This window comes from Sporolactobacillus sp. STSJ-5 (assembly GCF_024385605.1).
Classification (GTDB): Bacteria; Bacillota; Bacilli; order Bacillales; family Sporolactobacillaceae; genus Sporolactobacillus.
In genome coordinates this window covers 1-55,639 of the sequence record NZ_JANFOJ010000021.1, presented here as the reverse complement: position 1 = coordinate 55,639, position 55,639 = coordinate 1, and the positions used below count along the sequence as shown (strand labels likewise).

General features: G+C 43.0%; 57 protein-coding genes, 10 tRNA genes and 1 other annotated feature. Of the genes, 18 read left to right on the top strand and 49 right to left on the bottom strand.

The features are described from left to right. Positions 1-22: 22 nt before the first annotated feature. The 9 genes from NOM01_RS15215 to sigW form a co-directional block, all read right to left on the bottom strand. On the bottom strand, positions 23-676 hold the full coding sequence (locus tag NOM01_RS15215) for a hypothetical protein (protein ID WP_255749346.1): 654 nt from the start codon (positions 674-676) through the stop codon (positions 23-25). 89 nt (positions 677-765) lie between these two features. Beyond that, positions 766-1,284: a matrixin family metalloprotease gene (locus NOM01_RS15210; protein ID WP_255749345.1), complete on the bottom strand. Its 519-nt coding sequence runs from the start codon at positions 1,282-1,284 to the stop codon at positions 766-768. A 442-nt stretch (positions 1,285-1,726) separates the two neighbouring features. Continuing rightward, the gene (locus tag NOM01_RS17315; RefSeq protein ID WP_370646159.1) at positions 1,727-1,978 is read right to left on the bottom strand and encodes a transposase; all 252 of its coding nucleotides are present in this window, start codon (positions 1,976-1,978) and stop codon (positions 1,727-1,729) included. Between the two features lie 865 nt (positions 1,979-2,843). Further along, the gene (glmS, locus tag NOM01_RS15205) at positions 2,844-4,649 is read right to left on the bottom strand and encodes a glutamine--fructose-6-phosphate transaminase (isomerizing) (RefSeq protein ID WP_255749344.1); all 1,806 of its coding nucleotides are present in this window, start codon (positions 4,647-4,649) and stop codon (positions 2,844-2,846) included. Between the two features lie 556 nt (positions 4,650-5,205). Beyond that, the gene (gene glmM, locus NOM01_RS15200; RefSeq protein ID WP_255749343.1) at positions 5,206-6,561 is read right to left on the bottom strand and encodes a phosphoglucosamine mutase; all 1,356 of its coding nucleotides are present in this window, start codon (positions 6,559-6,561) and stop codon (positions 5,206-5,208) included. Between the two features lie 116 nt (positions 6,562-6,677). Continuing rightward, positions 6,678-7,967 (bottom strand): CdaR family protein, encoded by a 1,290-nt coding sequence (locus tag NOM01_RS15195; RefSeq protein ID WP_255749342.1) that lies wholly within the window; start codon positions 7,965-7,967, stop codon positions 6,678-6,680. Continuing rightward, a complete protein-coding gene (gene cdaA, locus NOM01_RS15190) occupies positions 7,960-8,778 on the bottom strand; it encodes a diadenylate cyclase CdaA (protein WP_255749341.1) in 819 nt (272 codons plus the stop codon). Before cdaA ends, NOM01_RS15195 begins: the two co-directional genes overlap by 8 nt. Before the next feature lie 162 nt (positions 8,779-8,940). Then, positions 8,941-9,324 carry an anti-sigma factor family protein gene (locus NOM01_RS15185; protein ID WP_255749340.1) on the bottom strand — a complete coding sequence of 128 codons (384 nt, stop codon included), beginning with the start codon at positions 9,322-9,324 and terminating at the stop codon, positions 8,941-8,943. Beyond that, on the bottom strand, positions 9,321-9,899 hold the full coding sequence (gene sigW, locus NOM01_RS15180; RefSeq protein WP_255749339.1) for an RNA polymerase sigma factor SigW: 579 nt from the start codon (positions 9,897-9,899) through the stop codon (positions 9,321-9,323). Before sigW ends, NOM01_RS15185 begins: the two co-directional genes overlap by 4 nt. Before the next feature lie 271 nt (positions 9,900-10,170). Between sigW and NOM01_RS15175 the strand changes: the two genes are divergently transcribed. The 3 genes from NOM01_RS15175 to NOM01_RS15165 all read left to right on the top strand — a co-directional run bounded on the left by NOM01_RS15175 (position 10,171) and on the right by NOM01_RS15165 (position 12,417). After that, positions 10,171-10,368 (top strand): aspartyl-phosphate phosphatase Spo0E family protein, encoded by a 198-nt coding sequence (locus NOM01_RS15175; protein ID WP_255749338.1) that lies wholly within the window; start codon positions 10,171-10,173, stop codon positions 10,366-10,368. Positions 10,369-10,575: 207 nt separating this feature from the next. Further along, positions 10,576-11,223, top strand: coding sequence for a TetR/AcrR family transcriptional regulator (locus NOM01_RS15170; RefSeq protein WP_255749337.1), 648 nt, complete (start codon positions 10,576-10,578; stop codon positions 11,221-11,223). Beyond that, positions 11,224-12,417, top strand: a complete 1,194-nt coding sequence (locus NOM01_RS15165; RefSeq protein WP_255749336.1) for an Acg family FMN-binding oxidoreductase — start codon at positions 11,224-11,226, stop codon at positions 12,415-12,417. 89 nt (positions 12,418-12,506) lie between these two features. Here NOM01_RS15165 and NOM01_RS15160 read toward each other — a convergent pair whose 3' ends face one another. The 22 genes from NOM01_RS15160 to NOM01_RS15055 all read right to left on the bottom strand — a co-directional run bounded on the left by NOM01_RS15160 (position 12,507) and on the right by NOM01_RS15055 (position 27,645). Next, a complete protein-coding gene (locus NOM01_RS15160; RefSeq protein WP_255749335.1) occupies positions 12,507-13,433 on the bottom strand; it encodes a site-specific integrase in 927 nt (308 codons plus the stop codon). A 204-nt stretch (positions 13,434-13,637) separates the two neighbouring features. Next, complete coding sequence (locus NOM01_RS15155) at positions 13,638-14,123, bottom strand: restriction endonuclease subunit S (protein ID WP_255749334.1); 486 nt, start codon at positions 14,121-14,123, stop codon at positions 13,638-13,640. Between the two features lie 142 nt (positions 14,124-14,265). Continuing rightward, positions 14,266-14,889, bottom strand: coding sequence for a protein adenylyltransferase Fic (fic, locus tag NOM01_RS15150; RefSeq protein ID WP_255749333.1), 624 nt, complete (start codon positions 14,887-14,889; stop codon positions 14,266-14,268). A 131-nt stretch (positions 14,890-15,020) separates the two neighbouring features. Next, the gene (locus tag NOM01_RS15145) at positions 15,021-16,619 is read right to left on the bottom strand and encodes a type I restriction-modification system subunit M (protein WP_255749332.1); all 1,599 of its coding nucleotides are present in this window, start codon (positions 16,617-16,619) and stop codon (positions 15,021-15,023) included. 27 nt (positions 16,620-16,646) lie between these two features. Beyond that, the gene (locus tag NOM01_RS15140) at positions 16,647-17,885 is read right to left on the bottom strand and encodes a restriction endonuclease subunit S (protein WP_255749331.1); all 1,239 of its coding nucleotides are present in this window, start codon (positions 17,883-17,885) and stop codon (positions 16,647-16,649) included. Further along, a complete protein-coding gene (gene rhuM, locus NOM01_RS15135) occupies positions 17,882-18,877 on the bottom strand; it encodes a RhuM family protein (RefSeq protein WP_255749329.1) in 996 nt (331 codons plus the stop codon). Before rhuM ends, NOM01_RS15140 begins: the two co-directional genes overlap by 4 nt. Before the next feature lie 14 nt (positions 18,878-18,891). Then, on the bottom strand, positions 18,892-19,056 hold the full coding sequence (locus tag NOM01_RS15130) for a virulence RhuM family protein (protein WP_255749328.1): 165 nt from the start codon (positions 19,054-19,056) through the stop codon (positions 18,892-18,894). 104 nt (positions 19,057-19,160) lie between these two features. Next, positions 19,161-22,370, bottom strand: a complete 3,210-nt coding sequence (locus NOM01_RS15125) for a type I restriction endonuclease subunit R (RefSeq protein WP_255749327.1) — start codon at positions 22,368-22,370, stop codon at positions 19,161-19,163. Continuing rightward, a complete protein-coding gene (locus NOM01_RS15120; RefSeq protein WP_255749326.1) occupies positions 22,363-22,941 on the bottom strand; it encodes a restriction endonuclease subunit S in 579 nt (192 codons plus the stop codon). Before NOM01_RS15120 ends, NOM01_RS15125 begins: the two co-directional genes overlap by 8 nt. Before the next feature lie 218 nt (positions 22,942-23,159). Further along, positions 23,160-23,232, bottom strand: a tRNA-Ala gene (locus NOM01_RS15115). 6 nt (positions 23,233-23,238) lie between these two features. Continuing rightward, positions 23,239-23,313: transfer RNA gene (locus NOM01_RS15110), tRNA-Gly, on the bottom strand. A gap of 28 nt (positions 23,314-23,341) precedes the next feature. Beyond that, positions 23,342-23,427 (bottom strand) — tRNA-Leu (locus NOM01_RS15105). A gap of 25 nt (positions 23,428-23,452) precedes the next feature. Continuing rightward, a tRNA-Lys gene (locus tag NOM01_RS15100) sits at positions 23,453-23,525 on the bottom strand. Between the two features lie 21 nt (positions 23,526-23,546). Continuing rightward, a tRNA-Tyr gene (locus tag NOM01_RS15095) sits at positions 23,547-23,631 on the bottom strand. Between the two features lie 23 nt (positions 23,632-23,654). Continuing rightward, a tRNA-Thr gene (locus NOM01_RS15090) sits at positions 23,655-23,730 on the bottom strand. Between the two features lie 4 nt (positions 23,731-23,734). Further along, positions 23,735-23,807, bottom strand: a tRNA-Val gene (locus NOM01_RS15085). 4 nt (positions 23,808-23,811) lie between these two features. Then, positions 23,812-23,883, bottom strand: a tRNA-Glu gene (locus NOM01_RS15080). 375 nt (positions 23,884-24,258) lie between these two features. After that, positions 24,259-24,417: a hypothetical protein gene (locus NOM01_RS15075; protein WP_255749325.1), complete on the bottom strand. Its 159-nt coding sequence runs from the start codon at positions 24,415-24,417 to the stop codon at positions 24,259-24,261. Between the two features lie 98 nt (positions 24,418-24,515). Then, complete coding sequence (locus tag NOM01_RS15070) at positions 24,516-25,325, bottom strand: M15 family metallopeptidase (RefSeq protein ID WP_255749324.1); 810 nt, start codon at positions 25,323-25,325, stop codon at positions 24,516-24,518. A 248-nt stretch (positions 25,326-25,573) separates the two neighbouring features. Further along, positions 25,574-25,702, bottom strand: coding sequence for a hypothetical protein (locus NOM01_RS15065; protein WP_255749323.1), 129 nt, complete (start codon positions 25,700-25,702; stop codon positions 25,574-25,576). Positions 25,703-26,267: 565 nt separating this feature from the next. Beyond that, positions 26,268-27,086 carry an AAC(3) family N-acetyltransferase gene (locus NOM01_RS15060; RefSeq protein WP_255749321.1) on the bottom strand — a complete coding sequence of 273 codons (819 nt, stop codon included), beginning with the start codon at positions 27,084-27,086 and terminating at the stop codon, positions 26,268-26,270. A 133-nt stretch (positions 27,087-27,219) separates the two neighbouring features. Further along, positions 27,220-27,645 (bottom strand): universal stress protein, encoded by a 426-nt coding sequence (locus NOM01_RS15055; RefSeq protein WP_255749320.1) that lies wholly within the window; start codon positions 27,643-27,645, stop codon positions 27,220-27,222. Positions 27,646-28,114: 469 nt separating this feature from the next. Here NOM01_RS15055 and NOM01_RS15050 point away from each other — a divergent pair, with 469 nt between their 5' ends. Beyond that, positions 28,115-29,104, top strand: coding sequence for a DMT family transporter (locus tag NOM01_RS15050; RefSeq protein ID WP_255749319.1), 990 nt, complete (start codon positions 28,115-28,117; stop codon positions 29,102-29,104). A 53-nt stretch (positions 29,105-29,157) separates the two neighbouring features. Here the strand turns inward: NOM01_RS15050 and NOM01_RS15045 are convergent, their stop codons facing one another. The 6 genes from NOM01_RS15045 to NOM01_RS15020 all read right to left on the bottom strand — a co-directional run bounded on the left by NOM01_RS15045 (position 29,158) and on the right by NOM01_RS15020 (position 34,656). Continuing rightward, complete coding sequence (locus NOM01_RS15045; protein WP_255749318.1) at positions 29,158-29,409, bottom strand: PepSY domain-containing protein; 252 nt, start codon at positions 29,407-29,409, stop codon at positions 29,158-29,160. A 94-nt stretch (positions 29,410-29,503) separates the two neighbouring features. Next, entirely contained in the window at positions 29,504-30,706 is a 1,203-nt protein-coding gene (locus tag NOM01_RS15040; protein WP_255749317.1) for an aminotransferase-like domain-containing protein, read from the bottom strand. A gap of 446 nt (positions 30,707-31,152) precedes the next feature. Beyond that, the gene (locus NOM01_RS15035) at positions 31,153-32,004 is read right to left on the bottom strand and encodes a PhnE/PtxC family ABC transporter permease (RefSeq protein ID WP_255749316.1); all 852 of its coding nucleotides are present in this window, start codon (positions 32,002-32,004) and stop codon (positions 31,153-31,155) included. Next, a complete protein-coding gene (locus tag NOM01_RS15030) occupies positions 32,004-32,789 on the bottom strand; it encodes an ABC transporter permease subunit (protein ID WP_255749315.1) in 786 nt (261 codons plus the stop codon). Before NOM01_RS15030 ends, NOM01_RS15035 begins: the two co-directional genes overlap by 1 nt. After that, complete coding sequence (gene phnC / locus NOM01_RS15025; RefSeq protein ID WP_255749314.1) at positions 32,789-33,592, bottom strand: phosphonate ABC transporter ATP-binding protein; 804 nt, start codon at positions 33,590-33,592, stop codon at positions 32,789-32,791. Before phnC ends, NOM01_RS15030 begins: the two co-directional genes overlap by 1 nt. Before the next feature lie 26 nt (positions 33,593-33,618). Further along, the gene (locus NOM01_RS15020; protein ID WP_255749313.1) at positions 33,619-34,656 is read right to left on the bottom strand and encodes a phosphate/phosphite/phosphonate ABC transporter substrate-binding protein; all 1,038 of its coding nucleotides are present in this window, start codon (positions 34,654-34,656) and stop codon (positions 33,619-33,621) included. A gap of 405 nt (positions 34,657-35,061) precedes the next feature. Here NOM01_RS15020 and NOM01_RS15015 point away from each other — a divergent pair, with 405 nt between their 5' ends. The 11 genes from NOM01_RS15015 (at position 35,062) to NOM01_RS14965 (ending at position 43,874) form a co-directional block, all read left to right on the top strand. Further along, positions 35,062-35,778, top strand: coding sequence for a GntR family transcriptional regulator (locus NOM01_RS15015; protein ID WP_255749312.1), 717 nt, complete (start codon positions 35,062-35,064; stop codon positions 35,776-35,778). Between the two features lie 381 nt (positions 35,779-36,159). Then, positions 36,160-36,603, top strand: coding sequence for a phosphonate C-P lyase system protein PhnG (gene phnG / locus NOM01_RS15010; RefSeq protein WP_255749310.1), 444 nt, complete (start codon positions 36,160-36,162; stop codon positions 36,601-36,603). Continuing rightward, the gene (gene phnH, locus NOM01_RS15005; protein WP_255749308.1) at positions 36,590-37,216 is read left to right on the top strand and encodes a phosphonate C-P lyase system protein PhnH; all 627 of its coding nucleotides are present in this window, start codon (positions 36,590-36,592) and stop codon (positions 37,214-37,216) included. The genes phnG and phnH overlap by 14 nt, the downstream gene beginning before the upstream one ends. Further along, positions 37,217-38,311 carry a carbon-phosphorus lyase complex subunit PhnI gene (locus NOM01_RS15000; protein ID WP_255749307.1) on the top strand — a complete coding sequence of 365 codons (1,095 nt, stop codon included), beginning with the start codon at positions 37,217-37,219 and terminating at the stop codon, positions 38,309-38,311. A 7-nt stretch (positions 38,312-38,318) separates the two neighbouring features. Further along, a complete protein-coding gene (locus NOM01_RS14995) occupies positions 38,319-39,176 on the top strand; it encodes an alpha-D-ribose 1-methylphosphonate 5-phosphate C-P-lyase PhnJ (RefSeq protein WP_255749306.1) in 858 nt (285 codons plus the stop codon). Then, the gene (locus tag NOM01_RS14990) at positions 39,173-40,021 is read left to right on the top strand and encodes an ATP-binding cassette domain-containing protein (protein ID WP_255749305.1); all 849 of its coding nucleotides are present in this window, start codon (positions 39,173-39,175) and stop codon (positions 40,019-40,021) included. Before NOM01_RS14995 ends, NOM01_RS14990 begins: the two co-directional genes overlap by 4 nt. A 9-nt stretch (positions 40,022-40,030) precedes the next feature. Next, positions 40,031-41,224, top strand: coding sequence for an alpha-D-ribose 1-methylphosphonate 5-triphosphate diphosphatase (locus NOM01_RS14985; RefSeq protein WP_255749304.1), 1,194 nt, complete (start codon positions 40,031-40,033; stop codon positions 41,222-41,224). Continuing rightward, positions 41,221-41,859 carry a DapH/DapD/GlmU-related protein gene (locus NOM01_RS14980; RefSeq protein ID WP_370646151.1) on the top strand — a complete coding sequence of 213 codons (639 nt, stop codon included), beginning with the start codon at positions 41,221-41,223 and terminating at the stop codon, positions 41,857-41,859. The genes NOM01_RS14985 and NOM01_RS14980 overlap by 4 nt, the downstream gene beginning before the upstream one ends. Further along, complete coding sequence (gene phnL, locus NOM01_RS14975; RefSeq protein WP_255749302.1) at positions 41,856-42,563, top strand: phosphonate C-P lyase system protein PhnL; 708 nt, start codon at positions 41,856-41,858, stop codon at positions 42,561-42,563. Before NOM01_RS14980 ends, phnL begins: the two co-directional genes overlap by 4 nt. 1 nt (position 42,564) lies before the next feature. Then, a complete protein-coding gene (locus NOM01_RS14970) occupies positions 42,565-43,008 on the top strand; it encodes a GNAT family N-acetyltransferase (RefSeq protein WP_255749301.1) in 444 nt (147 codons plus the stop codon). Further along, the gene (locus NOM01_RS14965; protein ID WP_255749300.1) at positions 43,005-43,874 is read left to right on the top strand and encodes a PHP domain-containing protein; all 870 of its coding nucleotides are present in this window, start codon (positions 43,005-43,007) and stop codon (positions 43,872-43,874) included. The genes NOM01_RS14970 and NOM01_RS14965 overlap by 4 nt, the downstream gene beginning before the upstream one ends. A 178-nt stretch (positions 43,875-44,052) precedes the next feature. On the opposite strand, the gene NOM01_RS14960 is transcribed toward NOM01_RS14965, so the two are convergent. The 3 genes from NOM01_RS14960 to NOM01_RS14950 are packed head-to-tail and all read right to left on the bottom strand — an operon-like array spanning position 44,053 to position 45,528. Next, a complete protein-coding gene (locus tag NOM01_RS14960) occupies positions 44,053-44,409 on the bottom strand; it encodes a DUF1304 domain-containing protein (RefSeq protein ID WP_255749347.1) in 357 nt (118 codons plus the stop codon). A gap of 2 nt (positions 44,410-44,411) precedes the next feature. Then, positions 44,412-45,092 carry a nitroreductase family protein gene (locus NOM01_RS14955; RefSeq protein WP_255749299.1) on the bottom strand — a complete coding sequence of 227 codons (681 nt, stop codon included), beginning with the start codon at positions 45,090-45,092 and terminating at the stop codon, positions 44,412-44,414. Between the two features lie 4 nt (positions 45,093-45,096). Then, entirely contained in the window at positions 45,097-45,528 is a 432-nt protein-coding gene (locus NOM01_RS14950; protein ID WP_255749298.1) for a MarR family winged helix-turn-helix transcriptional regulator, read from the bottom strand. A 154-nt stretch (positions 45,529-45,682) separates the two neighbouring features. Next, positions 45,683-45,922 (top strand) — a binding site (T-box leader). A 107-nt stretch (positions 45,923-46,029) separates the two neighbouring features. Between NOM01_RS14950 and NOM01_RS14945 the strand changes: the two genes are divergently transcribed. Beyond that, the gene (locus tag NOM01_RS14945; protein ID WP_370646160.1) at positions 46,030-47,253 is read left to right on the top strand and encodes an MFS transporter; all 1,224 of its coding nucleotides are present in this window, start codon (positions 46,030-46,032) and stop codon (positions 47,251-47,253) included. Between the two features lie 164 nt (positions 47,254-47,417). On the opposite strand, the gene NOM01_RS14940 is transcribed toward NOM01_RS14945, so the two are convergent. The 4 genes from NOM01_RS14940 to NOM01_RS14925 all read right to left on the bottom strand — a co-directional run bounded on the left by NOM01_RS14940 (position 47,418) and on the right by NOM01_RS14925 (position 50,389). Then, positions 47,418-47,558, bottom strand: a complete 141-nt coding sequence (locus NOM01_RS14940) for a hypothetical protein (protein WP_255749296.1) — start codon at positions 47,556-47,558, stop codon at positions 47,418-47,420. 237 nt (positions 47,559-47,795) lie between these two features. Further along, a complete protein-coding gene (locus NOM01_RS14935) occupies positions 47,796-48,428 on the bottom strand; it encodes a LysE family translocator (RefSeq protein ID WP_255749295.1) in 633 nt (210 codons plus the stop codon). A 70-nt stretch (positions 48,429-48,498) separates the two neighbouring features. Further along, positions 48,499-48,633: an FbpB family small basic protein gene (locus tag NOM01_RS14930; protein ID WP_255749294.1), complete on the bottom strand. Its 135-nt coding sequence runs from the start codon at positions 48,631-48,633 to the stop codon at positions 48,499-48,501. Positions 48,634-48,931: 298 nt separating this feature from the next. Then, positions 48,932-50,389, bottom strand: a complete 1,458-nt coding sequence (locus NOM01_RS14925) for an MDR family MFS transporter (RefSeq protein ID WP_255749293.1) — start codon at positions 50,387-50,389, stop codon at positions 48,932-48,934. Positions 50,390-50,489: 100 nt separating this feature from the next. Here NOM01_RS14925 and NOM01_RS14920 point away from each other — a divergent pair, with 100 nt between their 5' ends. Beyond that, positions 50,490-51,086, top strand: coding sequence for a TetR/AcrR family transcriptional regulator (locus NOM01_RS14920; RefSeq protein WP_255749292.1), 597 nt, complete (start codon positions 50,490-50,492; stop codon positions 51,084-51,086). A gap of 317 nt (positions 51,087-51,403) precedes the next feature. Next, positions 51,404-52,078 carry a DUF4163 domain-containing protein gene (locus NOM01_RS14915; RefSeq protein WP_255749291.1) on the top strand — a complete coding sequence of 225 codons (675 nt, stop codon included), beginning with the start codon at positions 51,404-51,406 and terminating at the stop codon, positions 52,076-52,078. A 65-nt stretch (positions 52,079-52,143) separates the two neighbouring features. Here the strand turns inward: NOM01_RS14915 and NOM01_RS14910 are convergent, their stop codons facing one another. The 5 genes from NOM01_RS14910 to NOM01_RS14890 form a co-directional block, all read right to left on the bottom strand. Further along, positions 52,144-52,719 (bottom strand): TetR/AcrR family transcriptional regulator, encoded by a 576-nt coding sequence (locus tag NOM01_RS14910; RefSeq protein WP_255749290.1) that lies wholly within the window; start codon positions 52,717-52,719, stop codon positions 52,144-52,146. A gap of 23 nt (positions 52,720-52,742) precedes the next feature. Beyond that, a complete protein-coding gene (locus NOM01_RS14905) occupies positions 52,743-53,591 on the bottom strand; it encodes a YitT family protein (RefSeq protein ID WP_255749289.1) in 849 nt (282 codons plus the stop codon). A 116-nt stretch (positions 53,592-53,707) separates the two neighbouring features. Further along, positions 53,708-54,829, bottom strand: coding sequence for a M24 family metallopeptidase (locus NOM01_RS14900; RefSeq protein WP_255749288.1), 1,122 nt, complete (start codon positions 54,827-54,829; stop codon positions 53,708-53,710). Positions 54,830-55,367: 538 nt separating this feature from the next. After that, positions 55,368-55,441, bottom strand: a tRNA-Thr gene (locus tag NOM01_RS14895). A 2-nt stretch (positions 55,442-55,443) separates the two neighbouring features. After that, positions 55,444-55,518: transfer RNA gene (locus NOM01_RS14890), tRNA-Asn, on the bottom strand. Between the last annotated feature and the right edge of the window lie 121 nt (positions 55,519-55,639).

Genomic DNA, 55,639 nt, shown 5'->3' with positions numbered 1-55,639 from the left:
TCAATCATTGATGTTAAACAAACTATTTCTTTTTATTTGATTCATATTTAGAGGTAAATCGTTTTCTGTCTTTTGTAATTTGATTGTCAACAGCTTTCTTAATTTTGAGTACTTGATCATCTGCCTTCACTTTATTTATGAGCGAGGATGTCTTTACAGAAGGAAGACCATTAATTTTTGTTAGTTCTTTATTCGAATTTGGTCCCGATATTAATAGTGAACCGTCCGGTTGTGCATATCCGATAAATATATAATAGTTCCCTTCCACAGGAAGTGTGTCGTTTTCATAGAGCTGAACTGTTTTTTTATCTTGAGTTAATCCACCTTCTTTTACAATAGGAATTTCTTGGTTAGTGATAAGATCACCTTTTAAATTTTGGATCACAGTTACTTTATAATTTGTAAATGGATCTGCAACGGTCTTTGTTCCACCGTCCTTAGTTTCTGTTTCAACAGGGTTCTTAAAGTCCGTATCTAATAGTTGGTTTACATAGCCAACAAATACGTAATCAGCATAACCAACAAGTGCTCGTTCATTATCTGGATTAATGATAAAAGAGCCTTCTACACGTTTAACAGGGAATGATCTTCCATCCTTAAATGTATATTTATCTGAGCAGCCCGTTAAAACAAGTATAAAGATAAGAAGAAGAATTGCGTAATTGTATTTCTTCATAAATAATCCTCCTCGTATTATTAGTTTTGAAGTTAATAGTCATCCCTGTTCAGCTCAAGTACTGCTTAATATTCTCTCTGTGATTTAATTTAATGAGTAATTACATAAAAATACCGATCATAAGATGCTTTATCATTTGCACTTAGACTGGTTCTTGTAGTATCGTATTTATACATAATATCTTCGGATGTATTATGTGCAAGACCCAACGTATGACCTAATTCATGCGTTGCGACATTTTGTTTTCTTGTTCCTGATAATTGATCCATATTATATTTATTAAACTTCAATTCTCCATATTGGTATGTGGTTGCATTAGTGCCATTTACTATATATATATCGGATAACGTCACATCTTTAATAGTCCAATCTGTATCATGTCTGATTTTGTTACCTATATAATTATTCCATGTGTTGACTCCGCTTTTAAAATAACTCAAATATGAAGTAGATCCACCCCAGTCCATATGAAGTCCACTGTCGATTAAACTCCAATTCTGTATGCTAGATGAGGCAGCATAAGTTTCCTCAGGAGATGATAAAAAAAAGAAGAATGTGAACCCAACGAGAATTATTAGTGCGGAGATTAATTGGCGAATTTTTTTCATGTAACAACCCTTCCTTTAGGTTTAATTAAGTTAAATAATTGAATAATAAAAATGTACTATTCGATGGAAAATCTTGCTGTTATAGGTTTTGTATGAATACTTGATATTGAGTTTGAAACTCTGACTTTTCTTAACAACCCCTTTGGAAAATTTCGATATAACAATGAACATTAATAGGTAATAATCAATTCTGATTATCTCGCTAGCTCATGATAGGTGACCGTTAATGTGGTTACGCAGTTAGAAAGCAGGTGATGGAAAAGTTCATCCTCAAAGTGTCGACGATTAAATAGGTAACTGAACTCATCGCGATGGGCCTAAATTTGTTTCTTGTCTAGACCATGGTAGGTTCCCTCATAATTGCTCTGGCATTGGATATCATGTTGTGCAACCAATGGAGATGATCCCGATTACTTTTGGGAGCAAATTTAATCCCCTAAACCTAAACCTCTCCCCACCTCCCCGACAAGACCTGGTAGGAACTAAAACCGTCCGTATGGATCATCGTGTCAGATTTCAGTGTTTTTTCTGTCAGTACTCTGAGCGTTTTGCCTTGGACATTGGGAACTCTTTGTATTTTGGCGTATTGCGGATGACCTTTGGTATTGAGGATCAGCCCAACGACCAACGTAGCCTTTTTGGTTCCCCGTCTACGTTTGCCTCCCTCAGTTGGCCTGATAAAAAGTGTGCACATCGCAGACAGGGCAGGTAAAGCTATCGGATCATTTGTTCTGAATCAAGTAGAATTCACAGGAAGATTGACTAGAAATGATTCTGGAAATAGTTCATTTTAGCTTTTTTGCCATAACACCCCCCAACGTATTCTCTACACTTCATTTATGAGTCTAAGAGATTTTTGAACTTCTAGGCATGTTTGGACGGTTTTTTAGGCATTATTACATTGTGGACCTTTTTTATTGTGGTCAATAAAAAAGTAATGTTAATGCTTAGAAACATTTTATATTATTCAAAAAAAAAAAATCTGTCGTAATTTGTCGACAAAATGATTTTTTTTTGGTATGTGAAAAATTAAATCATACGATAACTTTGTGATATATAAAAGTAGCCTAAGCAATCTCCGCATAAACGGACAGCAAGCCTTAGAGCTTCACAGACACAACAAGCGACTGATCCATCCCCTACTTAGGATTCAAGCCTTAAAGTGAGAGAAAAGACTGTTGGCAGGATTAAAACTCGCTTTTTTATAAACTCTTATCAACTGTTGTTTTTAAACCTCATGGTTAAAAAATATGCCAAAATAATACAAACGACTATTAGAAAATGCTAATTAGGAAGGAGCCTGGAGTTGCATAAAATGCATTTGAATCGATCACCTGCTAAATTACCAGCTCACCTGCTGAATAACCGCCTCACCTGCTAAATAAATCGTTAACCTGCTGAATAACCGCCTCACCTGCTAGATAATCGATTCACCTGTTTAACTTTTCCCGCTCTATAATTGCCAGTCCGTCTTTACTGCGTAACAAGATCATCCTCAGGAAACATTTTATAAAAAACAGGCAAGTACACGATTTTGTGTACTTGCCTGTTCCTATTTTTTATTCCACCGTAACCGATTTGGCCAGGTTTCTTGGTTTATCGACGTCGCATTCGTTCTGCAGGGCTGCGTAGTACGCGATCAGCTGCAGAGGAACTGCGCAAACAAGTGGTGTCAGGGCATGGTGCACTTTCGGAAGCACGATGCGGTCGTCCACGTGATTCGTGACTCCGTCCATGCTGATGATGCACGTGTGGGCGCCGCGAGCGGCTACCTCTTCAACATTACTGCGAATGTTGTTGTTGACATTTTTCTGGGTCGCAAAAGCGAATACTGGTGTGCCATCCTCGATCAGGGCAATGGTGCCGTGCTTGAGCTCGCCGCCGGCGAAACCTTCTGCTTGGATGTAGGAAACTTCCTTCAGCTTCAGAGAGGCTTCCATGCAGACGTAGTAGTCGAGTCCGCGACCGATGTAGAAGGCGTTTCGTGTGATCGACAGATATTCGCGTGCGACTTCCTTCAGCAGCGCTTTTTCGTCAATCATCTGCTCCATGCCTTGTGCGGCAATGCTCATCTCATGAACAAGGTCGAAATCGAGCTTCTTGCCTGTTTTTTGAGCAGAAGCAACGGCGATAAACGCAAAGACGGCGATCATAGCTGTGTATGCTTTGGTTGATGCAACAGCGATTTCCGGACCCGCGAACAGCAGCATTTTGTAATCTGCTTCGCGGTATAGAGTCGAGCCTTCGACATTCGTCATGGTCAGTGTCGGATAGCCGAGTTTCTTCACCTTGACGAGTACGGCGCGGCTGTCGGCCGTTTCGCCGCTCTGCGAGATGAAGATGAACAGCGGTTTCTTCGAGAGAAGCGGCATATTATAGGAGAATTCACTCGAAATATGCACTTCAGTCGGAATTCCGGCAACGGTCTCAAGCAGATGCTTGCCGACGAGTCCGGCGTGATAGCTTGTGCCGCAGGCGATGATGTAGATTCTGTCTGCGTCACTGACGGCCTTCGTGACCGTCGGATCAAGCGTAACGACTCCGTCCTTGCCGCTGTATTCCTGCAGCAGACGGCGCATCACGGCCGGCTGTTCGTCGATTTCCTTCAACATATAATGAGCATAAGCACCTTTTTCCGTGTCATGCGCATCGAAGGAAACCGTATAAGGCGCGCGCGTCTTTTTGTTGCCGTCGAGATCCATGATCGTGTAGCTGTCACGAGTCAATTCGACAACTTCTTCATCCATCAGCTCAACGTACTGCTTCGTCTTCTGGATCATCGCTGTCGCGTCACTTGCTACGACATTGAAGCCATCTCCGAGTCCGATCAGAAGCGGGCTTTTGTTCTTCGCTACATAGAGCATGTCGCTGTCTTCCGCGTCAACCAGTGCAATCGCATATGAGCCGTCAAGCAGCTTCAGCGTTTTCCGCAGAGCTGCTTCCGTACTCAGACCTTCGTTTGCGAAAACTTCGATCAGCTGTACAACGACTTCGGTATCCGTCTCGCTTTTCATGGTAACGTCGGACAGATATTCTGCCTTCAGCTGACTGTAGTTTTCAATTACACCATTGTGAACAAGGGTGAATCGGCCTGAAGCACTCTGATGCGGATGCGCGTTGCGCTTGTTCGGTTCGCCGTGTGTTGCCCAGCGTGTATGACCGATACCAAGCGTTGCGTGAACGGCAGGATCCACGGATTCACGAAGAACGGCGATCCGTCCTTTTTCCTTGAAAACATGGACACCATCTGCATTCAAAAGCGCGATTCCTGCTGAATCATAGCCCCTGTATTCGAGATTGCTGAGTCCCTTAAGTAAAATGTCACGTGCATCTTCGTTGCCAATATAGCCTACAATACCACACATAGGATAGTCCTCCTTGTGAGGCAAGGTGCTTCAAAGATGTTCTATTCATCAGATAGGGCAGTCTTGCCCCACTTGTTTTTTTTATTTTTATTGCCTATGTGCCTGCAGCACGGGTTCTGTACAGAAAGTTGCCTTCCTGGTTTGTGCGCGTGCTAACGGTTGCAAGCATTCCGAGAGGTATCCGCCGAATCCTTCGATAAACCTCTTCCTCGTCAACTATTCCGTAAATCTCCGTTCGAGAGAATAGTCCAGGCGCTTAATATTCAGTTATCCGACCCTCGCTTTCCTTCTCGAGTTACCCACATACTACTTTAATCTGATCTGTGCGTCAATCTTCTTCGAAGTGGGATTCTTTTTCTTACTCAATATATCTATTCAGCAAAGCCATGTCCGGCAACCACGGGATTAAATTTTCTATGGTCATCTTTTCCCGTCTCAGTTGAAAATGGCAAACAGTTATAAATTCGCAGAAACAGCGATCATAATGCCCGCCCAAATTCAGAAAAATTATTTTCCAAAAGTGGAGACTTTGACCGCTGGTTTATTTCGTCTTATTTTATTGAATTTCGCCGCCAACTGCTTCAACAACCTTTTGAGCAATTCGGTCGACATAAGCATCGCATGCTTCCTCAGTCGGTGCCTCAGCCATTACACGAATAAGTGACTCCGTACCTGAAGGTCGCACCAGAACGCGTCCGTCGCCGGCCATATCGGCCTCAACATCCTTGATCGATTGAGCGACCTCCGGATTTTCCGTTACATGGAATTTGTCGGCAACATGGATGTTGACCAATTTTTGCGGATATGTTTGTACTCCGGCGGCAAGCTCGGACAGCTTTTTACCGCTGGCTTTCAAGATGCTGACCAGCTGCAGAGCTGTCAGCATTCCGTCTCCCGTTGTCGAATGTTCAAGGAAGATGATGTGTCCCGATTGTTCACCACCAAGTGAGTAACCGCCGGCGCGCATTTCTTCCATAACGTAACGGTCGCCGACCTTCGTCTGTTTTGTTTCAATTTGCTCCGCTTGAAGTGCCTTGTACAAGCCAAGATTACTCATAATGGTCGTTACCAATGTATCTTTATTCAGCATTCCTTTTGATTTCAAATAGGTAGCACAGATATACATAATTTTATCGCCGTCAATAATGTTTCCCAGCTCATCAACAGCAATCAAGCGGTCGCCATCGCCGTCAAATGCAAGTCCGCAATCGGCTGCCTTTTCCACAACAAGTGCAGATAAAGCATCCGGATGTGTCGAGCCGACGCCTTCATTGATATTTTTACCATTTGGTGATGTCCCTATTGTGACAATGTCTGCTTCCAGATCAGCAAAAAGATGCGGGGCGAGCGAGCTCGTCGATCCATTGGCACAGTCGAGTGCGATTTTGAGCGAGGAAAAATCGTCTTCCTGTATCGTCTGTTTCAAAAATTGAAGATATTTTTGGCTGCCTTCAAAATAGTCGCTGGATGTGCCTAAGTCACCGCCGATTGGTCTTGGCAGATCATCTTTTTCTTTAGACAGCAATGCTTCAATGGTTTCCTCAACCTCGTCGCTCAGCTTAAATCCGTCACTGCCAAAGAACTTGATGCCGTTATCGGCAACAGGATTATGCGATGCAGAGATCATCACGCCGGCACTTGCGTCCATCGCCTTCGTCAAATAGGCAACGCCAGGCGTTGAGATAATACCAAGACGCATCACTTCAACGCCGATAGACAATAGTCCGGAGATCAGCGCGCCTTCCAGCATATATCCGGAAATACGCGTGTCCCGGCCAACCAGCACCTTCGGATGTTCAGTCGTCTTCGTTAATGCATAACCGCCTGCCCGCCCCAATTTAAAAGCTAATTCAGGTGTCAAGCCGAGATTTGCAATACCTCTGACTCCATCTGTTCCAAAGTACTTTGCCATAATTTCGATCGCTCCTATCTTTCCTCGTCCAAATTCCGCCGCTTTATTGTAAACTCCGTGCCGCATTCTGTCAAAGGGATGTTCTAACCCCTCAAAAAGTAACAGGCCGTGAACCGTTAACTGATGCTGACGTTCACCGTTTTCGGATCTGCCTTTGCAGTTAAACCGTCCGCTGCGCTAACTGCAACAGTAACCTGATGATCACCCGCATCCAATCCGCTCAAATCGACCTGCGCCTGGACATCACTTTCGGACAATTGATCGACATCCTGAGAAGGGCCGGTTACCGAGACGCTTACATGATCTTCATTGCTGAAGGTCGCTTTCAAGCCATCCTTAAGCCCGGTTACCTTTATTGGAATATTCGTCAGTTTTTTCGTTTGTTCGTCCGTACTTGAACTTGAACCAGAATCGGAACTGCTGCTTTCGTCACTATCAGCCGCTGTTTCTTTAACAATATGAACCGTAACATCTATTTTCTCCGGATCTACTTTGCTTGCCCCTGACGGAACAGGAATTGTTACCGAGAACGTCTTGTTCTTTTTTAAACCATCCACAGACACAGACAACGGATCGAGTGCTGTAATTTGGCTAAGTGCTGCCGCATCCTGAGCCGTTACGGTCACATCGCTCGCAGAGGGTTCGACCGATGAAACACTGTATCCCTTAGCCGGCGTACCCGTCGTCACTGCCTTGATACTCAATTGTTTCGACACTTTATCAATCGGCACGCGAACATGAACCGATGAAGGATTGATCGTCACATTCACTTGATCACCGTTGCTGTTGTATGCATGCAGCGTAACCATTTTATCCATCGTTGCATTCGCGTCTTTAACATTAATTACGCCTTTAATGAACGCAATCGAGTCCACGGAGTCTTCACCGCCGGTAACTGTGACATTCTGAGTGTCAATAACCGGATCACCAACTGCGTAACCGTCTGCAACCGAACTCTTATTGATAATATCAACGGCAACTGGAAGCTCTTTACTCGTTTTCTTCTGAATCGTTACCCGAACAGTCTTAGGAGTCGGGCGGACAGTCAGCCCTGACGGAAAGCCGCGTGTCTGGACGCGGGCATCATAGGTGCCCGGCTTCATATCCGTCAGATCCAAATAGGCACTCTTCGTGCTCGGCAATTTTGCCTTCAGAATTGATTCATTGGAGCCGGTCAGACGGACACTGATCGTCTGCGGCGCCCCGCTGACCACATACTTGTTCTGATTATATTGTACAGACAGCTTTTGTGTCACCACTGCCGATTGCTGTGACGGATTCACAGCCACATTGGAAGGGCTTCCCGATGATGTACCGTCGCCCGATGATACAATGGCGTACAGCATAAGAGCCATGACAAAGGATACAATTTTGACAAACCAATTGTTATTCAAAAGTTTATCCATTGTGCTTACCTCTCCAATTCCAGCGAACGGTCGGCTGATTCTCCGATTCATCCAGTTCATGCTGGAGCATTTCTTTCAAGCGTTCCTCACCGATCTCGCGGAACATTTCTCCGTTCTTCGTCACCGTGATGCCCCCGGTTTCTTCAGACACAACAACGGTTAAAGAATCGGTTACTTCGCTGACGCCCATGGCCGCTCGATGCCTTGTCCCAAGTTCCTTCGAAATAAACGGGCTCTCCGAGAGCGGCAGGTAGCATGCTGCCGCAACGACTTCGTTGCCACGAATAATAACCGCACCATCATGCAGTGGCGTGTTCGGAATAAATATGTTAATCAGCAGTTGAGGTGTCAGGTTCCCATGAAGCTGAATTCCGGTTTCAATATAATCATTAAGTCCTGTTTTGCGTTCAATGGACATCAACGCTCCGATTCTGCGCTTTGCCATATAAGAGGACGCTTTGACAATTGCGTCCGCCATTTGTTTATGTTCTTCCTCAACTACGACGCCTCTAGAGAACAGACGCCCTCGACCGAGTTGTTCCAACACGCGGCGCAATTCCGGCTGAAAAATGACGATAATCGCGAACAATCCATAGGTAATGGCATTGTTCAAAATCCACTCCAGCGTCCGCAGCTGCAAAAGGCTGCTCAGAAACCACACTGCGATGATGACAAGAATACCTTTCGCCAGCTGAACTGCCTTTGTGCCTCGAATAATCATGATCACTTTGTAAATCACGTAGGTGACAATCAAAACGTCAATGATATCTGTCAAGTAGTTTAGAATATTGAAATGAGTCCACAAAGACATGGCTTTTCATCCTCCAAATCAGCCGTAGTTCTCTAACCGCGCCGACAATCTTATTGTTTCTGTATATCCTGGGTGTAAACCTAATTTTCGAAAAATTAATAAGCGCATCGGCTCGTCTTTCTTATCTTATGACTTGCCGTTCAAAAAAATGAACAGGCAGTCTCAGGTCTGATCGCCCGATACTTTTACAAGTGCATAGCCGCTTCTGTCTCTTGTCTGGCGTCTGGCACCAATCACGACCAGCGACATCGGCAGCGCACAGATGGCAACCGTGGTCAGAACCGGATGACGGCTTCCCCATTTGCGAATCACGTTCCGCTTGTCAGGCGGCAGATGATCTAAAACACTTTTCGTAAAAGCGGCCGGCAATTGCGGGTGGGTCAGCCTGCGCAGCAATTCAGTTGAATCATTCAATTCATTGAAATGAACGCGGCACTCATCGCAAGTGGCAAGATGCTCAAACAATACCTGTTTCTCCTGTTCGGTTGCCTCCTGGTCCAGAACCTTATTCATTAAAGATACATATTTTTTACTGGCGCAACTCACGCTCGCCCTCCCCCTTCAGCCATCATATTTTTTCTTAACATTTCGCGGCCACGGTGAATGCGCGTCTTAACCGTACCGACCGGTATTTCCATAATTTCACTGATTTCTTTCAAACTCAAATCCTCAATATATTTTAAGACGACTGCCGAGCGATATTTCTCAGGCAGCTTCTTAATTTCACCTTGCACCATTTCTTCAGTCTCTTTGCGCACGATCCGATCTTCCGGCTGTTCACCTTCATCAGGCAGCATTGCATTCAGTGAAAGACCTTCCGTACTTGGAACGACAGCATCAAGCGAGACAACATTCTTTCTGCGCCGCAAAAAATCAATAGACAGATTCGTCGCAATTCGGAACAGCCAGGTTGAAAACTTTCGTTCGTGATCATATTGATCGATATGGTTATAGGCGCGTATAAACGCCTCCTGGGATAAATCCTCAGCTTCCTGAGCATTACCGACCATGCGCAGGCAGATGGCAAACACGCTGTTTTTATACCGTTCCACAAGCTCGGCAAATGCTTGCTGATCCCCTTTTCTGATTTTTTTAATCAGTCGCTTCTCACTTTGATCCATTTTTACCTCTCATTTGAAGCATTATTTACTACGCATTTCATTCGTACCAAGTTTCATTGATGTCATGAGGCTTTTTCGCAAACAGTCTGTTCTTGAATTCATATAGTTATTCGCTGGACAGGGCTTATTTATCACTTTATTCATGAGCTGTTATTCGTCTTAAAAACGAAGGATCCGGCCGTCAATCCGTCAAATGTTGCCGCTCGTTTGAAAAAATTCTGTTGGGGTAATTCAATAGTTAAGCAAGAACCGAAGCCTGGAGGTGGAACATATGGACAAGCAAGAACTCATCAAAAAAATCGAAGCACTGCGCAATGTGATGTCACAAGCTGCTCGTTATCAACCGCTTACCTCGCCGGAAATCCAGCATATGAGCCATCATCTTGATCAATTATTGAATCAGTATGATCGGCTCGTCCGAAGACAGAATTTGACGAGGTCAAGTCTTCAAGCTCCGGTTAGGCCTTAGTTTTTCTTATACTAGATACCGCTTATCTTTAATCTTTTATGCTTTTTTTGTACAAAAAACTTCCTGCAGTCTGCAGACATTAAAATTATAACATAATTCAAGCCTTCTAAAACAAACAAGCGGCTTGTTCCTCTTGACAGGAGCAAGTTTTTATTTAACAATAAAAGTAAACCAACAGTTTACTTTTATGTGATCAGGAGCGATATTTTGCCATCAAAAAGAACACTGCAGAAGGAAAAGAAAAGAACAGCCATCATCGACGCTGCTGAACACCTATTCTTTTCCAAAGGCTATGACCGTACAACCATGGACGACCTGTGTCGTGAAGCGCATTTCAGCAAACGCACACTTTACATGTATTTTAATAGTAAGGAACAGATTCATTTTGAGATCATGATTTGCGGTTATAAACAGCTGATCTCTATGCTTGATGACGAAAATCAAACGTTAGGCGTCATTGAGCGTCTTAAACAAATGGCGGATACCTTTTATCAGTTCAGCCAAAGCTTCCCGGAGTATTTCACAGCCATCTTTTCATATGAGAACAGCGCTGCCGATTTCCAAAAAGGTGTACCGGATTCCTCCAAAGAAGAATGCTATGCGCTTGGTGAGGTCGTCTTTCAGAGGCTGGCACTCTTAATTCAAGAAGGACAGAAGGAAGGTGTATTCCGTAACGATTTGGATTCCGAACAAACAGCCCTTATCTTATGGTCTTGTATGAGCGGAGTCTTGAACACGGCAAAGCTGAAAACAAATTATTTGGAGAATTACCATTCCCTATCATCCGGAACGCTCATTGACAACGCTTTTGAATTGATCATCCGGTCCATTTGCAATGACCATGGAGGTGCTTAAGTGAAAAGAAAAGGCGTGAAAAAAATGATCATCATCAGCATTTCGAGCTTCATCATCCTCATTTTACTGGCGCTCGCTGCCATCCTTCTTGCCGGCGGCTTGTTTCAGAATCAGACGTATCTGCAGCCATGGAACAAAAATTACGCCGCCCATTTCAAAGACCCGCGTATTCGGTTGGCAGCTTACGGGCTTCTCGCCGCCAACGGGCACAACATGCAGCCTTGGATCATTAAGCTCGACAAAGACGATCCCATGACGTTCTACCTTTATGCAGACGCGAGCAGAATGTCACCGAAAGCCGATCCTTATGCGCGCCAAATGATGGTGACGCAGGGCACCTTTTTGGACTACGTTGCGGTCGCGGGTCAATCGATTGGTTATCCCGCAACCATTACCCTGTTTCCTGACGGTTCATACAACGAACAGCAGCTCGCACAAAGTATGTCCGTCAAACCCGTTGCAAAAATTACCTTGAAACGAGCGCAACCGCAGCAGAACCCGCTTTTCCGTGCTATTTATATTCCGGACACAAACCGAGAGCCCTACAAATCGACAAAACTGAGTTCCGCACAGATTGACGCCTTGGAAGCCCTCAATGACAGTAGAATTGAAACAAAAATTTATCAAGACAAAGCCGATGTGAAAGCACTCGGAAAATTCGCATTGGACAGTGCAATAATTGAGGCAGATACTCGCCGCGTCATGGACGAGGCCGGAGCCATTTTTCGTGCGAATGAATCGCAAAAAAACAAAATGCGTTATGGGTTTTCATTTGAAGGTCAAGGTACCTCCGGATTCAAGCTCTACTTCATGCAGGGCCTGATCACACTTTTTCCTTCCCTTAATAATGCCAAGGCTTCTTCTGATCTCATGATTCAATCGACGAAGGCGGCACTTGAGCACACACCCGCATATGCCATGATTTCATCCGATGACAACAGTCGTGTCAGCCAGGTCAAAAGCGGCATGATTTACAGCAGGCTGACGCTGACCGCTGCAAGCCTCGGTCTCGCCGCACAGCCGGTCAGCCAGGCGTTGGAAGAATACCCTGAAATGAACAAGCAGTATACAGGCATCCACCAGAGCTACGCGCCAAAAGGACAAACCATTCAAATGCTTGTCCGTATCGGAACACCAACGAAAAATGTTCCACAAAGCATGCGCCGGGATGTGATGGAATTGGTTCGAGATTGACTAAAGAGAGTACTACTAAAAATTCCGTCGTAAAAAGTCGCGGCAAAAAAGATCAGTTCGTAAGCCAAGGAACGATGCATGAAAATATCTTAACTCAATCCAGATAGTGAACGCATCACCAAGTCTACATCTTTATTTTCAAGTTCTTGAATGATATGAAGATACGTTTTTTGCGTTGTCGTCATGCTGGCATGTCCCAACCTACGAGCAACGCTGGCAATCGAAACACCGGCAAATAGTAATAATGAGGCATGTGTGTGTCGCAATCCATGAACAGAAATGATCGGCAATTTTGAATGCTTACAATGTCGAGTTAGAACATCGTTAACAGTAGAATTATATACCTTACCATGAATGAAAATGGGTTTGTCTTCGGGCAAACCTTTTATTAATTCTGAAAATTGGATAACCGTTTGCCAATCAACCTGAATTTTCCGTACCGAAGATTGATTTTTCGTTGGCAAGAATCCACCTTCACCTTTGTAATCCCAAGTTTTGCTGATGGATAACGTTTGATGAGCAAAGTCAAAATCCTTCGGTGTAAGCGCAAGTGCTTCAGAAAAGCGCATGCCTGTTTTTGCAACCAGCATAATAAACCAGTCCCAGTTAACTTCAGTCTGTAAATTGAGGTTAGTCAGTAATGTTTGGAGTTCAAACTGATTCAAGTATTTCGGTTTCTTCTCACGTGGTGTTTTTCCTTTGATGATTGCTTTACGAGTAGGATCACGGTCGATAAGTCCTTCATCAACAGCATCCAAGACTGCACCTTTAAGTTGATGATGGAAATCCATCGTTGTTTGACGTTCATGATAAGCAGCATAATCGTTAAGCAATTTTTGATATGTAATGCGTGTTAGATCGCCAATCATAAGGTTTGGCACTAATTTTTCCAGCCATGATTGTGTCATTAGGTATTTTGCCATTGTAACTTTGCGGATTGCCCCTTCTTTATAAACTGTAATCCATTGTGCGTAATAGTCGCGAAACAGTTCCGTTCTCTTAGTTTGGTTTAACATTTTATTGTCCCCCTCCTCGATTTTGGAGTAGTATTTGGCGCATGCTGACTGTGCGTTAAAAAGAGCCTGGGAATAATATCCTAGGCTCTCAAAACAAATTCTATTCATTTTAAACTGCAACTATTGTTCATCGCTTCAGGCATTTCAACATCAAAACCACCTTCAAGCACACAAGCTTCCTAGGCAGTTCATCCGAAGAACTCTTTAATTCATCAAAACGTCCTTTTTCAACTCACGCTGATGAAGGGCGATAGTCTGGTCAAGGGTCTGAAAAAAGGTGCCGATTTTGATTTGTTCTTCTTCAGAAGGTGCATTGAAATTGTACATATTCAATTCATCACGATTGATTTTTGGCATACCTGTACGCATTGATACTGAGACAGAGTACTTATAGAAATCTCGCGTTTGAAGCATTGTATATAAGAACTTCTGATTGATTCCGTTCTTCGCATTCAATACGTAAGTATCAGCACTGGCAAGTCCTTCATATGATGCATAAACGTACTTTCCTAGTTGTGGATTGATCTTGCCATAAATGATATCTCCAGCATTAAAGTGGAATTTGCCACTAATGAGTTTGTCTTCCGCAACATTGTTTACATTGTTAAGCAAACGACCGCTGAACGATTCAATATTACCTGGTCCTATATGTGGCAGTTCATCGTACTCACCAGTTTTTGGGTCAACCATATTGGTTGAAATATCAACGGTATTTTCCCAGTTACGTTGTTCCCAAGCGCGAGCCCCGTTGCTTCAAAAGAAACTCATCAAATGTATTTTGTAAGGTTCAAACGTCAATTTTCCGACCTAACGTTGTATAATATCTGCTGTTTCATTTATCATTTTTGCTCTTCCCTAACTTTTCCGTTTTATATACGGTATACCCTTCATAGTAATAGCTGGCGTCAATACCTTTCATATACACGTCACGGTCATTCACCTTGTTCGTCAAAGCCTCTTTTAACAAATGCTTGATTTCAATATCCTTAATCGGACTGCGTTCCATTGCCAACAAGTAGTCTTCCTTATCAACCTGACTCCAGTCCACAACCTGTTTCAATTCTTTTTTTAGTATCAAGTCCAGCCAAATGCGGGTGCTTCGCCCGTTCCCTTCACGAAATGGGTGAGCAATATTCATCTCCACATACTTTTCAATAATTTCATCAAAAGTAGACTGCGGCATCCGATCAATATTCTTTAGTGCCTCATCTAAGTACATCAAAGGTGCAAAACGGAAATTACCCTTAGCGATATTGACATCACGGACCTTGCCTGCAAAATTATAAATCTCATCAAAAAGATAGGCGTGAATTTTTGCCAACGTTGCAAACGTTCCGGGGGTCAAGCGATCTAAAATACCTGTTTCAAATAACGCAATGGCCTTTGTTTTACTGATTTTTTCTTCCGCTCGCGCAAGCTCTACTGAATTAGTAATTCCTAATTTATTTTGCAGCATCTTACTCCCCCCTCGTATATGATAGTTAGGCATAAGAAATTAAAACTGTATCACTCAGCGGATGGTTAACTCCTATTTCATTCCGCCAAAGGCGTCAGTGAGTTATTAGCTTTGCCGCCTTCACACTCCATTTAAACATTTACACCTAAAATTTTTAACTGTTCATTTATTTCTGCCTCAAGTTCAGCTATTTCTTTTTTATCTTGCTCCAACTGTTTGATCACTTCATCAAGATTAATTGGCGCTTCTTCTTCAAAAGTGTCCACGTAACGAGGAATATTCAAGTTGAAGTCATTTTCTTTGATTTCATCAAGCGATGCAACATGAGCATATTTATCGACATCTACACGATTTTGATAGGTTTCAATAATTTTGTTGATATTGTCATCTGTAAGTTTGTTTTGATTTTTACCTTTTTCAAACTCATTACTTGCATCAATAAATAAAATATCTTTCGTTTTACGATTTTTCTTGAATACTAGAATCGTTGTTGGAATGGTAACTCCATAGAATAGATTCGCAGGTAACCCAATCACGGTATCAAGATAATTCTTTTCAATGATTGTTTGACGAATCTGCCCTTCCGCAGCCCCACGGAACAATACACCATGCGGCAACACGATCGCCATCGTCCCAGCGTCATTCAGATGATAGAGACTATGTAAAATAAACGCGTAGTCTGCTTTCGTTTTTGGTGCAAGTTTTCCGTATTCACTAAAACGCGGATCTTTTAATTTCGTTTCACTATTGTCCCAGTGAGCAGAATAGGGCGGGTTCGCAACCACAGCATCAAAGCTACGTGGATGGTCAATCCCTTTTGCATCCGGTCCATCCGGCCAATCACTTTCTAGCGTATCTGCATTACTTAATGTCATATTGTTAAAAGAAACGCCGTGCATCATTAAATTCATGCGTGCTAAGTTGTACGTTGTCGTATTTTTCTCTTGGCCGAAGAATTTAATTGCTCCAGGTTTGTCTCCTCCCGGTAGTTCACCTTGAACGGTCAAAAGCAAAGAACCAGATCCACAGGTCGGATCATATACGGAAAAAGTATTGTCAGATTCCTTTACGCCATCAGTTACTACTTTTGCTAAAATCTTGCTGACTTCATGTGGCGTATAAAACTCTCCACCTTTTTTACCGGCACTTGCAGCGAATTGACCAATTAGATATTCATAAATAACACCTAGAATATCTTTTCCGTCTTCGCCTTTATAGTCAATCCCGTCAACCAATTTGACGATACGGTTAAGCGATTTAGCGCGCTCATTTGTCGAATTCCCTAGACGAGAATCTCCTAAGTTAATATCATTAAATACACCATGGAAATCCTGTACCGCTTCTTTATTTAGTCCGGCATTTTTGTTGAAGTTATCAAAAATGGTCTGATAATCGCTTGGGATCACTTGGCTGTTATTAATTTTTTTGATAAGCGATTCCCATGTATCTTCTGGTGCAAGAGCGTAACCTAAGCTTGATGAAATATCTTTTATATAGTCGGCCAAATCTTCACCTGTTGCCTGTTCAAGATATGCATCATTGATCGTTTGCTCATCTGCCACATCAATAACATTGTTTTCAACGAGGTATTGTTCCTGATGCTCTGACAAATAACGGTAGAACATAAATGCCAAGATATAGTTTTTGTATTCTGATGCGTCCATATTCCCACGCAATTCATTTGCCATAGCCCAGAGTTGGCTGGTAATGTTTTGTAAATTAGTACTCATGTTTTTGATTTCCTTTCGATTTTGAATTTATACGAACATTTGCTGCAACAATGATTTCTTTAAATTCTTGCAATGATCCAGCTTACGCTGATGAAGGGTGATGAGGTGATCAAGGTTCTTAAAAAACGTGCCTATTTTCTGTTGTTCCTCGTATTCAGGCAATGCTACAGAGAACCTAGATAACGCTTCTTTAGTTATCGTTTTGATAGTTCCACCAGGTGCTTTTCGTTTTTCAATATCAAATTTTTGTTGAATTGTATATGCCCAAAAGTATTCATCGGTTGGCTTCTCGTAGTCTTCAAAAATAAGTAGTGTTCTGTCAATGTAAGCGTCATATTGTGTGATTGCAACACGTCCAATGCTACCTTGTAAGGTAACAACGACTTTTCCTTTTGGCACAAAAACACTCTTAAATTGTGCCAACTTACTTATCTTCTGCTTAGTATCATTAACCAAAGTTAATTGATCTGTAACATCAACTACCTGCACAAACGGCATTGCTCCTTCGCCGTCATACCATTCTTTATTTCCATATGGTTGAGGGAATGAACCTCTACGATATTTTGCATGATCACCCAGTTCTCGCTGTTCCCAAGCGTGAGTAAATCCAGGAAAACGAAGTTCCGGAACGTTTTTGCCATTTTTTGGAAACATTTTTTGCAGCAAACTTTTCTTCTCATCTTGCAAGTTATTTAACTTACTTTGATGAAGGGTGGTGAGTTGATCGAGATGTCTAAGAAATTCACTGATTTTTATTTGTTCTTCTACTGAAGGAAGATTGATTTTTATTCCCATAAAATCGTTGTAGTTGATATTTAGTAGTCCGTCCATACGCGCGCCAGAAGATACAAGTTTCTCTAGTTCTCTATCAGGACGTTTTGTAGCAAACAAATATTCAATAAAATCTGGGACAGCCTCTTGAGTAGTTTTGAAACTATGATAAACTCTTGGCACAAGTGCTTCTTCATAGGTTCTAAGTGCAAACACTGTTCCATATTTTGCTAATTTTGAATTACCGTGATTATAAGAAAGTTCCTCTTTTTTCAACAACGTATAATTTTTCTGCTCATTCCCTGCAATGTTTCCTGAGAACCGTTCTCGTTGATCTAACCAACCATTTCCTGCTGAAATTGTGAGGGTCGGCAAATTCATTCTGCCATCATTTCCACGTACTCGTTCGGATACTTCCCCCAGCTTCCGCTGTTCCCAAGCGTCTGTGAATCCGGGAAATCTTAATTTAGGTATGTTCTCATTATTTTCGCTCATTTCTGATCTCCTTGTATTTTCTTAATTTCCCTATCAAAATCAGAAACTATTTTCTGGTGCTTATTGAATTCGTTGTATTCATCAATTGCTTTCTTATTGGCTGCACTATGAGAAATATGTCCATGGCCTTCTAATAGTTCATAACGATTAAATTTTAGAAATTCATCAATACTCGTTGCAAAATCCTGCATTCCTAATAAAGTTTCATCTTCAAGCAAACGTTCAACATAATCAAAATATGCTGAAACGTTACGCTCTAAACTATGAATCTCTTTTTTAGATAGATAATTTTTCGCAACCACGACATCCGATTGTAAGATGCGTCCATCTGGTGAATTTTTCCATGTTGTTAATCCCATATGCTGTTTATCTTTATCTGCGTTATCATAAACAATTTCAGCAGCTGTTTTACCAGTTATCGCATAATGAAACTTATTTTGAACCGTTGCATAAAACTCTTTCGTGATTTCCGAATTCTTATCGTAGTCATACGAAATCTCTGCAAATACGTCTGTTATTTGTTGCCAAATTCTTCGTTCACTTGCTCGAATTGAACGAACCGTTTCAAGCAACTCGCGGAAATAATCTTTACCGAAGACATGCTCACCTTGCTTCATGCGCTCAACATCAATCTTGAATCCTTTTTGTATATAGTCTTTTAAGATATCAGTCGCCCAAATACGAAACTTAGTTGCTTTTTGAGAATTTACGCGATAGCCAACTGATATAATCGCATCAAGATTATAATAGTTGATTTTTTTTTCAATTTCACCAACGACGCCATTGTTCACGACTGTTGCAATTTTTGCAACGCTCGTAGATTTCTGTAATTCTCCGCTTTCGAAGACATTTCTTAAGTGTCTTGAAATAGACGATTTATCGACATCAAATAAATCTGCAAGCGCTTTTTGTGTAGCCCAAATTGTTTCATCTTTTATCACAACTTCGATACTTTCGTCTGCATCATACATTAAAAATTGTATCTCGTTCATTACAAACCTCCTGTCTAATTTTCTGCCTCTATTTTTTCCAACTGGGCGTCACGTGCCGAACGTACGCAATAACCAATCGCTAAAATCATGTCTAAATTGTAGGTTTTCACTTCTTTACTTTGCGTTTTCCCTTCCATAACGCCGTATTGAGTGGTTAGCAACTTATAGTTACTAACCACTTTTTCATCTAGCTCTCCATCCGCAAAAATCGATTTAATATGTTTATTAATATTTTGCGGGGTATGTGCAATTTCTGCATGAACTGCTTTACTGCTCTTCCTTCTTAACTTTCTGCCAATTCATCAGCTAATTTATAAATTGCTTCTCGCAGACCATTGCGGTACTTAATTTTTGATAGACTTTGAATGGCTTCATCGTGAGCCATTGTCTTATAATCATTGCTGGCTTGAGCGATTATATCTCGTATTTGACCGGTATCATCCAGATCTTGCAAACCATAACGATGGCGGCTGAACAACGCACGCATTTGACTGCTTGTAATAATATCCGTAATCCCCCACTGAACACGGAAGTCTAAAAATAATCGGTCAAGACTGACATTGTTTGCTTGTTGAATAATTTGCTCACTGTCAGAAAGCTTGGCAGGATATTTGAAATCAGTCCCCTCCGGTGGGAAATGACCTTTGACAATCGCAATTGCTGCGTTGATAATCTTAGTCGCATAGTTGCGATCATCTAAACCATTCGCAAATTGATTAATTTTCTCCTGTGTTTTATGTGCTGCTTCGGTCTCTCCATCGTGAACCTGGTTCAACAATCGCTCAACAAGCTCTGTCAAATAATCATAATCGACTTTAACATCCTTGACGTGCGTCATTCTTAGCTCAATTTGGTATACAGGAATTTTCTTCTTTTTTGAAAGGTGCTGTTTCAATTCATTTGTTAGCACTGTCGTCAGCATTTTTTCTTGTTCAGAAGTCATCCCTAATTTTTCAACCAGTTCATCAGGGTTATCATAATCGAAGCCTACTTTGTCACCATCCACCTCATCAGGATTGTATTGTTTCAGCTTCGCCATACCGGCATTATACTCACGCAATAAATCGAGCATATTCTCTTTTTGCTTTTCAGATGGCGGCAGCTGTTGAAATTCACAGGTTAAGCTACCAAGCTTGTCAACTACCTTTTTCACTTCATGAAACACATCTTCAAATGGTTTGGCGATGATGCCATCCTTTTCATTAGACCGCCGTTTTTCTTCATCTGACAAAGTTGCTGAGTTTTTATTGGCATAAATGGCAAGTGCCTTATTCATCAATTTTTCGTTTTGCGCCGGCCATCTATAGTTGACAATTCGTCCCCAAGGTTTTTCCTGCATGTCGGCAATACGATTTGTTCTTGAGTAGGCTTGGATAAGTCCTGCTCCTTTAAGTGTTCTGTCTACATAAAGCGTATTTAGTTCAGGTGCATCAAAACCCGTTAATAGCTGATCAACAACAATGACAAGATCAAGATAATGCTTATCAGTTGCCGACTTGTTCAAACGACTCGTAACATCTTGCGTGTACCCGGACACATCGTCCATACCAAAGGAGGTTCCGAATTCTTCATTATAAGCTTGGATTGCATCATGCAAGCCCTGATTGGTCGCAAGCATACTGTCATTATTAGAAGAATTTTGGCTGAATGTGACTGCAACCTTTAGCGTTTGACCGCCGTTCTTCTTGTTTTCGGCATTGACACGTAGAAACTCGTTGAAATACATCATCGCCATTGGCGTACTTGCTTTGCCACCCCCTACATGTGTCGTAAATAGGGCATTGTATTTGCCCTCATTTGAGCGATTACGCCAGTTCTTGAAAATATCTTCAACGACCAATTTAATATGGTCCGGATTTTCATCATAGAAGCTCGGCTCAACGGCATCATCCATATCTTCTTGTGATAGATTCATAATCTTATCTTTGATTTGCGCGTCTGTCCATTTGGGATAACGCTCATGATAGAATTTCGGTAAATAGTCACTCTTCATCTGTTCTTCGTCAATCGTGGTTTCAAAATCAACTTTGAAGCCTAGGACGTTTCGATCGGCAATAGCTTCACGAATCGTATATGCATGAAGAAGCGGACCGAAAATATCTTCTGTGCGAAGTCCTGTTGTTGTTTCGTCAAACATTGGTGTTCCGGTATAACCCACCCATGCTGATTTTTTGAACGCTTTTTGAATCGCGGCGAAGCTTTCTCCACCCGTAGATCGATGCGCCTCATCGACAATAAAGACAATATTTTTATCCGGTGCCTTGAAAGATTTCCTCTTGACTAAAGTATCTAGCTTTTGAACACTTGTCACAATGATGTTATTGTCTTTACTCTTGAGTTTACGGTTTAAATCACTGGTGTTATCGGTATTTTGAACACTTCCAAATGCATCTTCCGTGCTATCCGGATCATACGCTTGATAGTTTTCATTTGTTTGTTTCGTCAATGCGATTCTGTCAACAACAAAAACGACTTTAGCAATTTTGGGCATGCGACTGGCAAGCCATGCCGTTTTGAAACTCGTGATGGTTTTACCTGAACCCGTTGTGTGCCATATATAACCAACCTTGTTCATTCCAAGCTCAAAATCAACGTGCTTAAGATTTTCAATCACATTTTGCGTAGCATAAACTTGATAAGGACGCATGACTTTAAGCATCTGCTTATTCTTCGTCCCATCCAAAATCATATAGTTCGTCGCCATTTGATGTGCCATTGGAATACTAAGCATTGAGTCAGCAAACTCTTTCCAATTTCGCACGATGGTATTGTCACTTTTACGTTGCCAGTTAAATGCAAAATCTTTATTGAATTTATCGGCAGTTGTATTGGCCATATACTTAACATTATTTGGCGTCATCGCAACTAAAATTTGCAAAGTCGAAAAGATATCACGGTATTGATTTTCATCAGCATATTGATGCATTTGATTCAGCGCTTCATTCACATCATGCGTATCACGCTTTTCTTCAATTTGAATAATGGGTAACCCGTTAATAAGCAGCGTCGTATCGAAACGACGATCTAACTTACCAGTGATAACGGCCGGTCGTTCAATTTGATTGACCACTTGATATACTGTATTACCTGCTCCAATCTGTTTCTGATCGAATACCGTTAAGAAAACATGACGACCATCATCCAAATCAATTTCAATTTGCGATACACCGTTTAACCCATATAAGAATTGCCCCGCTTCATAAGGCGTTTGAATGTCGGAGATAATTTTCTTTACCTGATTAAACTCAACAGCGCTTAACGAATATTCAAGCGTATTTTGATTGTGTTGTTCAAGAATAGCTTTAAAATTAGCCCAAAGCTGATCTGTCGTCTTGATTTGGGATTCATATTTCCAGAGTTTCGTTTTGACCACGTAATCAACTGGTTTCTCGACAATGACATGCTCACTAATGCCTTCTAAGTGCTCAGGTTTCGTAATTGTTCCGCTGGTAATATACTGAATAAGTTCAGTTTCAAATCGGGTTTCATTCATTTGTGGTGACCTCCTCTAATCGTTTTAATAGAATGACCTTCTCAGATTCTGCCACACGATTTCGCAGCGCTCGCAAACGTAATAGGTTAAAATATACATTCCCAATATTTTTTTGTTTTTCGATTGATGGGGGTTTGGGAATTTCAAGTTCTTTAAGCTGCCTCAGCGTATATTTCAATACTTGTGAACCTTGTAACCCCATCATCAATTGTTTTCGGATTGCCTTATTTTCATTGAGGAGATATACCAAGTATTTCGAGTCGATGTTATCCTTTGAATCGAGCTTCACATAATTTTGGGTATAAAGATAATTTTTGTGAACTTCTCTTACCAAAGAAGCGGTTCCTGATGTCAGACTGAATACAACATCCTTAGGACATAACGTGTTCACTTTATCCAATGTGCGTATTTGTTTGTTGTCGTTATCCGACGAGACAAGTCCTACTAAATCATCCGATAAATCAGTTTGACTGTAAAAATTATAGAGCGGTGCTTGCTCATCGAAGCTTTCAGTTATTCGGAATTGTGGGGAACCGCTGACAAAGTCAACCAGCTCACTTAATTTCTTCATTAACATCGTGCCTTTCTAAAATTACATTTTAATTGATGGAATAATTTTATCATGAAAAATCATGTTTTTCAACAGATTCAAAATTAATTTCACGAAATTACATTTTTAAATAAATTATTCGGTGGTTGCAGTTGCAGAATCTTTTTTTCACCACAACAAAAAAGCCACGAATTCATGCTTTTCAGCAAAAATTCGTGGCTTCATGTGTATTGCTTTGATGGAGCCTAGCGGGATCGAACCGCTGACCTCCTGCGTGCAAAGCAGGCGCTCTCCCAGCTGAGCTAAGGCCCCATATAATGGAGCGGAAGACGGGATTCAAACCCGCGACCCCCACCATGGCAAGGTGATGTTCTATCACTGAACTACTTCCGCAAAACAAACAAATATAAAATTAATTAAATGCGGATGAGAGGACTTGAACCTCCACGAGCCGTAAAGCCCACTAGAACCTGAATCTAGCGCGTCTGCCAATTCCGCCACACCCGCAAAACTAAATGAAAGAAAAAAATAATGGGCCATGAAGGGTTCGAACCTTCGACCCTCTGATTAAGAGTCAGATGCTCTACCAACTGAGCTAATGGCCCACAACACAAATTAATGAATTATGGTGGAGGGAGAAGGTTTCGAACCTTCGAACCCTAAGGGAACGGATTTACAGTCCGTCGCGTTTAGCCTCTTCGCTATCCCTCCAGAAAATAAAAACGTAAATCTAATGGTGCCGGTCAGAGGACTTGAACCCCCAACCTACTGATTACAAGTCAGTTGCTCTACCAATTGAGCTAGACCGGCGGAGTGGAGGATATAGGGCTCGAACCTATGACCCTCTGCTTGTAAGGCAGACGCTCTCCCAGCTGAGCTAATCCTCCAAAGTGACCCGTACGGGATTCGAACCCATGAACCCACCGTGAAAGGGTGGTGTCTTAACCACTTGACGAACGGGCCATGCTTGTCCGTCGCAATCGACGTTTTTTATTATATACAGAATCCCATTCCTTGTAAAGCAAAAATAAGAAGCCATTTTATTCAGACTATTTATCGACACGTCAAAGTCCAGTATTCATAGTCATTTCGAGTCCTCTTTAGAGCAGAAGTTACTCAGAAAAACAGCAAATGAACCTAATGAGTACTAATTCAACTTTAACTGCGTCCAAACATCACCGGACTGAAATTTGTTTACTGATTTTCCCAGTCAGCGTTCACGCATCGTTTCCCTCTTTCAGTATTTTCATCATGACACTAAATTCGTTTTTTTATTCTTGATGCCTGCAATCGCTAAAGAAAAAGGAACCCATTTTTTTGGATTCCTTTTCCCGACAATCAGTTGTTTTCAGGAAACATTTGCTTCTGATGCATCATTTTGTCCATCCGGCCTTTTACTGCCTGTCCGACCTTGTTGTTCGGCTTCATCATTTGGTAGCAAGCCGCACCGATGCCGATCGATGCGATCAGCGGCATCATTCCGTTTCCCTGTTTCATTTTCTGTCCACCACCATTAAGAATTTGTCCTTTCGATCCGGACAGATATAGCTTAACCTCTACGGCTCATTCAATGAACGTCAATCGCTGCCAATTTTTTAATCGCTCACCGGTACTTCGTTTAAGTATTCCTCAAGCGTTTGGTGTTTCTCAGCCATTTTTTTCGATGCAGGAAGTCCGACATACCGGAGATGCCATGCCTCGTACTCATATCCGGTGACCGTTTCCTTGCCCTCTGGGTAGCGGACAATGAAACCGTAATCCTGTGCATGCTTCGCCAGCCAGGCTGCCTCAGGTGTCTTTCCGAATTCTTGCGTGGCCGCATATTTTCCATTAATTCCCGAGACATCGATTGCGAGTCCTGTTTCATGCTCGCTCATCCCCGGACGTGCACTGAAATTCTGTGCTTTTTTTTCACCGTCCCGCCGGACATAATAATTAAATAAAGCAATTTGCGTTTTATGCGAGCGATAAGCAGACACCCCTGCCAGCTGCACGCCGTCCTGTTTTGCCGCCGCGAACATTTCTTTTAGCGGTTTTGCGGCAGCGGCACGCATTTTCTTCTTTTCCGACTTCCCTGAAAAAATAAATGGGACATCAAGATCAACAAGATCGCTTGGCACATAATTATCCGGCAGCTTGAAGTATTTGTTGACCAAGACAAGTGTACTTTCAGGATCGGCGACAACGTGCACACCGCTTTGACTCATTGCAGATACCGTATTCTTTGATGAATCGGTGTTGCCGCTTTTTTTCAGTGTCCCATCTTGAGATGAGGATGAATTTTGCTTTTGTTTTTGCTGCTGCGATGAACCGGCCCCTGATGGATGCATCCACGGAAGCTGTGCGCATCCAGACAACCCTAATAAAGCTGCTATCGCACCTGCAGTATAGATTTTTTTATTCATATAGCACTCCATTGTTGTATTTGGCTAAAAGTTGAAAGGAATCAATCATGTGGAATCGTGTCGAATTTTGTGTACACCTTTTAATGTATTCGAAATGAACCATGAATATCAAGGCATATAGAAAAAATGGGAACGGGAGAATGTCCCTCGCGTGATGAAATGTTCCGCCGAAAATATATAAAAAACAGAATCCAAATTTTGGATTCTGCAAGTGTGAGTTATAGGGGTTATTGCTGAAATATATAAAATTAGCCAAGGAAAAGCTTTACATTAATGATAATGGACAGAACCAAGGCAATGTTGGTAAGCAACAATTTTCGACTCAATTTGACGGATGCTTCATTTTGGGAAAAATCATTCGATTGTTTAAAATCCATGATTTTCATCTCCTCAATCATTCCTTTTGATACGTTAATCATAGGCCATCACTATTAAGAAGATATGATGTCTTTTTTAAGATCATGTAAAAAGCTTAATTCGGTCAATTTCTCTGATATCTGCCAGATCTTCGTTTCTTTTTACTTTCTTTTAGAACTGAGAAAAATCGGGCCACGGTCCATACTTCCGCAGCACGCGGAGGCTCACGCATTGCGTACTGAGGACGTACTTAGCGAACGTTTCTCACCATATACGAAAACTCTCCTTAACTCCAAATGCGGTTTAGGTTCATCAACCTTGTACTTGAGCAAACATTTCTGGTTCATTAAGCATTCTGGTCCTTCATTAAGGATAAATTAAGCGGAGATTTTCCGGTTATTTGCATCTTGGCGCTCGTTTCATAGGTAAATAAGGGTAATTTTTCCGCTTATTCAAAGAAAAACCCGCCATTTTCCCGTTTTTCGATTCAATAAGCGGAATTCCTCCGTCTATTTAAGCGGCTTTTCCCTTCATTTTCTAATTAAGCGGAATTTATCCGCTTATTTTTCAGATTGGGCGCTTTCTTCATTCAGCATTTTTCCTTATATAGCTTGAAGTAAAATTCACAATGGCACGTTGCGACATTAAAAGAGACGGAGCCTGACCCACATGCTTCTTGTGAAGTGCGGCTGTTCCAAGTTGGCTTTCCTCAAACGCTTGACCGATGGCGTCAAACGCTTCTTCATGGTACTCACCGTCTTGGTACGTCACCCACTGCCGACGTCCTTTTATACGCACGGGGCTTGATCGCTCTACCCGTTCAAGCCTTCCGGACATGTATTCGCCAAGATGCATTGATGTATTGTTACCATAACTGACGCCAAGCAGCAGAACATAACCATCTCGTTCATATAGTTTCCCAAGCGGCGATTCTTTTCCTAACCCGTCGTCAAGCGAATGGTGCGCAAGGATTGCATCGCGGCCCTCGCCCCAAGCGGTAAAGGAATAGATTGGGTGATTGCTGCGGCGTACGTCCGGAAACGAGCGAAAGGCCTCTGCGACCTGCCCCATTCCGAACGTCGGAGTCCGGCGCGGATCAAATGCCGGCATCTCTTGATAAATGCTGTGAAACCATGTCGATGGCACCGGAGGATTCTCCCAATCCGCCGGATCGGACACATCGGCACTGTGAGCCGGCATGACCAGTGTGCCCGCCGATGTCACCACTTCCTGAAGTGCCGAGATGAGTGATACAGAACCGCCGCAGATCCATCCCATCCGGCTCAGAGAAGAATGGACGATAACTGTCATTCCTGCCCCTAAACCGATTTTTCGTAAATCCCTAATCAGCAATGAGCGCGTAATCGCATGCTTGCTTTGCTGAATGACTTCCGCCTCGGACATGACTGATAACCATCCTTTTATATTACTTTTTTGTGCAACAAGTAAAAGGCACTCCCTTGACTAGAAATCCCCATAGGAAGTGCCTCTTTCCTTAATACGAGCTTCTGTTCGTTTCTAAAACGATTGTACCCGTTTATTTAACAATCAATACAGGAACATTTGAACGTTGAACAATTCCGTGGCTGACGCTCCCCAGAAATTCTTTGACACCGCTCAAACCTCGGCTGCCGATTACAATAAGGTCGTAGCCGTTCTGGCTTGCGAAGTCAAGAATTGTCCGAACCGGCTGACCTTCTTTCACGAATGTATGTGTCGCATTGGGAAGTGCGTCAAGCACACTCTCTGTCCGGCTCACCACTTCATGTCCATACTTAAGTGTTGATTCACGGACCTCGCGATAGACATCGCCGACGATAAATTGATTCGTTGGAACCGTCACGACATTTAATACATCCAGATCCGTACGTTCATCGAGCCGTGCCAGATCAGCTGCTCTTTGCAATGCTTTCTTTGCCAGATCAGAATCATCATAGGAAACCAGGATTTTCGAGAATAACATACCGGTCACCGCCCCTCTCACATTTAGACGCAGAGCTGCTCAAAATGGGGGGATCTATGCGTCATTCTTTGACGAACAACCATGGACCATCATTAACGGGTGAAACTGTGTTTCCCTGTTCTTGAACATTCCCTGCCCCTTTTATTTTACCACAAGTTTCCTCATTAAAAAAAGCGCAGCAATCATGATGAAACTGATATTAAGTGTACATTTTTGCATTCGCCTCTTACCATTTTCTCATATCTGCGTTATATTAGTAGGTGATGAAACAGATGCAGCAAGTATTAGTTGATATCGTTTTCATTTAGTCTTGTGCATGCCGGTCTTTCGCGGCTCTTAGTAAAGCGATCAGATCACCTAAAGTTAACTTGGCGAAGTCCATCCTTTGGCGTGGGCAGAGCTATAGTTAGCCTTACACTATTTCTTTCTTAATAGTGTTAAAAATATGGTGAGAAATCGAGGTTATATCATGAAAAAAGGGTTAATTTTTATTGCTTTTTCTACATTGTTCTTTAGTACGATGGAAATTGCCATTAAGCTGGTGGCTACCGAGTTTAACCCGATGCAGTTAAACTTTTTACGGTTCTTAATCGGTTCGATTATTCTGGCTCCGCTTGCTCTTCGTCATTTAAGGGGAAGCGGGTTTACACTTGATAAAAGCAAGGTGCTTTACTTTCTGTTTTCGGGATTTATGTGCGTTGTGGTCAGCATGACATTCTTTCAAATGGCCATTGTTTACTCGAAGGCGTCTACCGTTGCCATTCTCTTTAGCTGCAACGCCGTCTTCGTCATTCCGTTCGCTTACTTCTTCTTGAAGGAAAAATTGACGAAGCTTTCCATTGTGTCGCTCGTTATCAGCCTGATCGGTATGATTTTCATCGTCAACCCTGAGAATCTGACGAATGTCACCGGTATCACCCTATCGCTGATTGCGGCAGTGACTTTCGCGCTGTATGGCATCATTGGACGTAAGGGCAGTCTGAAGTACGGATTTGACGGCGTTGTTCAGAGCAGTTTCAGCTTCTTAACCGGGAGCATGGAACTACTCGTGTTGATTCTGATTACCAAAATAGGCGTGGTTGCCAACTGGCTGCAAAGCGCGGGGTTTGGTCAATTCGCACGTATTCCGGTGCTTCAGGGCATTTCATGGAGTACAGTTCCGGCGCTGATCTACCTTGGTGTATTTGTTACCGGACTTGGATTCAGCTTCTATTTTCTCGCGATGGAGGAAACGTCGGCATCAACAGCCTCGCTGGTTTTCTTCATTAAGCCGGCCTTGGCTCCGATTCTCGCTCTATTCATTCTTGGCGAAGCCATCACGCTGAATGTTCTGTCAGGTATTGTACTGATTCTTGCCGGATCATGCGTTGAGTTGATCTCAGACAATCGTCAGGCGAAGCTTGAGAAACAATCGCAGCTTAAGGCTGTCGCAGGCACAAATACTGCGCACGTCAGATAAATTTCTAAAAGATGCCGACCCATTTCCGGGCCGGCATCTTTTTTATTCCCAATTTAATTTTCCATTTCAACACTTAAAATTCGGCCGTCCTTCGAGGCGATTTCCACCTCATAAACAACGCCTTGATCGGTCAACACATATACTTCATATTTCAGCAGATGATTATCTAATTCTAGATCAACATGGATAATCTGGCCGGGAACTCTGGCTACAGCGATCTCCGCCGCCTGTTGCGCCGTAATTCGCTGTCGATATCCATTCACGTATTGATTCTCATTTCGATATGCGGGATTATTGCCGTACATAAGAAATCGACCTCCTCATCGCTTCCGCTTCTCTTAAGATATGATGAGGAGCAATTTCTCGTGACAACGGCCTAACAATACAGGTTGGCGTCAATCAGCAGACAGCATTCTTCTGTTTCCGGTACACTTTGGCAAGGATACGAATGGCTTCGCGAATCTGGGATTCATCGCAAAAACTGAAGGCAAGCCGCAGATGATTGGTCGGCTTGCGGTCGAGATAAAACGACTTGCCGTCGACAAAGCTGACACCGGCTTCAACAGCGTCATGCAGCAATCGAGTCGTGTCAATGTCCGGCGGGAACGTCAGCCACAGGAAGAAACCGCCTTCCGGTTTTTCGAACGATACCTCACTGCCAAAGAAGTCGCTGATCGCTTTCACCATCGCATTGCGGCGGGTTCGATAACCGTCAACAAGCGGTTTCAAATGATCATCGAAGTTCGATGTTTCAAGGAACGTACTGACCGCTTCCTGCATCAAAACACTGGTCAGCCCCTCAGTTTTTACAATTTTGATCAGGTTCAGAACTTCCGGATCGCCAATCACCCAAGCCATTCGTATACCCGGAGCGATAATTTTTGAAAAGGTACTCATATAGATGACGCGTTCCGGCCCGAATGAATAAATGGAAGGCAGAAAGCCGCCATCAAAATTCAATTCCACATAGGCGTCATCCTCAATAATGTAAAAATTATATTTGTAAGCAAGTGCAGCCAATTTCTTACGTCGCTCAACCGAGAGATTTACGCCTGCCGGGTTATGATAATTCGGCAGCACATAAATGAATTTCGGCATTGGACGTCTGCCGGCAGCCGCTTCAATCAATGCTTCTTCAACGAGATCGACACGCAGACCGTCACCGTCGACCGGAAATGCGGATAATTCATTCTGTGCCAAATAAAAAGCACGCAATGCGCCAAAGTAAACCGGCGCTTCTACCCACACCGAATCACCGGGATCCGTCAAGGTTCGCGCAACCAGATCAATTCCTTGATTGGATCCCGAAGTGATCATAATATGATCCGTTTCAACCTCAATCGAACGCAGCCGCGAGCGCTCGCGAATCCACTCCAAAATTTTCTTCTGACCCGGACCTCCCGAATATTGAAGTGCCTCTGTTCCTTCTGATTTCAATGCGGTCACAGCGGATTCAGCCAATCGGTCGATTGGAAAGGAAGCGGGGTAGGGAAAGCCAAAAGCAAGCGGGATCAGCCCCGGATGTTCACCGGCAAAAGCTGATCCGATTAACGGCACATCGTTAAAGCGTTTTGAAAAACGAAACGGTTCCAGATTCCTCATTAATAGATCCTCTCCTGCTCCTAAAGGTACTTCTGATATGCAGCAACCTGTCCGATGATTTGATTTACGAAGAGTCTCTCTAATTGTATCTCTTCCTTTAACACATGCTTCTATTATAATGAAAAACAATTGGCCCTGGCTAGACGATAATCAAAAAATATTTTTATTATAATAATTTTTCTTTATATAATGTTGAAACAAAAAAAGAGCCTATTATATAGGCCCAAATTATGGGATAGAGATCATAAAAACTACCCGAAATCAGTGTACATGCTCCATCTGCTCGCAATCTGAACATCTGAACCTGTACCATGATCAAGACATTTCGGTATAAAAAAAGAGCCAATAAAACAGCTCAATACTCGGGGGTAAACAAATGACTTTACCCACGAATCACTTTAGCGCATGTATCTAGACATAAACTGAACACAAATGAAAACAATCGATTATGCTCTGATTCTTGCTTTGATTTGTATTGAGATAATCTCAAGAATAATCGCAATGGCAAGAATAAAATAAGTGATCGTCCCCATTTCTCTAATATCAAAATAGAACACGCCGGACATAAACATCTCATAGCCGATACCCCCTGCTCCGGCTGCCGCACCCATCGCAACTGCGACACCAAAATTCACTTCAAATCGCATAAAGGTCCATGAGATTAGTGACGTGAGGGAGTTCGGGACAATCGATTGAAAGACAATCTGCCACCAACCGGCACCGGTTGCCTTTAACGCCTCGATCACTCCCTCATCGAGTTCTTCAAATGATTCCGAATACGCCTTTGTTAAATAACTAATGGAGTGAAAGGACATGCCAATAACAGCGGCGACACTGCCTAGTCCTGCCGCAATGGCAAAGATCAACACCCATAGAACGGTTGGCACCGCACGAATAATAGCAACCAGCGTCTTCACACTATTCGAGATCGTTTTATTCGTTAAATTCTCAGCAGCAAGCAGCGATAGAAAAAAAGCGACCACAGCACCAACAATGGTTGTCAGTAAACCAAGTGCCAATGTTATCAACACACCTTCGAATGCTTGAGAAAAAGTAAAATGATTAAAATGCGGCTGGAAAAAAATTGTTCTGAAATTCGCAAATGTTGCGAACAAATTCTGCCAGAAATTTAGTTTCTGATTATTGAAAGTCACAAATCCATAAACCGTTAAAACTGCCAAAACAATCATTGTTGTTCGAATGACGATATTCGACTTAGTCAGTTTCTTTAGCTTAATTGGCGGCAAACGATCCGTGGCGGCAAACACATCGTTAGTCAGTTTTGGTGATGCTTTCATTACAACATCGCCCTTCTTATATAGTTGGATATTTGTTCAATAAGCAAAATTGAAATCACGATGACAATGACCACCAGACTCGCCGTGTGATAGTCCATCCGTTTATAATACAAATCAAAGATGTAACCGATACCGGAACCAGTCAGAATGCCTACCAACGTTGCTGCTCGAATATTGGTCTCAATCATAAACAAGATCCAACTCATGATTTGTGAAATACTTGAGGGGACGACTGCCTGAAAAATTGTCGGGACATACCCCGCGCCGGTTGCCTTTAGCGCTTCGACCGGATCGGTTCCCGATTCATCGATGGTTTCCATAAAAGCACGGGTCAGAAAGCCAAATGACGCAATAAAAAGCGCAAAAAATCCGGTAATCGGTGTTTGCCCAAAGGTAAGCAGCAGTACAATCGACCAGACACTGACATCAATATTTCGGGAAAGATTTGCAAAAGCGCGACTCAACATTGCGATAAAACCATTCACCTTTGTAATCCTTGAACCGAAAACGGCGAAGACGAAGGCAAAAATGGCTGCTGTCGCTGCTGCAGCAATAGAGACAAGCAGAGTCTCCTGCATTTTTACCCAGATTTCCGAGAGATAGACAAATGAATCCGCGGTCGGATAGAAACTAGAAAATCCCCATACAATCGCTTTTGGAATAGCAGCGATTCCTTGTGACAGATCAAATTGAGTCATCACCGATGAAGCAAAGCATATTAAGGCAACGACACAAAAGATGACGAGCGATCGAACTCTTTTTTTAAAAAAAAACGTCTGACTCATTATTTCTCCGCCGCCTTCATCCGGCCCTGATCCTCAACATTAATCATCAATTTTTCCGCATCGGAACCATAGATTGCCTTAATATTGTCATTCGTCAGTTCAGATGGAACACCATTGAATACAATGCTTCCCTTACTAACACCAATTATGCGATCTGCATAGTTCATCGCTACATCCACTTGATGCAAGTTAATCAACACAGTAATTTTCAATGAATCCGAGATATCTTTGAGATGATCCATGATTGTCTTCGATGAGCTTGGATCAAGCGAAGCAATCGGTTCGTCACAAAGCATCAGTTTCGGATTCTGAATCAATGCTCTGGCAATACCGACACGCTGCTTCTGCCCGCCGCTGAGCTGATCACAACGGCGATAGATTTGTTCTTTGAGCCCGAGCTTTTCCAATAAGCGGTAAGCCTGCCGCTTTTCATCATCAGTAAACAAACCGAGAGATCCTGCCAGCATTGATTTATAGCCGAGTCTGCCGTGCAGCACGTTCTCAATGACGGACAGTCGTTCGACAAGGTTGTAGTTTTGAAAAATCATGCCCATCTTCGTCCGCATTTGTCTCAGTGCGCGCCCTTTAAATCCCATTACATTGACGTCATCAAAAATGATTTCTCCGTCTGTTGCCTGAATCATTTGGTTAATGCAACGAAGGAGCGTTGATTTCCCTGCACCGGATGGACCGATAACGGAAACAAACTCTCCCTCATTGACGGAGAAGCTCACATCTGATAACGCTACAGTACCGTTTCCGTATTTTTTCGAAACGTTTTTCATTTCCAGTAACGTTGTCATCGCTAACCCCTCTATTCGATTTTAATTTAATGAAGGTCACGGATTGCGTCGTACCAAGAATCTTCAACTTTTACGAAACGAGATTTACCATCTTTTGAGAAGATACCTTTTTCACCTTCTGGGGCAAATACTTTTGAATTATTCGCTGTTTCATCAGAGGTCAAGGCGTCTTGAATTTTCTTTTGATCTTCTTTGCTTAATGCCTTCGAGTTCATTGCAATCGGTCCGTTCAGTACCGGAGTAACAGATAGTACTGTGAATTCTTTGCCTTTCAGTGAAGTGAATGGATCACTTGCATTATCTCTTACCTTGAGTACGGAACCTTCTTCATTTAGCTTGCCGCTAACAAGTGAAAAATAATTTGGTGTAAGCAGATCCATGAAAGCGGCAACGTCGGCTTTACCCATTAATAGATTTGCCGCAGAACCTTGATGTGATTGACCGAAAAGTACTTGGCTGAAAAATTTGCCGCCTTGTTGCATATCTTCCACTTTCAAATCTTTATATTTATCTTGATCACCGAAATGTGTGATGATTCTGCTTGTCGGAATTGCAAATCCAGAAGTCGAGCTCGGAGAGACAAAAGACATTTTCTTGCCGACAATATTGTCAATTGAAGGCTTGCCATCTTTCATATATTTAGAAGCATCTTTGGTTTGAACGGAAATCCAGCTGTGATAGAGTGCATCCTTCAGCGTTCCAGACGCACCACTATTAACGACTGCAGGGACGACATCAGCATTTTTCTTATGTGCTTCAGTGTACCCTTCGCCTCCCATAAGTCCAAGTTGCGCATTTCCACTGACAAGTGCTTCAATTGCAATGTTGTAATCCGTCGTCAGCTTGTCTACGACCTTCTTACCCGTTGCCTTAGCAATGACTTCATCAATCGCTGCACGCGAATCCTTTAAGTCATCAGCAGACTCGTTTGGATACCAAACCACTGTAATCGTTTCTTTGCTCTTGTCGCTGCTGCCGCTCTTTCCATTTTCTGACGATGAACTGCAGGCACTGAAGACCATGGTCAACATTGCGAGCAACAGAATCATTGCAACCTTTTTCACTTTGCTATTTCCCCCTCGAGATATGTGATTATTTTATGTAAATATACTTTGGTTGAGCGAAAAAAGGAGAATCTACTCGCAGCATAATCTTTTACGAATATCAACTTTTGATTTTTCAACTCGAAAAGTATACGAACACCTTGATTGAGTTTACTAAGCTCCCTTAACGCTGTGGTCGATTCATTTTGGCTCACAGGTTACATTGTAGCGAGCGAATAATTATAGAATGTTAATATACTATTGAGAAAATTTAAAGTTTGAGAATTATGTACATTCCAAAGAAGGTGAAATAGTAGAAGAGCCAACAAAGATACCTATAAAAAACGAAAACTTATGCCGCTCATATACAGAATCCTTGCTTCGCGGTAAACTTAATAGAAAAGGGAACACCGAGGTGAACATGCAATGTCAAAATCAGACATACGCCATTTGCAAATTGCAGACTATCTGATCGCTCAAATAAAAAAAGGAACGTACCGAATTGGAGATAAACTTCCTTCGGAACACGAACTATGCGACAAATTCCAAGCAAATCACCATATTGTTCGTACTGCCGTCGCCCGTTTGATCAACATGGGCTGGATCACCGCTCATCAAGGAAAAGGTGCATTTGTGATCTCTCGGCCTGAAGTGTTCCCCTATCAGTTATCTGCACGGACCGGATTTTCGGAGAACCTCAAAGAGAAAGCCGTCCCTCACCGCGGACAGCTACTGCACCATGACCGGCGTCATCCCACGCAGCAAGAATGCCGCTATTTGAACCTTGAAACCCATGAATTTATTTATGATCTGCGGATTAAACGATTTATTAATGAAACACCGGTCTCACTGTCCAAGACGATCATTTGTGAAAAGGACATCCCGAATCTCGAGAACTATTTAACAAACTTTAAATCATTGTATAAGATATTATCCGACCATTACCGGATTTCTCCGGTTCGCACGAAATCAATTGTTCAGGCAATCCTTCCTAATTTAGAAGACGTGCTCATGCTGCAACTCCCTGAAAATGTTCCACTGGTTCAAATTAGAAGTTTTGCCAATCATCCAAACGGGCATCCCTTTGAATACACCTTATCCAAAATGCGCAGCGATACATGCCATTACGTTATCGATTTTTAATTCCTGTTTTTCCGTAACCATTAGTTTGATTGGATCACCCGTCATTTCTCCATCCATTCCATTGTGTTCATTTTTGGGCACTCCAAAGCGGATATCTGCCACACATTTCGAGCCCGCAGCGCCAATCCCTCCTTATTTTTCTGTTTTTTCAATGAATTATATCTCAAATCTGTCCCTTCTTTTACAGTCTTTTTACAGTGCATTAACTATTTGTACTTATCGATAAGTTACAGTGACACATGTAACGAGCTTTATATACCTTGCCAATTCTTATTTTCTTGAAAAGTAATTCTTTCCGGCTGCTGAAGACGCACGTTTTTCCAGCACAGGACAGGACACGTGTTTTACCTACTTTAGTCTTAACAAAGGAGTCGACGTTTCATGTTGATGAATAAGCAGCAGCTCAGTCGAATCATGAGCGCTTGCTCGCTTCCTCTATTAGAAGAAATCACATACAAAATCGAACAGGAACAAAAGGTACAGGTGGAGCGCGAGCCGCAAACCTCACTTGTCATGACCAAAACAAAGGACTCCGTTTCAAGTCAGCCCTTTTATCTTGGTGAAGTACTCGTCACCGAATGTACTGCATCCGTCCATGGACAGTTCGGTATCGGTATCGTTGTCGGAAGAAAACCGATACGCGCCTATTGCATGGCTGTCATCGACGCGGCACATAATGCGGGGCTGCCGCTGCTCGACCAATATGGTTCCCAATTCCATGCGGAAGAACAGCGTATTCAGGAGACGCATGCCTTAGAATACGCGCGCAACGCGCAATCCCAAGTCCATTTCAATACGATGGAGGAATACAATGACAAACGCTGAAACCTTTCATCATGTGCATGACACACGTAAACTGTATCGCCATTTACTTGATAGTATGGCACGTCCGGGAAAGATCAATGACATTTCCGTCCTTCTGCACAAAGTTCCCGAAACATGTCCGTGCTCAACCGGCACCTATGTACTTGCACAAACCCTGCTGGACCAACAAGTCAGCTTCTATTACTATTCACAGGAGATAAACGCTGACGATGCGGAACACGCGATCGAATGGACAACTGGGAGCCGTCATACGGCTTCGCATGCTGCTGATTATTTATTCATCGACACACCTCCGGAAATCGATGAAATCGATTCGATCATGCAATCCGTCCGCATCGGCACACTGACCGAACCGGAAAAGAGTGCAACGATTGCCCTTCATGTCCGTAAACTGTCCGGTGCCGATGATTTGGCACTGCCAATGGTGCTGCGCGGTCCGGGAATCAATGGTTGGCATATTCTTTCAGCAGATGGAATGAACAGCGAATGGCTGCGCCTGCGTTCCGAGCGTAACCGTGAATATCCGACCGGCTGTGATTTCATCCTATTCGACGATGATGGACGGATCGCTGCCCTGCCAAGAACAACGCGCATCGAAAGAAGGGATTTCTAAATGGGATATGTTGCAGTAACCGGCGGACAAAAAGCCATCGAGGCTGCCAACCGGCTCAATCAATGGTATCGGATTAAAGACGCAGAGCATAGCCTGGAGACCACTGAAATTGCGAAACAATTACGTCATCTTACGGATCGCGTGATGAGTGAAGGCGGCCTTTACGCTCCGGAATATGCTGCACTTGCCATCAAGCAGGCAGAAGGTGATCTTTGCGAAGCGGCCTTTCTCATGCGTGCTTATCGATCCACACTCGAACGAAATTATGAGTCAGAAGTCATAGATCCGGGTCAAATGCGCGTCATCCGCCGCATTTCTTCCGCCTTCAAAGATATCCCGGGCGGTCAAATGCTCGGACCAACCATGGACTACACCCATCGGCTGCTCAACTTTGCCCTTGAGAATGAAAATGCACAAGCCCTAAAGAACCTGTTGAAAGAACAAATACCGGAGCTTAACGCAGATCAGCCGCTTTCCTTCCCAAAAGTTGCCGGTTTACTTCGGGAACAAGGCTTGCTGTTTCCGCCAAAGTCGTCAGGCGTTTTGTTTGATATCACACGCGACAAACTGACCTTCCCGGCTCCGAGATCCGCCAAGCTTCAGATTTTGGCCCGCGGAGAGACAGGTGCCATGACAGCACTTGCCTACAGCAGCATGCGCGGCCATATCACCAATCATCCGACGATCGGCGAACTGCGCGTCGGCTATACAGAACTAACCATTGCCTATCCGCTTGATTCCAATGAAAGTCTCTGTCTTGGCGAAATCATGCTGACCGAGATCGAAACGATCAATGCCTTCGAACGTGATGATCAAGGTGATGTAAAACTGCGGCTTGGCTACGGGCTGACCTTCGGGCAAAACGAAACTAAAGCAATCGCCATGGCGATTCTTGAGCAAGGTCTGGAGACAAAGGGATCAATCCCGTCTCAAGATGAAGAATTCGTTCTGCTCCATGTCGACAGCATTGAAGCCAATGGATTCGTGTCTCACTTAAAATTACCGCATTATATCACCTTTCAATCAAAACTCGATGTCCTGCGGCAAACACAGAAAATAGCTGAATCCGAAAAGAAAGAGATGCGAAAGGAGTGACGCAACCATGCAGGCACATTTGAAACAAACATACAATTATGCCTTTCTCGATGAGGGATCCAAAAAAGAAATTCGTCGCACAACGCTTAAGGCCATTGCCATTCCCGGTTATCAAGTGCCGTTTGCCTCCAGAGAAATGCCGATTGGCCGCGGCTGGGGAACCGGCGGCTTGCAGCTAACTCTGTCACTGATCGGTGATCAGGATTGTCTTAAAGTGATTGATCAAGGAAACGACGACAGTGTCAATGCCGTCAGTATCAAAAAGTTGGTCCAGTCCTGCACGAAAGCCGAGGTCACGACCGACTCAGAGCGTGCAACCATCATTCAAACCCGCCACCGGATTCCCGAGGTGCCGATTCGCAGCGATCAAATTCTCGTTTTTCAAGTACCGCTGCCGGAACCGCTTCGGATGGTTGAAGCCAAGGAGCGCAAAACGAAGCAGCTGCATGCGGAAATGGATTACAGTGGAATTTGGCTGCGCTTATATGAAGACATTGTCAAATGGGGGAAAATCAGCATCGGTGCCGACTATCCGGCACTCGCGCACAAACGATACATTTTCGCGCCAAGCCCGATTCCCCGCTATGATCTGCCAAAGCTGAATCATGCGGATGGGCTGTTTCTGTTCGGTGCCGGCCGCGAGAAGAAGATCTATGCCATTCCGCCTTACACAGAAATAGAGCCGCTTGCTTTTGACGATTATCCGTTTGAGGTCGAACATTTCGAGGGATGCTCCTGCCGGCTGTGCGGCAGCAGCGATACCTTTCTTGACGAACTTTTTGATGAAAAAACCGGTCAGAAATTCTACCAATGTTCGGATACCGGCAATTGCCGAAAACGACAAGAAAAGAGGCATACACCATGATCCATGATGCAAGCCGACCGCTGCTCAGCGTTCGGCATTTGACAAAGCGGTTCGGGAAAGGCTGCGCTGCCTGCAGCCATCCGGAACAGCTACCTGAAGGGAGCAACCATTGCCCGCACTGCGGCACAGTCTGGGCGTGCAATGACCTTTCCTTTGATCTCTATGAAGGAGAAATTCTTGGCATCGTTGGTGAAAGCGGATCAGGGAAAAGTTCGCTAGTCCAATGTCTTTATTTTGACAATCCGGTCACCGATGGCTCAGCGACCATCGCAACCTATGAAAAGGGAGCGGCAAATATATTTTGTGCATCTTCTCAGCAAAAGCGCTATATTCGCAATCATTTAATGGGGATGGTTTACCAAAATCCGTGGATCGGTCTGAGAATGCAATTCTCAAGCGGCGGCAATATTGCTGAAAAACTAATTGCCGCCGGGCAGTTCAATGTACACAATATACGCGCACGCGCCAAGGAACTGCTTGAGCATGTTGAGATTCCGGTCACGAGAATGGATGAGGCGCCGCTCCATTTCAGTGGCGGCATGCAGCAGCGCGTTCAGATTTCCAAAGCATTGGCCAATCATCCGCCGATCCTACTGTTGGATGAAGTAACCACCGGTCTTGACCTGTCGGTTCAAGCACGTGTCCTTGATCTGATACGACGCATTCAGCGAGAGAGTCGAACAGCGATGATTGTTGTCTCGCATGATCTCGGTGTGATCCGTATGTTGTGTGATCGGACAATGGTGATGAAACAAGGACGCTGCATTGAAGCGGGGTTAACCGACCAGATTCTCGAAGATCCGCATCACGCTTACACGCAACTGCTCGTCCACTCTTTATTGTGAGGTGTCAAAATGAAAATTTATCATGCAAAAATCGTGCTGCCCGACCAAGTCATTGAGAATGGTTATGTATCAATTGAAGCGGATCGGATCGTTCAAATTGAGCAAGGTGAACCGGACATTGTGGAGAGTGCGGATCTTGATGCAGGCGGCAAATGGCTGACCCCCGGCCTGATTGATTCGCACAGTGATGCGATTGAAGTAGAGATCGAGCCGCGTCCGACAAGCCGCTTTACCGTTGAACTCTCTTTTGCCGAACTGGAAAAAAAATTAGCTGCCGAAGGGATCACAACCATTTTCCACGCCGTTTCTTTAATGAAACAGAATACCGTGCGTAAAGGCCGTGATAACGAGACCGTTTATGCCCTGATCAACTCACTAAATCGTCTAGCGAACGGACCGCATCTGATCCGCCACAAAACGCATCTGCGTTACGAGATTGCCAACATCAACGCACTGGATGCTGTTTCCGCATTAATCCAAAACGGCAAAATCGATCAATTATCTTTGACTGATCATACACCCGGCCAAGGACAGTACCGTGATCTGGAGGTCCAGCGGCGCCTGTTGATCGATCATCGCCACTATACCGAGCAAGAAGCGGAACAGATTATTGAAGAAACGAAAAAGCTTCCAAAGCTCGATACGCACAGTATTGAGAAACTGACACAATTAGCGAACGCATACGGTGTATCCGTCGCCTCACACGATGACGACACGATCGAAAAGCTTGAGATCGTCCGCGACTGGAATGCAGGCATCAGCGAATTTCCAATAACCATCGAAGCGGCACGATACGCACGTCAACTCGGTATGCTCACCGTGATGGGCGCACCTAATCTTGTACTTGGAAAATCACACAGCAATAACTTATCCGCCCATGAGGCCGTTAATGAAGGGCTTGTCGATATCTTCTGCTCGGATTATTATCCGGCATCGCTATTGCATGCCGCCTTCAAATTGCATTATGAGCTTGGAATGAGCGCATCTCAGGCATTTAACACGGTGACACTTAATCCAGCCAAGGCATTGCATCTTGATCAGTTGACCGGATCAATTGAATTAGGCAAGAAAGCCGATCTGCTCGTCGTCGGCGTCAGTGAGACCAACGGGCCGCAGCTCACCCATGTTTTTGTCGACGGAGCGGAGGTCTGCCGCATGCACTACCTGTTGCCCGAGCCGCAGCAAACAGTCGAGGGAAGGTGAACCATTTGGCGGAACGAACATTATCCGAACGGCCAACCATTTCACCGAGTGCGATCATCATCAACAGCAAACTTGGTGTCTGGACGGACATCGGACCGAATAGCCGCATAGAGGAAACATCCTTCGGTGATTACAGTTATACCGACGGAGACGCGAATATCATTTATTCAACCATCGGTAAATTTTGTTCGATCGCTTCGCATGTCCGGATCAACCCGGGAAACCATCCGATGGATCGCGTCACCCAGCATCATCTGACCTACCGCCGGGTCCGCTACCAATTGGCAGACACGAACGATCAGCGCGTCTTCAATTGGCGCCGTGCTCATTGGGTAACGATTGGGAATGATGTCTGGATCGGCCATTCGGCAACCATTATGGCCGGTGTGTCAATCGGGAACGGTGCGGTGATCGGTGCCGGCTCTGTAGTCACCAAGGATGTGGCACCCTACACTATTGTCGCCGGTGTCCCTGCTAAACCGATTCGGAAACGATTCAGCGATGAATTGATCAAGGAAATCACAGACAGCCGCTGGTGGGACTGGGATCGACAAACGATCGAGAACCATTATGAAGAATTATGCGATCCCCAGGCTTTTATCCGCCTCATTCGCAAATGGAGGGAAACACGATGACCGCACTGATTCAGGTCGATCAATTAGAAAAAACATTTCTGATGCACCAGTTTGGAGAAAAAAGAATTACCGGCTGCCGTGGGATCAGTTTCACTGCGCATGAAGGCGAATTTCTCGGCATTACCGGCCAGAGCGGAAGCGGAAAATCAACCATTATTAAGTGTATTTACCGCACCTATCTCCCGAGCAGCGGTCACATTCGTTATCAGTCCGAACGCTTCGGTCCGCTTGATCTTGCCGATGCGCCGGAGCGCGAAGTACTTGCAATTCGCAAAGAAGAAATTGGCTATGTCTCTCAATTTCTCAGCATCATGCCACGCATGACCGCCTTGGAATTTGTGATGGAACCGTTGCTGGATATGGGCGAAAATGAATCCACAGCCCGTTTGCGTGCGAAGGATATGCTCGACCATTTCAATCTGCGTGAAACACTGTGGGATACCTATCCGAAAACCTTCAGTGGCGGCGAGAAACTTCGACTGAATCTGGCACGCTCCATGGCTCGAAAATCCCGACTGCTGCTACTCGATGAACCGACCGCTTCACTGGACGAAGCATCTAAAGAAACCGTTAAAGAACGCATTTATGAACTTAAAAAATCCGGAACCACAATGATCGGCATCTTTCACGACCTGGATTTTATGGAATCGGTTGTTGATTGTACGTATAAACTTGAACACGGATTGCTCAAGGAGGTCTTGTAAAGTGACTGTCACCATTCAGGAATTGACATTGGCAGATATCGACCGTTATGTGCACCTGTTGCAGCAGCTTGACGCGCAGCATTCAATGACCATGAAAGATGCTCAAACGTTATTCAGAAAAATGGATCAATATCCTTACTACAAAATTTTTTGTGTTTGGTCTGAAAATAAACTGCTTGCCACGTACTCATTGATTATCCTTGATAATTTCGGCCATGGCGGATTAAAAATTGCGATTGTGGAAAATGTCGTCGTCGCGCCTGAAGCTCAGGGGCTGGGAATTGGTACAACAATGATGCATGACGCGATGAACCGTGCGACCGATCAAGGCTGCTACAAGCTAATGCTTTCCAGCGATTTGAAGCGGCAAGGCGCGCACGCCTTTTATGAACGCCTCGGATTTCAGCAGCACGGTATCAGTTTTAGAACGGAGTTGAACCCATGATTATCGATCTGCACTGCCATACAAACTGTTCCGACAACTCGTACTCAATCGAGGAAGTACTCAAGCTGGCCTTGCAAAATAAGATCAACAAGCTGGCCATCACCGACCACGACACAACAATCGGTCTTGAACGGGCAATCGCTCTTGGCGAGGAACTGAGCATTGGCATCATTCCCGGCATTGAAATTTCCGCCTATGACTATAAGCGTCATCGCCGCGCGCACATTCTCGGCCTTTTTGTCGCGCCCGGACATCCGGCACTTGAAGCACTCTGCCGCCCGATGCGGGAGGAGCGGCACAACGCATCACGTCTCATGACTCAGAAACTCATTCAAGCGGGATACCACATTTCTTGGGAGCAAGTATCCAAGCTGGCTGAAAACGGAACCGGCGTCTATAAGCAGCACATCATGCACGCACTTATTTTGAATGGCTATACCGACTCCATTTATGGCCCGCTCTATAAAAAGTTATTTTTCAGAGGCGATCGCCAGACGCTTCCGGGGCTTGCATTTGTCCCTGTTCATTACCTTGATGCAATTGATGCGATTCACGCGATTCGAAAAGCCGGCGGCGTTCCGGTTCTTGCTCATCCCGGCCAATTCGACAACTTCTCCGCTGTTCCCGAATTTGTCGAGGCTGGCCTAGAGGGCATTGAGGTTTTTCATCCGCTCCATGACGCAGCTAACGAGGAGAAGGCACTGCAATTAGCCGAAACCTATCATCTCGCTCAAACCGGCGGGTCGGACTTTCACGGCTATTATACAGATACCGGTTCTGTTCCCGGTTCACGCTGCATCGACAGCGATCGGTTCACCCTGCTTGAAGAAAAAAGAGAACAGATCGGCAAAATGATTCAATCGTAATCCGTCTTCAACTCTTCCAGGCACCGGCCATTCGGTGCTTTTTTGTTTGCTTAGAAAACTTATCTTCGCCAAGTCTCCGGTGAAGACGAAGCCGCCGTTGCGATGGTCACGGATGTTTCATAGTTGTGTAAAAAAAAGAGACGTTCACCGCCTCTCTTAACAAAAATAGATCGTCTCATCAGACCGCTGCTAATAGAATTAGCGTGAGTAGTGCCGGAAGTCCCTGTTTCCACAATATGGTTATTGATACAGTGACTGCGCCATACACTGCCGCTATGACAACACATACAACAAAAAACAGAACGACAGGGAGCTGTGCTGAAAAAATCCCCCAAACAATACCCGCAGCCAGAAATCCATTATATAAGCCTTGGTTTTTAAATAAAGTTTGAACTCGTTGATCTTGAACAAATTTTTGATCTAAATGAAATGTTTTTTGTGCTAAATGGCTGTTTGAAAAGAACATCTCAAGTCCCATTATATAAAAATGCTCTAAAGCAACAAGCAGGGCAACGGTGAACGCTGCAGTTTGTATCATCATTTACGCGCCTCAACTTTCTTAGCGGGCATTCCCACAACACCATCTGCATGATTCCAAGAAACTAATTTTTCGATTGGCAAACGGACACTCGGATGAGCCGGCTTTGCCGCCTTGCCAATGGCAAGCAGCATGATCGGTACATAGCGTTCCGTATCCACACCTAATGCCTGCATGACTTCTTTTCGTTCAAAACCGCCGATCGGGTTTGTGTCATAGCCATGAGCCTTTGCCACAAGCATCAGTTGCATCGCCACTAAACCGCCGTCAATTAATGTATTTTCTCTTATTTGCTGCTTTGTCATCTTGGAAAATACACCGGGAAGTGCATTCATATAATAGTCCTTAACCTCTTGGGACATTAGGTTTTTCTCCACCGCATCGGCAAAAATTTCCTCAGCATAATCCGGATGATTCATGTCCCCCAAAATTAAAATCATTGCTGAGGATGTATTGAGCTGGTTCTGATTGAATCGTACAAGCGACTCCAGCCGCTCCTTATGTTCATCGACAACGACAAAACGCCAAGGCTGGAGATTCACTGAAGAGGGTGCTTTAGCCGCTTCCATTAACATTTCAGTCATTTCCAGATGTGAAATTTTTACCGATTGATCATAATTTTTTACAGAATGCCTATTATTCATAACATCAAAAAAATCCGTTGATTGTGTTTTTTCCATTTTATTAAACCTCTCTTATCTTCTGTGAAATATGCTCAATTAGTTTTGATACTTCAATGATTTGACTATTGGTAAACTCAGCTAAAATCTGTTCTTGAAGCTTTCCCTTAACTTTTGTCAGACGTTCTCGTTCCAGCCGTCCCTGCTCTGTTAAGCGGAGCACGATTAGTCGTTTATCTCGGTCTACCTTTTTTCTGCTGATTAACCCCTCAGCTTCTAAACATTTTAGATGCCTCGTGACCGCCGCTGCATCGAGTTTCAACCTATTGATCAACTCCATCTGCCCGATTTCGCCCGATAAATCAATATGAAACAAGATTTCCAGTTTCGTTAAACTGGTCTGTGCCATCGACTCAAACGCCCGATTCATCTCTTTGCTGACCACATGCAAGTGATAAAATAATTCATCTGCTTCCGAACACCGTTTAATAATCATTCCTCCCGAAAACTAATTGATGCATCAACTAATATACCTGAATAACTTCCATAACTCACGCAAGAAGACTTGGAAAATGAGAATACCACCTTTGAGGTGTTACGCGGTGTCCCTTTACACGCATATAAAATTATGCTACATTCGTTGCTAAACACGAAAAGCGATGACGAGAAAAGTAAGCAATATTTGCTCTTTACAGAGAGGTCCTGTTGGGTGAAAAGGACCAAGAGCAGCGTGCTGAAACAAGCCTCCGAGCTGTTCATGGGATTCTAAAAAATGATCATGCAACAGATGCTCCTGTTATCGAGCGCAGGTAATTGATACCTGATAAGGCAAATACGGGTGACCGGTTTGCAAACTGGGGTGGCACCACGACGATAAACTCGTCCCCAAGACTTGAATTGTCTTGGAGGCGAGCTTTTTTATGAAAAAACGATGTCCACTGCCCTCGATTAACCACATCAATTATTAATAGGTTAAACGGAGGTAATCGTTATGAAAATCAGCAAAAGGTTAACACTCTGGAAAAATTCATTGCTCTTGTTACTTGGCATCGGCATTTCAAACATTGGCGATTGGATCTATCTTATCGCCCTCAACTTAATCGTTCTTGATATGACCCACTCACCGCTGGCTGTCACTGTCCTTTATATACTGAAGCCGGCAGCAACTTTATTGACTAATTTCTGGTCGGGAAGCCTCATTGATCGGCTGAATAAACGTAAACTGATGATTGTGCTCGATCTGATGCGCGCGGGATTAATTATCCTTCTGCCCAGCATACCATCACTATTCTTTATGTTCCTCGTTGTCTTTGTGATTAACATGGCAAGTTCAATGTTTAACCCAGCTTCTATGACCTACATTACAAAAGTCACTCCACCGGATCAAAGAAAACAATTTAATTCTCTAAGGGGTTTAATCGAATCCGGAGGGTTCTTAATTGGTCCGGCTATTGCCGGATTACTGTTTCTAATCGGTTCTCCCATGTTCGCGATTTATATTAATGGGCTGTCCTTTATTCTATCAGCACTGGTCATCCTGTTCCTGCCTAATGTAGAAAAGCATACCCGTTTTGCCATCGCAGAGAAAATGTCTCTTCAGGTCATTAAAATGGATTGGCAGGTTGTCATTCAATTCAGCCTGAAAAATTCATTAATCATGACTGTCTATTTTTTATTCAGCTGCATGATGGTCATGGCGGCTTCTGTTGATTCACTTGAAGCAGCTTTTGCAAAAGCCGTTTTAGGCCTTTCCAATACACGTTATGGTTTCCTTGTCAGCATTGCCGGAGCTGGCATTGCTTGCGGCGCGTTTGTCACTTCACTTTTTGCCCGGAAACTTTCGATTTCGTTTTTAATTCAAATAGGTGCTCTATTTTTCTCATTGGGTTACATTCTTTATGCTGTTTCTCACTCGTTTTCTGTTGCCGCAGCAGGGTTTTTTGTTCTTTCCTTTTTCATGGCTTTCGCGAATGCCGGGTTCTTAACCTTTTATCAAAAGAGCATACCAACGCAAATTATGGGGCGGGTCGGCAGCTTATATGACTTAATCGAAGCCGTCCTCGTCATCATGACAACGATCATTTTTGGCCTGACAGCAGACTATTTTTCAATAAGAGCGGTCGTAATAACAGGAACGATCATCATGTTCGTCGTTGCCCTACTACTATCCGTATTCACTCATTATTGGACGAAAAGGAGTGCCATTCAGAAAGCTCCATGAACTCAACAAATAATAATGTCTGACAAGGTAGCTCTTTTGAGTAAATTATAAATTTATGATATAATTATAGTATAAAGAGCGTTTTATACGTAATCGAAGAGCCCTCCGCAGACCAGTGCGGAGGGCTTTTGTGTTGCTGAAGGTATAAAAGTACCTTCTGTCACTTAAAATAACCAGTGAAGAAGTCTATCGAGAAGCTTTGGCAATGTCTCACGTAGCACAGGGAAGACCAGTTCCCTGAGAAAGAGCTGCCAAGCCGCTTCTCGATTTTTTGTTGACTTCTTCATCTTTCGAGAGCGTTTCATACGTAATCACCTCCTTTACGTTAATTTCACGCAAAGGAAGCGAGCTTTTTAAGTGACACTTGAATTATATCAGAATTGTCCGCAATTTATAGTCTGTATGTTGTTCATTCCTGCTGGAACAGGGGAAAGCATTAACTAATAGTTAAAAACCTCCGCTTATTTAAGCGAAGGTTTGATTTTTGCATTTCACACGATGTGGCATGAAAACACTAGCCTTGAGTTAAAGAGCAACGGAATTTATTTGTTTTTAACAAATGCCAAGTTTAACGCCAATAGTCCTAAAACAGTTGCCATGAAATATTTTTGAATCTTTTTCCATACCGGTCTCTCTCTTAACATTTGGGAAACTTGACCCGCAAAGAACACAATTAATAAGTTCACAGAAAAGCTGATAATAATCTGTGCGGTCCCGAGTACTCCGATTTGCAAAGCTAATGGACCATTTTGCGGATGCTCAAACTGCGGTAACAGAGAGATGTAAAGAACCGCTATTTTGGGATTTAATAAATTCGTCATTAATCCGTTCAAATAGAGTTTTTTCAGAGAATGATGAGGAACATTATGAGGTTCAAAGACCGACTGACTACCCGGCTTTACGGCGTTCCATGCCATCCACAGCAAGTAGATGATTCCTGCTATTTTGATGGCTGAATAAAGCAAAGGAACCGTTTTAAAGATAAAATCAAGTCCCAAAATTGTCGCGATCACATAGACAATAAACCCTGTAACAACACCCAATAAAGAAATGAAACCAGCTTTCTTGCCCTGAGTCAGAGAACAGGATACGAGATACATCATATTTGGTCCGGGTGCACATACAATTCCCAAAGCTACCAGTGAAAAACTGATTAAAGTAATCGAGTCAACCACAGTCTCATTCACCCCATCAACTATTTTTCGTCAAGTCTACCACATGAATAATAAAAAATATATTTTACGGTTAATGCGAACTTCCTCTCTTTTTTACGCGTCTCTGGTCAATAATCATGTCAATCCGATCCAGATCATGCTTGCTACTCAAAATTTCTTTTTTATTGGTTTGAATCAATTGACGATACCTTAGTTTTTTTCTCAAATCGTCATCCCCTTTTCACAGTGGTCATTAGCTTCCTTATCATCATTAATGAATAAAAAAGTTCTCTGCAGAAATGCAGAGAAGATGGTGAGCTTTATTTTAACAGAAGGATTATTATTCATACTATACCACTGTGTTTAATTATATATCAAGTGTTTTTTTCATTTTCTTATGTGATTTGATCAAAAAAACACAATAAAAACCACTCCTCGCGGTTTCGTGTATCGTAACTGCGAAAAGTGGTCCTACTGCCCTTAAACGTCCAGCCGTTTGAACGTCTAATGTTTAAAAAATCCATTTAACGAGGCTTTGCTGTCACGGAAAATCTGTTCTCTCTCTTTTCAATCCTTGCCTTGTTGTTTCTTGAACTTAAGAACCAAGCGGGAATGGCGGCGACCAGAGTACTCACAATTGACCAAACAAATGCGGCATTGTACGCTCCTGAAATATGGGTCAAGCTAGGAACAGAGCCGGACAAATGATGCTGCACAACGGTGGCAAGGATTGCCGTACCGAATGCCCCGCCGATATTTTGAAGCATCCGCGTACTGATCGTCGCCTCAGGAATCTGTCTTTTTGACAATCCCGTGTACGCATCTGCCATAATTGGAATCATCATCGCTCCTTGACCCGCCCCGCGAAAGAAAAGAGCGAGAAGCAGCAGCCATTGCGATGTGTGCTGGTCAGCAAATGCGAACGGTATTGTGGCGAGCACCGATATGAAAATACCTGACATGACGACCCATTTTGCACCTATCAGATCCGTTATTTTGCCAACTTGGGTTCTAGTTAGCAGCATACCGATGCCTTGCGGAATTAAATAAATCCCCGTCCAGACGACACTTGCTCCTCTAATATTCTGATAGTACAGCGGTAAAAGAAGCATTGCTCCATTGATCGTAATACCAGACATTAATAATAAAAGCGACGACGCCGAAAAACTGGGCAGTTTAAAAAGACTGAGACTGACAAGTGCGCGCTTTGGCCAGATCCATGCATAAAGGACATAGAGAATCAGCAGACCCGTACCGATGGAAATTGGCACCATCACCTGGCTTTCAAAAAATTTACCTGTCGTGCTGACCTTAGTAATCCCAAGAATCAATTCCGTAAACGTTCCGGCAAACAAGATCACACTAATCCAATCGAGACGTTTTCCCCGTTCTTCCGGTGTAAATTTCGGCGATTTCCAAAGCAGAAGAATAATGGAGAATAGAGCAATTGGGATATTAATATAGAAAATCCAGTGCCAGTCTAGGTGATCGATAATTAAACCACCGATTGTCGGCCCAAGTATCGGAGCAAAAACGGCCGGAAGACCTACGATCGACATTAATTTCCCAAGATTTTCACCGCCCGCTGCACGTACAATTAATGTTGAAAGAGCAGACATAATCATTCCTGCTCCCGCTCCCTGAATAATTCGACTGACGACAAGAAGCCATAAGCTCCCCGAAAAACCTGCGACTACTGAACCTAACAAAAATAAAACTAAAGCGCCTAAATACAAGGTTTTGCCGCTTATCCAGTCAATGGCCCAGCCTGCGATGGGTACCGCAATCCCAATTGCTAGTACATAAGCAGTAACCACCCACTGGACTGATGAAACCGTGGTATGAAAATCTGCAATAATTGAATTGACAGCGATATTGACCATGGTGGTATCGAGCATCGGTGCCAAGGCACCAAGTACCAAAATGAAACTGATTGCGATCACTTGATTTAAATTGCTTGTTTTGCTTATTCCATTATTCATTGTTTGTTATCCCTTCACCAATTTAAGATACGGCCGTATCTAATATAATTTATGCTATAATAAAAAATAAGAAAAAGCAAGTTTAATTTGGGAGAAAAAAATGGATCAGCAAAAGCGTAAGTCAAGACGACGTGGCACGGAACTTGAGGATGCCTTATTAACCGCTGCCTGGCAGCAGCTCCAAGAGGAAGGCTATCAAAAATTAACGATTGAGGGCATTGCTGCTGCGGCGGGAACGACCAAAACCGTTTTATATCGGAGATGGCCGAAAAAGGCACTGATCGTCGTTGCCGCCTTTAAAAAATTCGGTCCAAAAGTAGACTTTTCAACACCGGACACCGGCGATTTACGTACAGATCTTCTTACTTTGTTATCCGCTCCGGTTGCCGCCTTTTCTTCATTGGGACAGGAGACAATTCGAGGGCTGATTTCAGACCAGATTGGTGAAGCAATTGATAAGCTCTTCATGGCAGCAAATTCGAAAAACATAATTCGTCAATCTCTTGACACGATTTTAGCAAACGCCGCAGCCCGAGGAGAAATTAATCCGGACACAATCACTGATCGTATGAAAAATCTGCCGACGCTGCTTTTTATTAATGAACTCCTTACCCATGGAACGTTGACAAAAACTGCGGTTACTGAGATGGTAGATACCCTCCTCATGCCCTTGTTTCAAATGAATGAAAAACGCTGAACACATCGAAATTCGAACTGAAGAACATTATAAGCGCCAAAAACCGCCCTCGAGAATGGGGCGGCTTCGTTTCTATTTGGACCTGAATCAAGCGCTCTCTTTAATTTAATGCGAGGTTGATCCGGTCGATTAAAACTCAATAGCTCAGATACGCAAATATATAAATCTTCACCTTAATTCTCTTTGTCTACCGATTCTATGAGATAATGACTTTTCAATTGGAGACTTGCGCACATCGTTTGCTTCATTCCATTTTCTTGGTGCTGCTTCTCTATGTTTGTCGCTCGTTTGAAAAAATCGTGCAAAGGGTGGTTACATTGAAACGTCGTGTATTCTTTTTGACAGCTTTGGCTCTAGTTTTCATTGCCTTTTTAATCTACTTATTTACAGCTGTACAGCATCAGGAAACCTCTGTTCCCCGTTTCACAAAACATAAATATAATGGCGAACGATTGCTGCTGTACCCTCAAGTCCACGGAATCAACAAAAAAGCTGCCGCAAGAATTAATGAAATGCTGGAAAAAGCGGCTCAAAATTCCTACAAGAGTGCTCTAAATCTAAAAAGAGCCGAAACGTTTACTAAAGATGGTAATTCTCACTATTCTTATAACTCCGCTTATAACGTAATAAATAATAAGAACGGCAAGCTAAGTATTTTATATCGCGATTATATGTATACCGGCGGATCAAACGGAAGCGACTACGTAACCCTATACAATTTTGATCTATCTACAGGACAGCAGTATGAAATTAAAGATATTCTTAAAACCTCTGCTCAGTATAAAAAAGTGAAGAACTATGCTTTTAATTATTTGAGTACGCATGAACCCTATGCCAAATCGGTTTCAAAATTAAGTGATTTTACAGTGAACAAAGATACGCAAATCTCATTGTATGATCATGGCATCTATCTCGTTTTTCAAGACGGTGAAATCAAATCCTATCCTGATGGATATCTCTTCATAAAGATTCCTGAATCCGTTTATAAATAAAAGGGCTATTTTATAGCCCTTTTTGATTTCTACGGATTATGAATATAGGCAGCCTTTTGATTGAGTTATTGAGGAGTTGATAACCCCAAAATAAATGCTCCAATGTGCTGTTGTAATTCTGAAATATTCAATTGCGCTGGTCTATTTTTGCGAGTCATAAAATAGCCGAAATTAATCCAAACAAAATTAATGGCTTGCGTTTTGACGTCTACTACTTTCGCTATTCTTCCTTTATCCTTCATTTGAGTTAAATAGTTTCCAGTCAATTCTTTGAAATAAAGTGAAATTTGTTCACTAGCTTCACGAACTTCCGGCAAATGAAGTGAATCTCTCAAACCAGTCATAACAATTGCCTCATGCTTGCTCATAAAAGTCTGGTAGTTCGTGGCTATTTGTAGAAGATCTTCTTCTAGGTTTTCTGTAAGCTTACAATAACTTTGTAAGTCTTTTAAATCCATTAGGTACTCGGTAAGCAAGGCATTTAATAAGCCGCGTTTATCCTTAAAATGTCGAAATACGGTGTTTTCACTTACCGAAGAGTCTTGGGCAATTTTTTGTGTCGTTGTAGACTCATACCCGTGCTTAATGACCAGTCCGGTGAAAGCTTGTAAAATTTTATGTCTGGTGTCTTCTTTAGTCATAAAATACTCCTTTTAAATGTTACTTAGTCATATTTTTGTATATAGTTACCGATTAAATAGTCTGCCCTTTGAACACTGACAAAGGCCCTTGGATCACAGGAAGTAACCAGCCTTTTTAAAAAGAATAACTGACTTCTTTGAGCAATAACAATGATCATGTCTGTTTCTTGCTGAGAATAAATACCGGTTCCCTTAAATAAGGTAGCACCATGTGCAAAGTTCTTCAATCGTTCTATGATTTGATGCGGATTCTTTGTAAAAACGAAGACCGTCATATTTTTTTGCTGAATATAAATATTATCCATAATAAAACTTGTAATTACCATACTAATTAAACTGTACGTTGCCCCAGCAATTCCAAAAAACAAACCGGTCGTCAGCAAAATACTGCCGTTAATCACTGTATTGATAAAGCCTATTTTTTTCTTAAAGCGCTGCTGTACGTAGCTCACGAACACATCTGTTCCGCCTGTAGAAAATCCGTTGCGAAAACATAACCCAACGCCAATTCCAATGATCGTTCCTCCAACAATGGCATTGGTAATTCGTTCAGACAAAATGGGTGCTTGTGGAATAACTTGCAAGAAAATAACATTTGAAAACACTGCAATTAATGAATACATCGTATAGTTTAACCCAAATAAGTACCAGGCTGCCAAGACCAAGGGGATATTCATTATAACCACAAGCGTGCTAATACTTAAATTAATGTCGACCATCGATAGTATACCGTTCAATAGTTGAGCAATTCCAGGTATGCCAATTGAATAGACGTTGGCCGGGCTCAAAAAAAGATTAATGCCAATGGCAGATAGCAAACCATACAAAACAGCAAAACTGAATTTACGCGTATGGGTCATTGTTGCTTTCATTTTCATTTTTCCTCTCTACTAAAAAATTGCAGCTAACTGTCCATTAGCATAGTAACCAAAATAAAAGCCCACATGATGTGGGTTTTCAAGCCATTAATTAACGTTATCTTGCTTTTTTATTTCAAGATAAGTTCATTCAGCTGGTCCGGTGCCTGAGTCATGAATCGATAACCATTGTCAGTGATACAGACAGTGTCTGAATGACGGTATCCACCCTGTCCGTCAAAATACAAACCAGGTTCCACGGAAACAACCATATTCTTTTGTAATCGCGTATCATTACCAAATGATAGTGTCGGTTCCTCATGATTATTTAAGCCAATCCCGTGCCCGGGTCGGTGTAATAAGTGTTGAGTTAAACCTTGTTCCTCCACATAGTTATAAACTGCTTGTTCAACCTCGCTGGCTTTGACACCAGGACGAATCATGTCCAGCATAATTTTACGTGCCTGCATCATTTGATTAAAGTGCCGCTGTTCTTCGGAAGTAGGATCCTCTGTAAAGAACGTTCGCTCACATTCTGCGGCATATCCCGCTAATTTAAAAGTAGCGACATTCACATTGGGACCTTTTGAAACCTGCGCGTCCATTGCAGGAATGCTATGCGGCATATAGCTATAACTAGCCGGCCAGACACCATTGGTAATTCGATTCGTTAAACTAAAATTTTTGCTGATCACTTCACTTTGCGTTTTATGCGGCAGCATGTACAAGTCGAGCACATTGGAGCCTGTATGCACCGTAGCCAACGTTTGACAAACCACATCACTACATACTTTCGCCGTGACTTGAATTTTGTCCAGTTCATAGTCGCTTTTAATGGTTCGCAATTGTTTAATGATCTCTCCAGGAGTCCAATTTATGTCACCCGTTTGATAAGTCAGATACCACGGTACATTATCTTCTACACCGACATGATTCACGTTAACAAGATGTCGTGTCACTACTTCGAACCAGTTCTGACCCTTTTTCGCCGTGACATCAAAATAAGTATCAATCGTGTACTTAAAGTAAGGGACCTGAACATGAGATTCTTCCAATTTAGGAACAATGAATAGCGGATCCTGATTAGCAAACACAATTAAGAAAAATGGCCGTTGTTCGGGACTGTAATTAATGTTTGTCAGGTACCATATGTCTTCAGAATCTGTAATGACGTAGGCCTCCAGATTGCGTTCAACTAATTTTTCCCGACACTTCGTTAATCGATTCTGAATTTCTTGTTCTAATGTGTTCATCCAATCTTCCTTTCACTTCACATATTTTATTATGAGTAAGTACGTACTTACTTTTATTTTGATTATACGCTTTTCGTTTATTTTGTAAAGGAACTAGGCAAAATAAATGGACAAAATTAAAAAGCGGAATGTTTTCTCCGTTTTTTAGAGTGTTTAAATTAAATCTTTTCTAAAATAAGAAAAACCGGGCAAAAAACGCCCGGTCCTTAATTTCACAGGATGTGATGGCTTTCGCGTTGCATACAGGACGTATGCGTATTTAGCGAAAGCTCCTTTACACTTGCGAAAGTTCCTTTTTTTTAGTATTGGTTTGTGTCTTTACAGTGCTGAATCATCACTTCGGTTGCTCGCATCAACTGAGCGCGACCGCGGGCGCATCTCTGCTTTGATTCTCGGCCAAGACACTGGTTTATTCGTTTAAATACGGGACAAAATCTTATACTTTCTTTACGTGTGAAAAAAGGCCGCCTTTCACAATTTCATTTATTGTGAAAGGCGGCCTTAAAAACTATAACTTACCTCTATACGTTGTGCTTTAAGCTTCCAACTGGACTTGAACCAGCGACCCCTTCCTTACCATGGAAGTGCTCTACCGAACTGAGCTATGGAAGCATTGGCTCCACAGGTAGGATTCGAACCTACGACCGATCGGTTAACAGCCGATTGCTCTACCACTGAGCTACTGTGGAATACTTAAGTTAAAATGATATGTATATTATAATGTACTCTCCATTATCATGGAAGGGTTCACATAATAAAATATAATAAGAAACAGGCTGCCATCATCGATGACTTCCTGCCTCTCTCCAT

Excerpts from the sequence above, each read along its gene's own strand:
- NOM01_RS14905 (WP_255749289.1), bottom strand. The coding sequence starts at position 53,591 with ATGAAAGCAACAATGACCCATACGCGTAAATTCAGTTTTGCTGTTTTG.
- NOM01_RS14910 (WP_255749290.1), bottom strand. The coding sequence starts at position 52,719 with ATGACTAAAGAAGACACCAGACATAAAATTTTACAAGCTTTCACCGGA.
- NOM01_RS15125 (WP_255749327.1), bottom strand. The coding sequence starts at position 22,370 with ATGAATGAAACCCGATTTGAAACTGAACTTATTCAGTATATTACCAGC.
- NOM01_RS15055 (WP_255749320.1), bottom strand. The coding sequence starts at position 27,645 with ATGTTATTCTCGAAAATCCTGGTTTCCTATGATGATTCTGATCTGGCA.
- NOM01_RS15160 (WP_255749335.1), bottom strand. The coding sequence starts at position 13,433 with ATGTTAAACCAAACTAAGAGAACGGAACTGTTTCGCGACTATTACGCA.
- NOM01_RS15030 (WP_255749315.1), bottom strand. The coding sequence starts at position 32,789 with ATGAGTCAGACGTTTTTTTTTAAAAAAAGAGTTCGATCGCTCGTCATC.
- NOM01_RS15000 (WP_255749307.1), top strand. The coding sequence starts at position 37,217 with ATGGGATATGTTGCAGTAACCGGCGGACAAAAAGCCATCGAGGCTGCC.
- fic (WP_255749333.1), bottom strand. The coding sequence starts at position 14,889 with ATGCTGCAAAATAAATTAGGAATTACTAATTCAGTAGAGCTTGCGCGA.
- phnC (WP_255749314.1), bottom strand. The coding sequence starts at position 33,592 with ATGACAACGTTACTGGAAATGAAAAACGTTTCGAAAAAATACGGAAAC.
- NOM01_RS15120 (WP_255749326.1), bottom strand. The coding sequence starts at position 22,941 with ATGAAGAAATTAAGTGAGCTGGTTGACTTTGTCAGCGGTTCCCCACAA.
- NOM01_RS15140 (WP_255749331.1), bottom strand. The coding sequence starts at position 17,885 with ATGAGCGAAAATAATGAGAACATACCTAAATTAAGATTTCCCGGATTC.
- NOM01_RS15040 (WP_255749317.1), bottom strand. The coding sequence starts at position 30,706 with ATGAGGAATCTGGAACCGTTTCGTTTTTCAAAACGCTTTAACGATGTG.
- NOM01_RS15065 (WP_255749323.1), bottom strand. The coding sequence starts at position 25,702 with ATGGATTTTAAACAATCGAATGATTTTTCCCAAAATGAAGCATCCGTC.
- cdaA (WP_255749341.1), bottom strand. The coding sequence starts at position 8,778 with ATGTCTTTGTGGACTCATTTCAATATTCTAAACTACTTGACAGATATC.
- NOM01_RS14995 (WP_255749306.1), top strand. The coding sequence starts at position 38,319 with ATGCAGGCACATTTGAAACAAACATACAATTATGCCTTTCTCGATGAG.
- NOM01_RS14925 (WP_255749293.1), bottom strand. The coding sequence starts at position 50,389 with ATGAATAATGGAATAAGCAAAACAAGCAATTTAAATCAAGTGATCGCA.
- NOM01_RS15210 (WP_255749345.1), bottom strand. The coding sequence starts at position 1,284 with ATGAAAAAAATTCGCCAATTAATCTCCGCACTAATAATTCTCGTTGGG.
- NOM01_RS15045 (WP_255749318.1), bottom strand. The coding sequence starts at position 29,409 with ATGTACGGCAATAATCCCGCATATCGAAATGAGAATCAATACGTGAAT.
- NOM01_RS15035 (WP_255749316.1), bottom strand. The coding sequence starts at position 32,004 with ATGAAAGCATCACCAAAACTGACTAACGATGTGTTTGCCGCCACGGAT.
- phnL (WP_255749302.1), top strand. The coding sequence starts at position 41,856 with ATGACCGCACTGATTCAGGTCGATCAATTAGAAAAAACATTTCTGATG.
- sigW (WP_255749339.1), bottom strand. The coding sequence starts at position 9,899 with ATGGATCAAAGTGAGAAGCGACTGATTAAAAAAATCAGAAAAGGGGAT.
- NOM01_RS14985 (WP_255749304.1), top strand. The coding sequence starts at position 40,031 with ATGAAAATTTATCATGCAAAAATCGTGCTGCCCGACCAAGTCATTGAG.
- NOM01_RS15145 (WP_255749332.1), bottom strand. The coding sequence starts at position 16,619 with ATGAGTACTAATTTACAAAACATTACCAGCCAACTCTGGGCTATGGCA.
- phnG (WP_255749310.1), top strand. The coding sequence starts at position 36,160 with ATGTTGATGAATAAGCAGCAGCTCAGTCGAATCATGAGCGCTTGCTCG.
- NOM01_RS14900 (WP_255749288.1), bottom strand. The coding sequence starts at position 54,829 with ATGAACACATTAGAACAAGAAATTCAGAATCGATTAACGAAGTGTCGG.
- NOM01_RS15175 (WP_255749338.1), top strand. The coding sequence starts at position 10,171 with ATGGACAAGCAAGAACTCATCAAAAAAATCGAAGCACTGCGCAATGTG.
- NOM01_RS15050 (WP_255749319.1), top strand. The coding sequence starts at position 28,115 with ATGAAAAAAGGGTTAATTTTTATTGCTTTTTCTACATTGTTCTTTAGT.
- NOM01_RS15015 (WP_255749312.1), top strand. The coding sequence starts at position 35,062 with ATGTCAAAATCAGACATACGCCATTTGCAAATTGCAGACTATCTGATC.
- NOM01_RS14990 (WP_255749305.1), top strand. The coding sequence starts at position 39,173 with ATGATCCATGATGCAAGCCGACCGCTGCTCAGCGTTCGGCATTTGACA.
- NOM01_RS15155 (WP_255749334.1), bottom strand. The coding sequence starts at position 14,123 with ATGGTTGACCCAAAAACTGGTGAGTACGATGAACTGCCACATATAGGA.
- NOM01_RS17315 (WP_370646159.1), bottom strand. The coding sequence starts at position 1,978 with ATGTGCACACTTTTTATCAGGCCAACTGAGGGAGGCAAACGTAGACGG.
- NOM01_RS15070 (WP_255749324.1), bottom strand. The coding sequence starts at position 25,325 with ATGAATAAAAAAATCTATACTGCAGGTGCGATAGCAGCTTTATTAGGG.
- glmS (WP_255749344.1), bottom strand. The coding sequence starts at position 4,649 with ATGTGTGGTATTGTAGGCTATATTGGCAACGAAGATGCACGTGACATT.
- phnH (WP_255749308.1), top strand. The coding sequence starts at position 36,590 with ATGACAAACGCTGAAACCTTTCATCATGTGCATGACACACGTAAACTG.
- NOM01_RS15195 (WP_255749342.1), bottom strand. The coding sequence starts at position 7,967 with ATGGATAAACTTTTGAATAACAATTGGTTTGTCAAAATTGTATCCTTT.
- NOM01_RS14965 (WP_255749300.1), top strand. The coding sequence starts at position 43,005 with ATGATTATCGATCTGCACTGCCATACAAACTGTTCCGACAACTCGTAC.
- NOM01_RS15075 (WP_255749325.1), bottom strand. The coding sequence starts at position 24,417 with ATGAAACAGGGAAACGGAATGATGCCGCTGATCGCATCGATCGGCATC.
- NOM01_RS14920 (WP_255749292.1), top strand. The coding sequence starts at position 50,490 with ATGGATCAGCAAAAGCGTAAGTCAAGACGACGTGGCACGGAACTTGAG.
- NOM01_RS14955 (WP_255749299.1), bottom strand. The coding sequence starts at position 45,092 with ATGGAAAAAACACAATCAACGGATTTTTTTGATGTTATGAATAATAGG.
- NOM01_RS15060 (WP_255749321.1), bottom strand. The coding sequence starts at position 27,086 with ATGTCCGAGGCGGAAGTCATTCAGCAAAGCAAGCATGCGATTACGCGC.
- NOM01_RS15215 (WP_255749346.1), bottom strand. The coding sequence starts at position 676 with ATGAAGAAATACAATTACGCAATTCTTCTTCTTATCTTTATACTTGTT.
- glmM (WP_255749343.1), bottom strand. The coding sequence starts at position 6,561 with ATGGCAAAGTACTTTGGAACAGATGGAGTCAGAGGTATTGCAAATCTC.
- rhuM (WP_255749329.1), bottom strand. The coding sequence starts at position 18,877 with ATGAACGAGATACAATTTTTAATGTATGATGCAGACGAAAGTATCGAA.
- NOM01_RS14940 (WP_255749296.1), bottom strand. The coding sequence starts at position 47,558 with ATGAAACGCTCTCGAAAGATGAAGAAGTCAACAAAAAATCGAGAAGCG.
- NOM01_RS14950 (WP_255749298.1), bottom strand. The coding sequence starts at position 45,528 with ATGATTATTAAACGGTGTTCGGAAGCAGATGAATTATTTTATCACTTG.